We start from the raw sequence: 56,671 nt of genomic DNA, 5'->3' as shown, positions 1-56,671 counted from the left end.
AAACCCTCACCGAACAGGTCGAGCGCCCCGAGTGCCCCGAGCGGCGGAAGGGAGGCGGCGCCGGTCGCCCCGCCGTACGGGCAGGGGCCGGCCGGACCCGTAGGGAGCGCGGGCCCGGGCGGCCCGCCGACGGCGGATGTCACGGTCGCGGACGCTAGCACGCGCCACGGCACCTACCGGCCGGTGTGTGCGGGGGATCACGTCGGAATCCTCGCAGGCCAGAGGAGGTTTCGCACGGGTGGGCGCCGACCAGCGATCCGCGCCCGCCCCACCCCGCCTCCTACACAGACGCTCAGCGGTCCTGAGAGAGCGCGAGAAGTTCGGCGAAGAGGCCGCCGGCGTGAACGAGGTCGTCGTAACTGCCCTGTTCGGTGATCCGGCCGTTCTCCATGCAGATGACGCGGTCGGCGATCCGGGTGTTCTCCAATCGGTGCGTCACCACGATCGTGATGCGGTCCCCGGCGATGGCCTTGATGCCCTCGAAGATGCCGTGCTCGCCGCGCGGGTCCATCTGCGACGTGGGCTCGTCGAGGATCAGCAGGTCCGGGCGCCGGTACAGCGCGCGGGAGCAGGCGAGGCGCTGCCACTGGCCGCCGGAGAGCTCCACGCCTCCGAACACCTCCCGGGCGAGCAGGGTGTCGAGGCCCTTCGGCAGCTCCTCCACGGCCTGCTTCATGCCGACCGTGTCGACCGCCTCCCACACCGGTCCGTCGTCGACCGTGCGCGGCTGGCCCAGCGTCACGTTCTCGCGGACCCGCAGGGGCCACTGGGCGAAGATCTGCGGTACCAGGCCGGTACGGTCCCAGACACTCGCCGGATCGACGGTGGTGAGGTCGGCGCCGTTCCAGGTCACCCGGCCCTTGTCGGCCAGGTAGATCCCGGTGATCAGACGGGTCAGGGTGCTCTTCCCGGAGCCGTTCACCCCGACGATCGCGAGGATCTCCCCGCGCCGCAGCGTCAGCGAGAGACCTTCCACGGCCGGCTTCTCCTTCCCCGGGTACCGGTAGGAGACCTCCTCCAGCCGGATCTCCTCCACGGGCGCGGCGACGGCGAGCTCGCCGCGCCGGGGCGCCCGGCGGCCGGCGTCGTCGAGAAACGCCTGCATGTCGCTCAGGTACAGGCTGGTGTGGAAGACCGCGGCACCGTTGACGACGACCTGCGACAGCGCGGCCAGGGTCGTCTGGACGGCGACGACGGCGGTCGCGGCGACGGCGAGCGCGATCCGGCCCGTGACGGCGAGCCAGGCGAGGGCCGCCCAGGTGGCGACGAGGAACACCCCGCCGGCGAGCGAGGACAGCAGGGCGATCCGCAGCGTCCGAGGGGCGGCGGCGAGCGTACGCCGGTCGACCCGGTCGGAGAGCGACCGGTACCAGAACAGCAGGTAGTCGGTCATGCCGTTGGCGCGGACCTCGTCGGCGTACTTCGAGGTCGTCGACCACCAGCGCATCATGCCCCGCACGTTGCGGTCGGCGATGTTGGCGTAGTGGATCTCGTAGTCGACGCGCGCGGTGAGCACCGCGCCCACGCCGGCCGGGAGCACCGCGAGGAGGAGCAGGGGCAACATCAGCACGTTGAGCACCGACAGCACCCCGGCCGCGGTGACCATCCTGATCAGGGCGGACATGAAGCGCTGGGCGTCGGTGACCATCACATGCGTACGGATCACCCCCATCTCCGCGGCCTCCTGACGGTCGGCGAACCCGTCCACCGCGTAGGCAGCCGCCTCGACGCGGCAGACCGCCTCCACCAGGGCGGAGTCCGTCACGGTCGTCAGCTTGGGCGTGATCCGTCGCTCCGCGTACGTGGCGAGGGCGCCCGCCCCGCGGGCGACGGCGGTCGCAGCGGCCACGACGAGCAGCGCGGGCAGTGCGTCCCGCAGCCGCCCGGCGACGGCCCCACCGCCCAGGATCGGGCCCATGGCACCGGCCGTGGCGCTCAGCAGCACAGCGGCCGCCACACCCGTGACGAGCTGACAGGCGAGGAGCAGCAGGACGGCCCCGCGGTCCACGGCCCAGGACATCGCGGTGATGCGCCGGAGGACGGCGGGGAGCCGGGCGCACATCGCCCGGAAGGTGACGTCGCCGAGGGGGTTCACGGAGTATTCCCCCGTGTACGTGATCTCGGCGGGCGGCGGAGGGGACGGCGGTACGGGTGTCGCCGGTGATGTCGCGGCCTGTGTGTCGGTGGTCTCGGATGAGGTCAACTGCGTGGCTCCTGCACGGTCGTCGGCGCCTCTTCGGCGTGGGTCACCGGGTCAACGACGAGCGCACGGATATCGAACACATGTGTTCAAGCCGGAGTGGATTCCGCGTGGGGGTATGCCCGACGTCGGATGTGGGGTGCATCCACCCTTGGGGCGAGCGGACCGACGCCGAGCCGCGCGGTGGCCGAAACGCCGACGTCGATACGCATGTGACGGATGGGATTGCCGACCGACCGGACCGATTCCCCGTCCCTCAGCGCGCCCACGGACCCCACCAGCTCGGAGGCAAGGGGTCGGCCGCCGCAGACGTCGGCTGATCAGGATGGAGTCCGTACCGCCGCATCGCCTCGGCGCGGATGTTCACCTCGATCGTTCCGTGCCAGCGCCCGTCCGCACGCACTCCGCACATGAGGTCGATCCTGATGTCGGCATCGTCGAAGAGGGGCCAGTCGACCCCGCGGTCGCGCAGTCAAACCGCCATGAGGTGCCCCGGCCGAGGGCAGCCGGGGACGTTCTCGAAGCTGAAGAGGGTCACCCAGTCGGGCGTTCCCGCGCCGGTACGTCGATTCACGGCATCGCTCATGGCGGACATCATGCCGCAGCGGGCCGGATGCGCTCATGCCAATTCCGTGGAGGGGAACCGGTCGCGAGGCCATGATGGCGGCATGATCGATCCCATGAATCCCGTACAGGCACTGCTGGTCGTGGACGTGCAGTCGGCCTCCGTCGCCGGCGCCAACGCCGTGCCGCAGGCCGACCGGCTCCTGGACCGGACGGCCGACCTGATCACACGGGCCCGACGGAGCGGAGCGCTCGTCGTCCATGTGCAGAACGACGGGCCTGCCGGGGCCGACGATGAACCCCACACACCCGGCTGGGCACTCCACCACCCGATCGACCCCGGCCCGACGGAGGTCGTGATCCGCAAGCTCAGGGACGACAGCTTCGAAGGGACGCCGCTGGGCGGCCTGTTGACCGCATCGGGGGTGCGGTCGCTCGCCGTCTGCGGACTGATGTCGGAGATGTGCGTCCAGGCGACGGCCCGCACGGCCCTGGCACTGGGCTACCGCGTCGTCCTCCCGTACGACGCCCACGCGACGCACGACATCCCGGCCGCACCCGGCATCAGCGGCGAGATCCCGGCCGCCACCGTCTCGCGGGTCGCGGCGTGGGCGTTGAGCAGGGAGGCCGAGGTCACCGCTCCCGCCTCGGACGTCACGTTCACCGCTCCGCCTCGCGGAGCGGACGAGGCTCCTGACGGCTTGACCTTCTCATCGATGTGAAGCCATAGCGTCGCGCCGTGAACGACTCCGAACACGTCGTTCCCTTCACCCGATTCCGTACCGCAGGAGCGAGCGCGCATGACCTCATTCGTGGTTCAACGTAACGGCCGGACGGCGAGCGCCGATGAGCTCGCGACGCTCGCCTTCGCGGGCTACGCCCACTTCACCGCCCTACAGGTGCGCGGCGGCCGGGTCCGGGGCCTCGATCTCCATCTGGCGCGCCTGCGGCACGCCTCGACGGAACTGTTCGGCCGGGCCCTGCCCGACGACCGCGTGCGTTCCTGGCTCCGCACGGCGGCGCGGGAGACCGGCCCGGCCGACCTCTCGCTGATGGCCACGGTGTACTCACCGGCGGGCGAGTTCACCGTGGCGGGCGCGGACGAGGAGCCCGAGCTGCTCGTGCGTACCGGGCCCGCCGCCGGCGGCCCCGAGGGCCCGCTCGCGCTGGCGACGGTCCCGTACGAACGGTTCCTCCCGGGTGTCAAGCACGTCGGTGAGGTGGCCAAGACGTACGCGCTTCGCCGCGCCGTCGGCGACGGCTTCGACGACGCCGCGTTCGTCGACCGTCGGGGCCGGATCAGCGAAGGCTCGATCTGGAACCTGGCCTTCTGGGACGGCGCCTCGGTGGTGTGGCCCGAGGCCGAGATGCTGCCGGGGACCACGATGGCCGTCGTCGCACGGCAGCTGGACCGCCTCGGCGTCCCACAGCGCCGCCAGGAGGTCACCGTCGCCGATCTGCCGGACCTGGCCGGGGGAGTGGTCATGAACTCCTGGACGCCGGGCGTCGCGGTCCACCGCATCGGCTCCGTGCCACTCCCCGCTGCGCCGTCCTTCGTGGACCTGCTCCACCGCGCCTACGAGGCGGAACCGCTCACCCCGCTCTGAGTGCGGAGCCGCCGCGCAGCCACCGCATTTTCCAGTTGAATGATCAACCGCTATTGTTCTCTGTGAAGGCTCGCTGCCGCATCTCCCCCGTATGCGGCAGCGAGCTTTCGTCGTTCGTTGCGCCGTCCGTCGCTCGCCGCCGTCGCGCCCCGTCCTACGATGGGGGCGGACGTCGACGGTCGAGGGTGCCCAAGGAGCGGATGGCATGGCGGAGCTCTTCGTGCGGATCGTCGGCACCGACCTGCCGGGACGTGAGTGCGGTGGATACCGGGACGTCCACGTCGCGGTACAGCGCGGCCGCGAGCCGGACGGCGCAGTGCCCGGCGACGCGCCCGAGGCGGTGTGGGAGTTCGCCGTCGAGACCATCGCCGCCCCGGACGGTGCCCGGGACTTCCGCGGCCCCCACGTGCAGGGCCGGCGCGGGGCCCGGTTCCTCTACCTGACCTGGGGCGAGCAGCCGCCGGACGCGGCGTTCACGATGTTCCGCCGCGCCAAACTCTTCCTCGACGACCTCCCGGCGCAGGCCGTCGAACGCGGAGCCGCCGAGGGGCGGCTCGGACTGACCGACTCCTGCGGACTGCCGCTGTGCGCCGCGGTACGCCCACCCCGCATCCGCTGGAACTGACGGCGGCGCTCACCGACGTGCCCGACAGAGGCCGCCCCCGGGCGCCGGGCCGTCAGCCATGCGGCGCCGCCCGGCGCGCGGGAGCCCACCGAGGCCCGTACGCTCGCCGTCACGACGGCACAGACCAAGGAGTGGGCCGATGTCCGGACAGTTCGAGGCGACGACGGATGTCGACCGTCCCATCGAGGAGGTCTTCGCCTTCCTCGCCGACGGACGCAACGACCCGAAGTTCAGCCCCCGGGTGCAGCGGATCGAGCGGGTCCCGGACGGTCCGACCGGCGTGGGAACGGTGTTCCGGAGCACCGTGAAGGACGCCGGCATGAAGACGGGCCGCGAGTTCCGCATCACCGAGTTCGACGCGCCGCGCCGGATCCGCTGGGCGGAGATGTCCAAGAACATCGTGACCGCGTCCGAAGGCGGCTACGACCTCGAACCTCTGCCGAACGGCGGAACCAGGGTCCGGATCTTCAACGTCCTGGAGGGCCACGGCCTCGGCAAACTGCTCGTCGGATTCGCGCTCGGCGCCGCCCGCAAGGACGCCGACGCGTTCGGCCGCCGCATCAAGGCGGCGGCCGAAGCGTCGTAGCGCGCGGGGCCCACGTGGACGCCCGTACCCGGGCCTCCGAGCCCGTCAGGGCGTGACGGGGACGTTCGTCAGGCCGATCCCGGCGTTCGTGACGGTGTTGGACGAGTGGACGACGTTCGGGTTCGCGCTGCACTTCGACGTCGAGGTGATCTTGATGGCGTAGTCACCCACGCCGCCGAGGTCCGAACGGTTGCCGCGCCATACATTGCCGCAGCCGTTCAGGAAGGACGGGGTCGTGGACGGGTTGTGGGTCTCGTACCCGTTGGCGAACGTACCGGGCGAGGAGAACGTCCCGGTGTTGGTCTCGATCAGATAGCCGGTGCCCTTGGCGTCGACCCACGAGTCGGCCGAGTTCTGTCCGGTGATCCCGGTCCCGTCGAAGGTGTTCCCACGGATCACCCCGTTCGAGGTGCCCTCCTTGATGTCGATGTGCTCGGCGGCGACGGAGGGCCCGAGCTTGTTGTCGAGCACCTGCACGCGGTCCGATCGGTCCACGCCGCCCTGGTTGCCGTGGCAGGCCCAGTTGGAGCCCGCCGAGCCGATGTAGACGGCCTCGCCGTAGCCGGCCTGGACGAGTCCGGTGTGGGTGATCGTCGAGTTCCTGATGACACCGTCGGCCGACGACCGCCGGAAGTGCACCGCCTCCTCGTCGACGTGGTGGACCGAGACACCGTCGATCGTCACGTGGTGGGAGTCGTCGAGGACGACGCCCTTCTTCGACTCCTTCACCGTGAAGCCGTCGAGCTTCCAGTACGGGGCGCCGTACAGCCACAGCCCGTAGCCGGAGTCGACGCCGCTGGTCGGGACGGGACAGGACGGCCCGGTGCCCGACGGCCCGTCGTTGACCAGCACCGCGTCGGACGGTCCGGTCAGGGTGATCGGGGCGGACGCGGTCCCCGCCCTCTGGGTCACGAACGCGCCCCGGTACACGCCCGCCGCGAGCCGGATCGTCTGCCCCGGCTGGGCGCCCGCCAGCGCGCTCTGCAACTGCGCCGCCGTGGACACGTCCACGATCGGACCGCCACCCGAGCCGGACTGGGTGGTCACGCTCACCGCGCCGCTCGCCCCGGAAGCGTTCCCGGCCGCGTCCCTGGCCCTGACGGTGTAGGTGTACGAGGTCGAGGCCGACAGACCGGTGTCGGTGTACGACGTCCCGCTCACCGAACCGACGAGCGCGCCACCTCGGTACACGTCGTAGCCGGTGACTCCGACGTTGTCGGTGGACGCGTTCCAGGCCAGCGCGACACTGCTCGCGGTGGACGCGGTCGAGCGCAGGCTCCCCGGCACGCTCGGCGGCGTCGTGTCGCCTCCGCCGGAGACGGGGGAGCCGTACACCTCGAACTCCCAGAGGGAGTAGCCGTACGAGGTGCCGCGCGCCGTCCCGTACATCCGGACGTACCGTCCGGTCCCGGAGACGGTCAGATCGTCCACGGCGCCGTCTCCGGTGCTCGTCGAGTAGACGTCGGTCCAGGTCGAACCGTCCGTCGAGGTCTGCAGCCTGTACGCCTTGCCGTACGCGACCTCCCAGGTCAGCTTGGCTCGCGAGATCGTGTGGTTCGTGCCCAGGTCGATGCGGATCCACTGCGGGTCCACACCCTCGGTGCTCGCCCATCGCGTGCCGGTGTCACCGTCCACCGCGAGGGACGCCGGGAACTCGCTCGTCTCCAGGGACGAGGCCGTCGTCGGCTTGCCCGCCGACACCAGGCCGTCTGCCGCCTGCGCCTGCGGCAGGGCGAACAGGGGCACGGACAGCAGTCCGGACAGGACGAGAAGGGCCGTTCCTCTACGTCGCATGACAACTCCTTGTCACTGGTGCGGAGAAGACGGCCCGCCCCTCGGCGTTCGGCCGACGGGCGGGCCGCGAGGTCACGGGACCCAGTGGTTGCCGGACGCCGTGATCATGACCTGGAGCTGGATGCTCGCCGAGAAGTAGCTGCTGGTGTCGATCGGAGTGGCCAGCATCTTGTTCCAGAGCGCGTCGAGCCACGCCTGGCTGCCCGGGTCGGTCATCGCCGCGAGCGCGAACGGGGCGAAGTAGGCCGCCTCGCTGCCCGAGTCGATCGGTGTGCCGTTGAGCTGGTAGCCGATGGCGATCTTGTTCGGGTCGCCACCCGTCTTGGACCTGATCCAGCTGTTGAGCTTCCGCGCCGACGCCAGGGACTTGGCGTCGCCGCTGGTCACCGCGTCGTCGGCGATGCGCCAGGGGGTACGGCAGGCGTTCCACCAGTACGCGCCGTCGTTCGGGTCCTCCAGGACCTGACCCGGCGCGGGCTTGGGGGTGGAGTTCGTGTTGACGACGAAGTCGGGCAGGAGACCGGTGTTCGGTGCGTAGGACGCCTGCAGGTTGGTGATCTGCTTCTGGTGCGCGGTGCGGATGGTGTCCCAGGCCGCGTCACCGGTCGCCGTCCGGAAGGCCCGGAAGTGGTCGATCATCCAGTCCGACGTGCGGGAGATGTAGTACCACTGGTCGCCCGAGCTGCTCCAGTCGCCCAGCTTCAGCAGGTTGGTGGACGGGTTGAGCTCGTCCTTCTTGATCGCGGCGATGTGCTTGATCGCAAGCGCCTTGTAGTCGTACGTGCCCGCGCTGCCCCACTGCTTGTCCGCGAGCAGCAGACCGTAGGCCACGTCCATGTCACCGTCCGTGGCACCGTCACCGCCGTTGACGCTCGTGCAGGCGGTGTCCTGCTCGGCGGCAAGCAGGTCCGGGTTGATCGCCGAGGGGTGGTCGATCATCCACTTGGTCAGCCCGTCGAAGATCTTCTTCGCGTCCGGGTCGGCGCCGGCCATGGTCGCGGCGATGACCATGCCGTACCCCTGCGCCTCGGCGACGTACGGATGGTCGGCGTCCGGTGAGATGACCTGGTACCAGCCGTTGCCGCAGTTCTGCCGGACGAAGGCGGCCTTCCAGTTGTTGTAGTAGTCGATGACCTTCTGGTCGAGCGCGGCCTGCGCGCCGGTCGGCTTCAGCATCCCCGGGGCGTACGGCTTGGTGTGGCTGCCGAACGGCACCGCGGGGCCGCCGCCGACGGCCGGGGTGGTGACGTCGACGGAGCCGCTCGCGCCGGAGACGTTCCCGGCCGCGTCCCGGGCCTTGACGGTGTAGCTGTACGCGGTCGAGGCGGTCAGGCCGGTGTCGGTGTACGAGGTGGAGGACGCGGTACCGACGAGGGCGCCGCCCCGGTAGACGTCGTAGCCGGTGACTCCGACGTTGTCGGTGGACGCGTTCCAGGTCAACGAGACGCTGTTCGCGGTGGACGCGGTCGAGCGCAGGCTCCCCGGCACGCTCGGCGGCGTCGTGTCGCTGCCGCCCGACGACGGGGTGCCGTAGACCTCGAACTCCCAGAGCGAGTAGCCGTACGAGGTGCCGCGGGCCGTCCCGTACATCCGGATGTAGCGCCCGGCGCCCGTGACGGTCAGATCGTCGGTCGCGCCGTTTCCGGTGCTGGTGGAGTAGATGTCGGTCCAGTTCGTCCCGTCGTTCGACGTCTGGATCTTGTACGCCTTGCCGTAGGCGGCCTCCCAGTCGAGCTTCACCCGGGAGATGTCGTGGCTCGCGCCCAGGTCGATGCGGATCCACTGCGGGTCCACGTCCTCCAGGCTGGCCCAGCGCGTCCCGGTGTCGCCGTCCACGGCGAGCCCGGGCTCGAAGCCGGCGGCCTCGACGGAAGAGGCGGTGGCCGGCTTGCCGGCCGAGACCAGATTCGTCGGAGTCGTCGGCCCAGTGGGGTCACCGGGGCCGGGAGCGCCCGTGGACTTCAGGAAGAGCGAGCCGGACGTGTCCGTCCTGGACGCGTTCACGCCGGCGTGCGGGGCCTTGCCGTATTCCAGGCTCTCCTTGCCCGCCCAGTCCAGGATGGGCGAGCCGTTCTCGGCGAGGTGCTGGTACGCCGACGGGTCGGCGGCCGAGCTTCCCAGCTGGTACAGGCGCTGCCGGTCGGGGTAGTACGGCTGGAACGCTCCGCCGGCCGTGGTCTGCTTGCCGAGGTCGTTGCCGTAGAAGACGTTCTGCGGGCCGGTGGCACCGGACCACTTCACGGCCTTGGGGCCCGCGCCCCACCAGATCGGCCACCAGGTCGAGCCGTCGGGGGTACCGCCGCCCTCGTCACCGCAGTTGGCGCGACAGTTCTTCGAGGAGTTCTCGAAGGGCACCGCGGCCTTGTTGTTCTCGAAGAGGTTGCGACGCTCCCAACCACCGTGCAGGTTCAGGTCGCTGTCGAAGTCGTTGCCGATGGCCACGTTGTTCGACGCCGACCACTGGAAGGTGAAGTGGCGCAGGTTTCGGCTCTTGTTGTACGCGTACAGGGAGTCCCAGACGCGCGAGCCGCGGAAGTAGCCGTTGCCGCCCTTGCCCTTGTTCCAGGAACCGTCGAAGGAGGACTCCTGCACCTGGATGTTCTTGGCGCTCTCGGTGACGACGGCGTGGGAGCCGGTCATCTGCGTGCCGACCCGCCGGATCCAGATGTTGGCCGCCCACTTCAGGACGATGCCGTGCTGGGCGTACTCCGGCGCGATGTTGCCGAAGTTGACCTTGGCGTCGTCCGGGGTGACGTCGTACGTGCCGCCGCCGAGCTTGGGCATGCCGTCGAGTTCCTGGGTGATGCTGAGGTCCTCGATGCCGACGCCCTGGACGACCTTGAGCGGCGTGACCCGGCTCGGGTAGACGGTCCCGCCGATCGCGGCCGAGCCGTCGGAGGTCGAGTTGAGCGGTAGGTCGTACTCGAGGGGCTTGTCGAGGGTGAGGTTCTTGCCCGTGGCGTCCACGGCGGCGATCTGGAAGATCTGCTGCCGCATGTGCAGGTTCACGTACTTGGACGAGTCCACGACCGTCTGCTGCTGGTAGAACTTCGCCGTGTTCGCCGCGCCGACCCAGAGATGGGCGCCGACCTTGAAGCGCGACATGTCGGCGTTGGTGGCGAGCTTGATCTGCGTGGTGCCGATCGCCGAGCCCTCCCGCAGCGGGACACCGCTCGCCCAGTGCTGGTTCACACTGCCTTCGAAGAGGTCCTTGCGGTTGGCCGGCGCGGAAGCGTAGTCGCTCGCGTACTTCGTCGAGACCTCGCGGGTCTGGACGCGGAGCAGGCCCCGGCCCGGCCAGGTCCAGCCGCCCTTGCCCGCCCCGTGGGTCATCCCGTCCTCGTCCCAGTCACTGCCGTCGGCGGTGAGGGTGTCGTACCGGGTGTCGGCGTCGGGCCGGAAGGCGAGCGTGGTCTGCCCCATCCCGGCGCCGCGGAGCACCATGTAGTCGGCGTCCAGGGCCAGTTGGCGGGTCACCACGACCCGGCCGGCAGGCAGGGTGATCGAGGACAGCTTCGTGTAGCCGGCCGAGGGGGTGCAGTTGGTCCGGATCGCGTCGACGGCCCGCTGGAGCCCGGTCGTGGCGTCGCTGCCGTCGGCCCGGACGCCGTACTGCGTGGCGAGCTCCTGGGCCGTGATGTGACAGCCGGCGTCGGGGTTCGCCTCTGCGGCGCCGGGCAGGGCGGCGCCGCCCCGGTAACCGGCCTTGCTCCAGTCGGGCAGGCCGGGGATGGGTGCCCGGCGGTTGGCGCTGGTCAGGTCGGGTATCGCGGCCGCCGTGGTGGCGACCCGATCGTCGCCGACGGTGCCGGCCGCGGCGCCGGCCAGGCCGGTGATCCCGGTCAGCGTGGTGGCGACGGCGGCGGCGACCGCCAAGGGGCGGCGCCATCGTGGAGGGCGCTCTCTGTGTGCGGGGCGTGGCCGATGTGCGTATGACATCCGACGTCCTCGGGGTGAGTGGGTACTGCACGAAGGCGAAGCGACGGAGTAACTCAGGTCGCTGCTCAGTCAATGGTTAGGAATATTTCCTAACCATTGCGCGGGAGAGTAGAGACGGTCGAGGGGGTGGCGCAAGACCCTCGACGCGATCCGCAGACATGACCCTCGTTCAGATACGTGTGTGATGGCGGGGTTTGAAGCCCGTTCAGACGCGGGCGTGCGCGGCCAGGGTGTCGATGAACGCGACGGCGAGCGGATCCGGGCCGGGGCGGGTGTACGCGGCGAGGACGCGGCGCACCGCCGGCTCCGGTCGCAGCAGCCGGCCGGTGAAGTGCTCCGGCAGAAGGTTGGCCGGGACGAGGGCCGGGCCCAGGCCCGCGGCGGCGAGGAGGGGCGCTGCGGCCGTCTGTTCGGTACGGACGGAGGTACGCGGCCGGAAACCGGCCTCCGCGCATACGGCGTCCACGAGCTCGGCCAGGCCGTTGCCCGGCGCGTAGTGGACCCACTCGCGATCGGCGAGGTCCGCCAGCCGTACGCGGTCGGGCGCGTCGCTCCGGGTGTCGTCGTTGGCGGGCAGGACGACCACGAACTCCTCCGTACCCAGCTCCCGTACCGGCCCTTCCCAGTCCGACGGCACCGGGCCGATCGCCAGGTCCTCCCGGCCGGCGGCCATCGCGGCCCGCAGGGCATCGGTGTGCGGGAACTCGAGGAGCCGGACCCGGACCGCGGGACGGTCGGCGCGCCAGACGCGCAGGACCGGCGGCAGTACCCCCAGGGTGAGCGAGTAGACGACCGCGACGACTATCTCCCCGCCCTCCAGACTGCTCAGCGAGACCGACCGGGTCCGGATCTGGGAGGTACGTCTCGCCCCCGGCGAGCGGCTGCCCGCCCACCGGCATGTCCTCGACTACTTCTGGACCGCCGTGACGGCCGGCCGCAGCCGCCAGCACACCGACGACGGCACGACCCGCGAGGTCACCTACACCGCAGGCGAGACCCGGCACTTCACCTTCGGCCCCGGCGAGTTCCTGCTCCACGACCTGGATAACACCGGAGACACGCCGCTCGCGTTCGTCACCGTCGAGTTCAAGCAGGGTGCCGATACGCCCCTCCCGTCGACGCCCTGAACACACCGGGCCATGCCCGGGGGCCGTGGCTTCGCTGCGCATGCCGCCGTCCCCGTACCGGCGCACCGGCGCACCGGCGGGGCCCCGGCAGGGCGACGTCACCCGCACCGTCTCGCCGCCGTACGGTATGCCTGCGCGGCACCGCGGCCGGCAACCGTCCCGGCCGGGCGGCCGTGCGCCTCGCCCCCGACGGACCAGGAGCCCCGCACCGTGATCGCCCGCACCCGCCGCCCCGTCCGCCGTGCACTGTCCGCCCTGACCTTGGCGGGCGTCCTCGCGGCGACGGCGGTCGGATGCACGTCGACCGGCGACCCGCAGGGCGCCGGCGACTCCGTTCCCTCCTCCCGGCCGCCGTCGGGCAAGGTGACACCGCCCGAGCCCCACGTCGGCTTCGACTACCAGATCGGCGGACCGTACCCACCCCCGCCCGGCGTGCGGGCGGTCTCCCGCGACCGTACGGTGAAGCCGGCCGCCGGGCTGTACAACATCTGCTACGTCAACGCCTTCCAGGCCCAACCGGACGCCACCGACTGGTGGCAGACCCACCACCCCGACCTCCTCCTCCGCAACGCGACCGGTGTACTCGTCATGGACAAGGACTGGGGAGAAGCCCTGCTCGACGTCTCCACGCCGGCCAAGCGCGAGCGGCTCGCCGCCATCGTCGGCGAGTGGATCGACGGCTGCGCAGCCGCCGGCTACCAGGCGGTCGAGGCGGACAACCTCGACTCGTACGAGAGATCAGAGGGCCGCCTCACGGCCGAACACGACCTCGCCTTCGCGCGCCTCCTCGTGGTCCGTGCCCACGCGGCCGGACTCGCGATCGGCCAGAAGAACGCCGCAGGACTCGCGACGAAGGGCCGGAGCCTCGGCTTCGACTTCGCGGTCGCCGAGGAATGCGGCGAGTACGACGAGTGCGGACCCTACGCCACCGCCTTCGACAACCGCGTCCTCGTCATCGAGTACCAGGCGGCAGGCCTCGCGACGGCCTGCGCGAGCTGGGGCGACACGCTCTCGATCGTCCTGCGGGACCCGGAGGTGCTGCCGGCCGGCAAGTCGGGCTACGTCCGCAGGACCTGCTGAACCGAACGGGTGCCCACAGGGCCTGGCCAGCGACGGTGTCCCCGGCGCCGTCGGGCGATGCCCCGCCCCGAGGTCGCCCGGGCATCCGGGAATGTCCGGCCGGGGTGGGGTGTTGGGGGAGTGCGTCGGGAGTGAGGTGCGGCGCGAATGAGGCAGGGTGCATGTTGATCGGGGAGTTGTCGCGGCGTACCGGCGTCAGCGCACGGCTGCTGCGGTACTACGGAGAGCAGGGGCTCCTGGAAGCCCACCGCGGGCCGAAGGGGTATCGCGAGTACGACGAGGACGCCGTTGTCACCGTGCGGCAGGTGCGTGCCCTGCTACGGGCCGGCTTGTCCACGGACGTCATCCGCGTGGTACTGCCGTGCGCACGGGGCGAACTGCCGGAGTTCGACTGGTGCGTGGACGTACGCGCGATCCTGGACCGGGAACTGACGGCGACCGACGAGCGCATCGACGACCTCCGGCGCAGCCGTGACGCCCTGGCCGGCTTCCTGGCCCGACCTTGACGCGAACCTTCAGACGCCGGTCCGCGCATCCGTCCGGGCATCCGGCCGCGCCTCCGCCCCTGCTGCGGCCTCCGCTCGGTAGCGCCCCGGCGTGGTGCCGAACTCGCGGCTGAACGCGTGGGAGAGCGAGTACGGGCTTCCGTATCCCACGCGGCGCGCGATGACGGCCAGTGAGTCCTGTGTGTCGCGGAGCCTGGTGGCGGCCACGGTCAGCCGCCACCAGGTGAGGTAGGCCATCGGCGGGCGGCCGACGAGAGTGGTGAAACGGCGGGCCAGCGTGGGCCGGGAGACCCCGGCCTCGGCGGCCAGGCGATCGTTCGTCCACGGGGCGGCCGGGTCCGCGTGCAGTGCCCGTACGGCGGCCGCCGTCACCGGGTCGCCAAGAACGGCCGGCCACACACCCTTTGTGCCCTGCGTCACCCATGAGCGGATCATGTAGACGAGCAGAAGGTCGACGAGGCTCGGGACGGCGACGCCGGAGCCGGGCCGGTGGGCGCCCAGTTCGCTGCCGAGCAGGTCGATCGCCGCACGCAGCTCGAGGTTGCTGCCGACGCGGCTCGGCAGGTGGACGACATGGGGAAGCTCCGCCAGGAGGGGGTGCACCCGGCTGCGATCGAGGCGGTACTTGCCGCACACCATCTCCACCTGGCCACCGAGGTCCGGGGCCGGCCGACGGGACATGCCCGCGTCGGCCCATCGTTCGAAGGGAACCGCCCGTGCCAGGGTCGCCGCGTCCGCGGGGGAGTCGGCGATCACATGTCCCGTGCCGTGCGGCAGCAATACCGCGTCCCCCACGCCGAGTTGGACGGGCGAGCCACCGTCGGGCAGCAGCCAGCAGGTGCCCTCCAGGACGACGTGGAAGCCCGCACCGTCATAAGGGGCGAGCCGCGTGCACCACGTCCCGCCGACGCGTACCCGGTCGGAGAACGGCTGCCCGATACGTACGGTCGCGATCGCGTCGCTCACCACATCCATCCGAGGCAGCATAGCGACCCCCTCGAACATGAGACGACCGCGTATTCACCAGAGCCGAACGAGCATTGAGAGGCTCAACGACTCTTCCTACGCTCGAGAGCATGAACAATGAGAGCCCTCAGAGCATCATGCTGGGAGACGTCGAGGTCGTCCGGGTCGTCGAGTGGCAGGGCGCGTTCGCGCCCGCCCGCACACTCGTCCCGGAGTCCGGCGCGGACGTGTGGAAGGCGAACGAGGACTGGCTGGCGCCCGACCACTGGGATCCCGAGAGCGACCGGGCGGTGATGGCGCTCCAGACCTGGGTGCTCCGCAGCGCGGGACGGACCGTGCTCGTCGACACCGGAGTGGGCAATGGGCGGGAGCGCCCCGGCTCCCCGCAATTCCACCACTGGCAGGGCGACTTCCTCGGCTGCCTCGCCCGGGCGGGCGTCCAGCCGGAGGACGTCGACGTCGTCGTCAACACCCATCTCCACGCCGATCACGTCGGATGGAACACGCTCGGCGTCGAGGGGGAGTGGGTCCCGGCGTTCCCCAACGCCCAGTACCTCATTCCGGCCGCGGACGACTTCCACTTCGGCCCGGACAACGCGTACGGGAGGGGGCGACACGCGGACGACCGGCTCGTGTACGAGGACAGCGTCGCGCCCGTGCACCGTTCCGGCCAGTCCGTGGTCTGGGACGGCGTCCACCGCATCGACGCCCACCTCACCCTGGAACCGGCGCCGGGCCACACACCGGGTTCGTGCGTGCTGCGCCTGGAATCGGGAGCGGACAGGGCCGTCTTCGTCGGCGACCTCCTGCACAGCCCCGTTCAGGTCCTCGACCCCTCCTGCAACAGCTGCTTCTGTCTGGACGCCCGCGGAGCGGCGGCCAGCCGGCGCCGGATCCTCGAACGCGCCGCCGCCGAACGGGAACTGGTCGCGCCGGCCCACTTCGGTGGTACGGGCGTGGTGGAAGTCCGCCGGGAGGGCGACGGGTTCGCGCTGGCGGGGTCCCGGTGGTGAACGCCCGTGGGCACGTGGGCGGCCGCCTCTAGGGTGGGCGTCGCACGAGTCCACCGTACGGCCCGGAGGTGCCATGTCCCTGCAGATGACGTTGAGCGCGATCACACTCGACTGCCCTGATCCGCTGGCCCTCGCGGCGTTCTACCAGGAGGCCACCGGCCTCGAACCCAGCCCGAAGTCGAACGCCGACTTCGCCGGTCTCGACCGTGAGGACGGATTGCTCCTCGGCTTCCAACGCGTCGACGACTACCGGCGTCCGAGCTGGCCCGACCAGACCGTCCCCCAGCAGCTCCACATCTGCTTCGACGTCGCCGACCTGGACGAGGCGGAGGCCCGGCTACTGGAGCTGGGAGCGGGCAAACCGGTCGACCAACCGCATGAGGAGAAGTGGCGGGTCCTCACCGATCCGGCCGGGCATCCCTTCTGTCTCGTCGCACGCCGACCGCGGGTGCCCGCGGAGCGATAGCGGGCCACGGAGCCGGCGGCCGTCGGGTCACCACCAGTAGGCGGGGTACTTCGGTGCCGTGCGGCGGATGCGGGATCCGGCGTACCCCGTCAGGACGAGGAGGACCGTGGAGCCGAAGAGGAGAGGGACGAACCTCGCGGGTGCGGGTGTCTGGAGCACGATGACGACGGCGGTCGCGCAGGCGGCGGCGTGCGGCGTGCGGGCGAGTGTGGTCAGGGCCAGTGTGACGCCGGCCGCCACGGCCGCGACCCATGCGTTGCCGCCCGCGGCAGCCAAGGCGGCGTAGCCGACGGCAGCGCCGAGAAGATGACCGAGGACGACGCTGCGGGGTTGCGCCAGCGGCAACGTGGGCGCGGCATGCACCAGGGCGGCGCTGGCGGCCAGCGGGGGTATCAGCACCGGCTCGTGGATGACGGCGCCGATCGCGACGAGCCCCAGAAGGACGGCTGTGGCGGCGCTCACGCTGTGGAAGGCGGCCAGGGGCGTGGGCCTGGCAGGAGCTCGGCCGCCGAACTTCGGCCTACGGGGGCTCTCGGGGGCGGCTCGGCCGGGCGCGGGACGCGGAGGGGCGTCGGTGGTCATGTGCGGTGTTTCCGGGGGCAGGCGGCCGAAGGCCGAAGAGGGGCAGAAGCGGTGGGGCGACGTCGTACGGGGCTCTGTGATCGACAGCCGTCCCGCCCATGCGCCTCACCCTGGTGCGGCGGCGCAACCGCCCACGACTCTAACCGTCGGGTTTACAGCGGTTTGACCCGGGGGTCCGTGGACTTACGCAGCAACCGCTCCTCAGGCGTGTCCGACAAATGATCATATGGCTGGTTCGCGGAGCCTGAGGATCGGCGAGGCCAGGACGACCCTGGCGCGCTAACGGTCGGCGAGCTTGTCGAACCGGGTGGCGATGGCACGGAACTGCTTGAGACGGACGAAGCATCGCTCGACCACGTTGGGGTCGCGGAAGATCTCCTTGCCGAAGGCGGGTGCGCGGAACCACGCGTGCGGCCGGATCCGAGAGGGCTGCACCACTGGGCAGCTCATCGGCCTGTGGTGGCACCTCCACTGACGCCGGACCCGTCCCGGGGGGCGTGCGCGAAACGGCGGACGGAAGCCGGCGAAGAAGCTTCACCGGCCACCGCGCAGGTGCGCCCCTCCTCAGCCCGGGTAGGTGATCGAGCCCAGCGGCGGGCAGGGGACGAGCATGGTGCCGGCGCCGGGGCGTTCGACGAAAGCCCGGGCCTCGGCGGCCTGCAGGCGGTGGGATTCCAGCTCGTCCGCGTGCCAGGCGTCGCGCCTGGCGCGGGCGTAGTCCCATGAGTCGTCGATGAGACTGAGGCTGGTATTGCCGGAGCTGCGCTGGAGGTCCCATTTCACGGCGGCCTGTTGGAGTGCGGTCTGGGTCGCGGCGAGTTCGATGCGGGTGATCAGGACGCCGAGGGTGTTCGGTTCGCGGGTCGGCATGGGGGCCTGGGGGAGCAGTGACACCCCGGTGTCGTGGCGTCCGATGTTGTCGATGCTCGCTCTCTGGGCGTCCCTCGACATGATCTGCATTTCCTGGTGCAGCCAGAAGAACTCGTCGAGGTCGGCCTGGGTGATGCGCATCCGCTGGTACAGGGCTCGGAAGCGGGGATCGTGGTGGAGCGGGCGTATGGGGGCGACATGGAGCGCCACGCAGTCGTTGAAGCCGGCCGCCACCGCGGCGTCGAGGTGGAAGATGGCCTCGTCCGCCTGTCCGCGTGCGATGGCTATGCCGCCGAGGCTCGAGTGGCCCGCGGCGACGAGCCACGCGCCGTCGGGGCCGAGCGCCGTGGCGCGCGCGACGACGTCGTGGAGGCCCGCGGTGCCCACCACGGCGGCACCATTGGTCAGGTGCGCCACCAGCAGTTCGTGAGCATGGGCGGCCAGTGAGTTGACGGTGTCGGCCATGGATCTCCTCGGACCTCGGTGGTGAAGAGCGAAAGGGGTGTCGAGTCTGTGGCAATCCCCGTGGAGATGACGGGCTGACGGGGTGGGCGGTTCCTGCTCGGGTCGTGCCGTGATCACGAGCGACATCGGCTCAAGGCGCCATACCATACCCTATGGTACGGTCGCGTCATGGTGAGCAAACGCGACTGGTTGGACACGGGATTCACCGTGCTGCGACAGGACGGTGCGCGAGCGCTGACGATCGACCGGCTCTGCGTCGACCTCGGCTTGACCAAGGGCTCCTTCTACCACCACTTCAAGGGCATGGCAGGGTTCAAGACCGACCTGCTCCAGCACTTCGAAGCCGAGCACACCGAACGCCTCATCGCGGACGCGGAGGAGTCCGGCGCGTCGGCAGAGACCCGGCTGCGCCGTCTCCTCGACCTCGTCCTGGCCGACAGCGAGAACGACGGCGACCGCCTGGAGATCGCCGTCCGCGCGTGGGCCCTGCAGGACGCCGAAGTCCACGCCCTGCAGCAACGCGTCGACCACCTGCGCATCGACTACCTGCGTACCCTGCTGCGCGATCTCGAAGAACGGCCACAGGCCGACTCGGAATCCGATGCCGATGCCCATGTCGATGCCATGGCCAGGATGCTCTACCTCATCCTGATCGGCGCCCAGCAGCTCGTACCGTCCCTGCCCACCGAGCACCTGCGCGAGGTCTACGCGCTGGCCCTGAGCCTGCTGCCGCAACACCCGAGGAGAAGCTCATGACCGGTCTCACCCGCTGGGTGCCCCGACTCGTCATCGCCACTGCGACCCTCCACTTCGTGTGGGCCTTCGCACAGCCCAACGCCTGGGGTGCCATCGCCGACGCCGGCTTCCTCAGCAGCGTCGTCGACACCGACGCGGCCGACTACTTCGACCGGGAAGCCAGCGTGTGGTTCATGGTCAGCGGCATCGCACTCCTCGCCCTCGGAACGCTCTCCCGACACATCGCCCGCACCACCGGCCGCCTGCCCGCGCAGCTCGGCTGGTACCTGCTCGCCATCGGCATCCCGCTGTGCGTCATCTACTTCCCCGTCACCGGAAGCTGGGCGCTGCTCGTCATCGGCGTCCTCGCACTCGTCGCCACCCACCGATCCCAAGAACCCGGGACAGCCGCGGCGCCCGCAGGACCGCGACAGCTGTCGGCCGAAGAAGCCGGGCCAGTCAAGAAGCGGTCATGACGCCCCGAGGGTTGTCCACCCGTACCTGATCCCCATGCTGGAACGGCTGCGCGGGTGAGGTCCGGCCGCCTACTCCAACACCGTTCCTATGGTCGCTTGGTCGGGACGGGCTGAAGCCCGGGCCACCGAGCGACCATGCGTTGGCGCATGGCGGCGCTGAGACGGCTCGTGGCGCTCAGAGCGGTGTGGTCGGTCGTCATCCGGCTCACGACACCGAGCCGGTGGGCGAGCCGTTGCCGTGCTGTCACGGTGCCCCACTTCCAGTCCCGGTGCGGAATCCGGGCCAGGTGATCGACGCTTTCACGGCGCGCCCGCTCGACCAGCCCGTCGCCGCGCAGCAGCCACCCGGCGCACGCGTCAGTGAGGCCGTCGTCGACTTCGGAGCCGGTCGCGGCGTGCCACGCATCGCGGTAGGCGCTCTCCGCCCGTTCCAGCAGCGACTCCGACGCTGACGTGACACACCAGCAGGTCGGAAATCCGATGCGCAGATAGGCGAGTTCCATCAGACCGCTGCCCAGCGACGCCTGCTCGAAATCGATGAATCTGACCCCCGCGGCGGTGTGGAGGTCATTACCGGGACAGGGGTCCCCGTGGAGAAGGGCATGCCCGGACGTCCGGTCGAGTCGATCCACGAGGTCATGGAGTTCGTCGGACACGCCAGGCGTGACAGGAACCTCAAGAGCCACGGCCAGCCGTAGGAAGGAGTCGATATCGGCCTGGTTCGGTCCCTGCCATCGGGGAAGTAGCCCGACGTCCTCCGGACGGGCGGTGGCATGCAGCCGTGCCATCGCGGCTGCGTAGTCGACGATCCAATCGCCGGCCGGTTGCCGATGATCCAGATGCTCCAGCACCAGGACCCGCTCGTCGGCATCGGTGGCGAGCAACGCGGGCACCACGGGAGTTTCACCTCGGGCGGCGAGCCGCAGGGCGGCGACCTCACGGGCGTATCGCTCGTCGGCATCAGGACCGTCGACGATCTGCTTCACCACCGCCTTCGCCGCCGGCAACTGGACGCGCCACACACGCGAGCGTGGACTACTCCCCAGTCTGCGAGAGCGCCTGGGCGATCCCAACTCGGCCCGTAACCCGTCCCCGAACGGCAGTCGCGACCACATGGGCTCATCCTTCCACGCGACCGAACGACCGTGCTGCTCCTGCGCACTACGGCCGTCCTGTTCCCGGTCGGCCCGCTGTTCGGGGTCGGTCGGTGTCTACGTGGACCGCGGCGTCCGCATCCCCGTGATCACCATGTGCATCAGGAGGTCGTAGCTCTCGTCCAGGCTCTCCGGGAGTCCGAACGCGCCCTCGGCCTCGAGAACCGCGAATCCGTGGACGGCCGCGCGCAGGCAGCGGGCTGCGTGGATCGCCGCCGAGTCCGTCATGCCGTAGGCGCGAAGGGCGGCGCGGATGATGTCGATGCGCCGCGCCCCGGCCCCGGCCGTCCGCGGTTCGGGCGTCTGGACGAGCGCCGAGTAGCGGTGGGGGTGCCCCAAGGCGTACTGCCGCCAGGCCGTCATGAGTGCGCGGATCGCGTCGTCGGCCGAACGGCCGACCACGGCCTCACCCGCCGACGGCACAGGTCCTGGCGCCTACGTTGGTCGGTCGGGTGGTGGTGTACGCCGCCGCATGCGGAACGCCTGGGGCGGACGCTCCGCCCCAGGCGTTCCACATGCATTCCGCGGCCGGCCGGCTATCGGCCCGCTCCGCGCTCGCGCCTCAACAACGGCCGGGCTCTGGCGGGATGGTGAGGCGCGAGGAAGCCGAACTGTCGCTCACCGCAGCACATGCGCCCGCAGCCGTCGTCACTGGCCCACCCTTCCGTCGACGCATTCGCGCAACAGGTCGGCGTGCCCGCAGTGCCGGGCGTACTCCTCGATCCTGTGCACCATCAGCTCCCGGATCGCGATCTTGTCCTTCCCCACCCGCTCGCCAAGATCCGGGTGTTCGGCCAGCGCGGCGTCGGCCGCCGCCTGCTCGCGCTCCAGGTCGGAGTACGCGGCGTCGACCATGGCCTGCTCGGCGACGGCGTCCTCGAAGTCGGCGTCACGCCGGCCGTACAGCTTCGGCAGGGGGTCGCCGTCGCTGATCCAGTTGCGCCAGTCCCGTTCCACCTCGGCGAGGTGCCGGACCAGGCCGAGCAGCGACATGGTCGACGGCGGAACCGACCGCCGGGCCAGCTGCTCCGGATCCAGGCCGTCGCACTTCATCCGCAGGGTCATGCGGTAGCCCGTCAGGAAGTCCAGCAGCGTCGCGAGCTCGCCGTCCGGACTGACACCTGCCTTGTTGCGGGGGTCGTCGTCCGGGTCGGTCCACATGTCGGGGTAGACGGTTGCCTGGGTCCATCGCGCGGGTTGATCACTCATGCGCGCCATGTTCGTCTGCAAGGGCCCCACCTGGCCAGTTCTTTACGGTTGGTTGTTGGTGTTCTCGAGGATCGAGTCGGCAGAGGACACGGGACGACGATGACGACGACGCGGACCGGACCGCACGGTGGAGGGGCCTGCGGACGCGGAATCGGCAACCTCTGCATCGGATGCGACAGCGACCCCCGCTACGACGCCAGCCGTTTGATCGAACTACTCCTCCAGGGGCTGCAGCGACCTCGACCGGCCTGACGAAGATCTCGGGGAGGTCGATGTCGTGCTCGGCTTCGCAGGAATCGAGCTGGGCCACGACAGGCGCGGACCAAGGTTGGGCGGACGCACTCGCCGCCTCCCCGCGTGGGGGCGGGCGTCGGGGATGGGGGGCGTTCGGAAGAGCCTGAATGCGCCTTGAATCGCGGGTTGGCGGCGCTCATGGTGTGGCGTGCGGAGAGGCGTGGGTGTGATGCGGGGGTGTCATGGGGACGTGCTTTGGGGTTCTGGGGAGTATCGAGGTCCGGCGCGGCGGGGTGCCGGTCGACGTGGGGCACGCGATGCAGCAGCGGGTGCTGGCGGCGCTGCTCGTCGACGTGGACCGTGCCGTGTCTCGCGATGCGCTGGCGGACCGGGTGTGGGGGGACGTCGGACCCTCGCATGGCCGCCGGAATGTGTACGGCTACATTTCCCGGCTGCGCACGGTGCTGGCCGGTGACGGCTTGACCGTCGTACGCGAGCGGGGCGGCGGTTACCGGCTTACGGCTGATCCCTCACTGGTGGACGTGCACCGCTTCCGGGACCTTTCGGAGCGGGCGCGGAGGGCGGCTACGGATGAGCAAGCCGAGGCGCTGTGGCGCGAGGCGCTGGGGCTGTGGCGGGGCAGCGCGTTCGGCGCGGTGGACACGCCGTGGTTCAACTCGCAGCGCCGGCTCCTGGATGGTGAGCGGTTGGCCGCCCAGCTGGAGCTGGTCGACGTCCGATTACGCCTGGCTCAGCATGACCGGATGGTGAGCGAGCTGGTGGCCCGGGCGGAGGCGTACCCGCTTGATGAGCGGGTGATCGGGCAGCTGGTCCTCGCTCTGTGCCGATGCGGGCGGCAGGCGGAGGCGTTGGAGGAGTACGAGCGCGCACGGCGGCGGCTTGCCGAAGAGCTGGGGGTCGATCCCGGGGCGGCGTTGCGGCAGCTGTACGGGCGGATCCTGGCGGGGGATCCGGACCTGTCCGGCGCTCCAACCCCATCCGCCGTCAACGCCGTCAACGCCGTTCGCGCAGACGCGGCAGACGCGGCAGACGCGGGACGGGAAGGGGACCATGACGGCGGCGCCGTGGTGAACCCTGTGACGGGTCGGCAGCTCGTCCCACGGCTCCTGCCGGCGGACCTTGCCCTGTTCGTCGGCCGTGACGCCGAGGTGGACGAGGCCTGCCGGCTCCTGGGCGCAGGCGGCCCGGGGCCGCTGACTCTGCTGGTCACCGGTCCTGCCGGGGTGGGTAAGACGGCGTTCGCCGTACGCGCGGGCCATCGGCTCGCTCCCCGCTTCCCGGACGGTCAGCTCCACGCGGACCTGCGGGGCTTCGGCGGCGAGCCCGCCGATCCGTTCACGGTCCTGGGTGCTTTCCTGCGCGCGCTCGGCGTCCGTGGGGGGACGGTGCCAGCGGAGCTGACTGGACGAATCCATCTCTACCGTTCCCTGTTGGCCCAGCGGCAGGTGCTCGTCGTGCTGGACAACGCCGCCGGGTTCGGGCAGGTGCGTGATCTGCTGCCGAGTGGCGTACGGTGCGCTGCCGTTGTCACCAGCCGTACGACGATGGCGGAGCTGTGCTCCCGGCGGCTTCCGCTGGACGTGCTGGACTCAGCGGCCGGGCTCGCGCTGCTGCGCGAGATGCTGGGCCGCGACCGTACCGACGCGGAGCCGGATTCGGCCCGCTCCATCGTGGAGACCTGCGGTGGCCTTCCGCTCGCGGTGTGGGTGGCAGGCGCGCGGCTGGCCGCTCGCCCGCACTGGCCTCTGGCGCGTGTGGCGCGTGTGCTGGCCGACGAGGAGCGCAAGCTCGACGAGCTGGCTGTCGGCCATATCGCCGTACGGGCCAGTCTCGAGCTGACCTACCAGCAGTTGACCGCGCCGACCCGGCACGCGCTGCGGTTGCTCGCCCTGCTGCCCGGGCCCGACTTCGCCGCGTGGGCCTTGGCCGCGCTGCTGGATGTGGACCTGGCCGGAGCAGAGGCGGTTCTCGATGATCTGATCGATGTGCACTTGCTGCAGGCCGCGTCGGCCGGTGCTGCCGCGATGCGCTATCAACTGCACGATCTGGTGCGGTTGTTCGCTCGGGAGCGCATGGATGGTGGCGTTCCTCAGGCTGACCGCACGGCTGCTTTCGCGCGGTTGTTGTCGGGTGGCCTCCATCTTGCCGATGTGGCGGCGGACACCCTCAGCGTCGACTTCCAGGGCATATCGCAAGCGGAGTTGGTTTCGTGGCGGCTGTCGGAGGCGGACACCGGTCGTCTGCTCACTGACCCGCTGGTGTGGTTCATCGAAGAGCGTCAGTTCCTTATCGATGTGACGGAGGAGGCGTTGGAGTGGCCGGATGCGGCTCCTGCTGCTGCTCTGGCTACGGCGTTGACGACTCTGTTCCAGGTCGGTGGCTATTTCGATGATTGGGAGCGGTTGCAGAACCGGGCGCTCAAGACGGCGTTGGGCAACGGTGACCGGCCGAGCGCAGCCAAGCTCCACCGCTGCCTCGGCGAGCTCACCACCATCCTCGACCGCTACCCGCAGGCGTTGAACCATTTCGAGCAGGCGCTGTTGTTTGCGGAGGGGCTGGGGCCGTCGTATCGGGCTGGGGCGTTGGCTGGGCTGGCGTATGTGTATCGGCTCGTCGGCCGGTATTCCTCGGCGGTGTCGTACTTCGAGGAGGCGGCCGAGTTGGCTGGTCGGACGGGAAATGTGAATTGTCTCGTCTACGCGACCAACGGTCTCGGCGTCATCGACCTCGAGCAGGGCCGGGTCGAGGTTGCGGTGGAGCGCTTCGAGCAGTGTTTGCGGATGAGCCGGGTGGTTGGATATCGGCCCGGTGAGGCGCAGGCGTTGCGGTGTTTGGGGCAGTGTTTTCGTGCGCTTGGTGTGTATGCGGCTGCTGCGGATGCCTATCGGGAGGCGGTCGTGATCAGTTCGGATCTCGGTGATCGTCTCACTGCCACGCATGCGGCGTGTTGGCTTGGGGATGTGCTGGTGCGTCAGGGCGAGTTTCGGGAGGGGCGGCGTCTACTGGCGCAGTGTCTGTGGACGTACCGGGAGTTCGGGAATCTGTGGGGCGAGGCGGCCACCCTGTATGCCCTTGCGGAGGCGCAGCTCGCGGCGGGGCGTCCGACGTTGGCCCGCCTGAGGGCCGAGGCCGCGGTGGGGTTGTGGCGCCAGGTTGGTTCCCGTACGTGGCTCGCTGTCGCCCTGGACACGCTGGCGACCGTGCACATCCGGGCCGGTGACGACCTGGCCGCGGCCCGGGCTCGTGAGGAGGCCGCGGAGCTGCGGAAGGGCTGAGCGCGCGAGGGGTCCGGTTGCCGTCATTCCCGCGCACGGTGAGTGCCGGTGGCTCTGACCGTGATGTCGTGAAGCTGCCGAAAGCCGCCCGCCGATGTCAGCTGCGAGGTCGATCTCTGAACCGAGGTCGCGTCGAAACCGGGCAGGGTTTGAGATGTGCAGGGCCCAGCGCCCGGTCCGCCGGCTGCATATCCTTGTGGCCATGACTGACCAGCCTCTGGAGCCCTCTCCGCGCCCTGCGTCATCGGGAGAGCTCCGCGCCTCTCACGACGACCGGGAAGGGGTGGTGGAGCAGCTGCGGGATGCGGCAGCCGAGGGGCGAATCGATTTCGATGAGCTGGATTCGCGCCTGGAGCAGGCGCTGAGGTCCAGGACTCACGCCGAGTTGGCCGTCCTGACCGCCGACTTGCCGAGGCCGAATTCCCCTGAGAGCCGGCCGGCGCTGGTGCTCAAGGGCGGCATGTATGGCGCGTCTCAAGGCCCCGGGCGCTGGGAGGTGCCCGGGCACGTGATCGCTCACGGAGGCGTGGGGGGTGTGAAGATTGACTTCACCCGGGTCGAATGCTGCCTTACGGAGGTCGCAGTGGAGGCGCACGGAGAGACCTCTGGTGTCACGATCGTCATCCCCGACGCCTGGGCTGCGGACACCAGCGGCATGGATCCCGGTGTCGGCGGCCTGACGGACAAGACCACTCCCGACCGCCTCCCGGGAGCTCCGCTGATCCGGCTCACTGGCTCCGGCGGCGCGGGAGGAGTAGTCATCCGCCACCCCAACCGCCGGGAACGGAGCAAGCTGCACAGCAACCCGACGCAGGGCTAGGACGCCTGCCGAGGTGTTGATCAACATCTGAAACGATGTCGGGATGGCTCGAGACTCCCGGCACACCATCCCGGAGAAGCACGACCAGGCGTCAAATACGGCCTAGAACTGCACCAGAGTGTTGAGGCCCTCGTGGCCGACTCCGGGCTCGCTGAGAGCGAGCCAGCCATGGCCACGCATACGGGTGGCGGCACCGATTTCGCCGGGATCGACGGACAGCCGGCCACACGCATCAGCCACCCCAGCCGTGCCTTCATTCGGCTTGGCATCGTCGAACTCCGGATTGAAGCCCTCCTCCTTGACCCGAAGTTCTTCCCAAGGAAGCGGCTCGCCGATCCACTCGGGACTGCTCTCCGCCGCGTAACGCCGACGGATCCGGCCCTTCTCGGCGACCACCCAGATGTCCGCGCCCGCCGCCGAATCCTCGTAGAACATCTGCGCGACCCCGCAGGTGGCGCTCAGCCGTTCCACCGCGCCCATCCAGTCGTCCCAGTCGATGCCGACCAGATCGACCAGATTGCCGAAGATCAGCCGCCAACCGTCCAGTTCGGGCGTGATGAAGGTGGGCAGCGCGCCTTTACGCCACGGCAGGTCCTCCACTTCGGAGCCTTCGTCCAGCGAGACAGGGAACCGGTCATGCAGGCCGAGCGCGTCGAAGAGACCTTCGTACGTCTCACCAGGCACCGCGTACCACCAGCCGCGAGGATCCAGCGGAAAGGGCTCATCGCCATTGGACTTGATGCACGCGCGGCGCTCCAGCAGCATCCTGTCGCGCGCGTCGAGGTGGTCAAACAAACCCGTGGCGATCAAGTCGCCCAACCTGCCGTAAGTCATACCGGTGATCCTATGTACCCAGGTGGACCAGCGAGTGCCGTCGGTATGGGCGTGCCCCGGGGCTGACAGAGCATCAAGTATGGTGCGACCGACTGGTGGTGGGCTGGTAGTTGGTGGCTTGAAGGGTGAAGAGGTGGGCGTAGGTGCCGTCACGGGCGAGGAGTTCGTCGTGGTCGCCTTGTTCGGTGATGCGGCCGTGGGTGAGTACGGCGATGGTGTCGGCGTCGCGGATGGCGCCGAGCCGGTGGGAGATCAGGAGACTGGTGCGGTCCCGGCGGTGCTGCAGGAGGCGTTGGTGGATGTCGTGTTCGGCTTCGGCGTCGAGGCCGGAGTTCGGCTCGTCCAGGATCAGTAGCTCGGGTCGGTGGCGTAGGAAGGCGCGGGCCAGGGCGAGGCGTTGCCATTGGCCGCCGGACAGCAGCGCGCCTGGTTCGGTGTCGTCGTGGGTGGTGTAGATCCTGCTCAGCATGGTGTCGTAGCCCTGTGGCAGGCGGGTGAGGTCCCGGTCGATCCCGGCGGCGCGTGCGGCGGTGACGAGTCTGGGGCGGTCATCGAGGGCTCGGATGTCGCCGAGGGCGATGTTCTGTGCGGCGGTCAGGTCGTAGTGCATGTAGTCCTGGAACACCGCGGCGAGTCGGCTGCGTAGTTCGGTGGCGGCGACCTGGCGGATGTCGATGCCGTCCCACAGGATGGTGCCGCGCGTCGGCTCGTAGAACCGGCACAGCAGTTTCACCAGGGTGCTCTTGCCTGCCCCGTTGGCCCCGACCAGGGCCACCGCCTGTCCGTGGGGGAGGAAGAGGTTCACTCCGCGCAGTACCCAGGGATGGTTGTCGTCGTAGCGGAACCATACGTCCCGGAACTCGATGCCGCGCCGCAGTGATGGGAGCGGAAGCGCGTCCGCCGGGGAGTCGTCCGAGTGCTGGCCGGCCCCGACGACGGCGAGGAAGTGCCGCATCATCAGCAACAGATGGTGCATGTCGGCCAGGGACTTCACCAGCCCGGACAGGGCGCTCTGCACGCCCGCGACGGCGGCGACGAACATCGACACGTCCCCCACGGTCAACTCTCCGCGCCGGGCCGCGAGCGCCGCCCAGACCAGCCCTGCCCCGCCGACCAGTGCGCCGAGCAGTGCCAGTCCGCCCTGCGTGGCAAGCTGGCGCCGGTCCATCGTGGCGTGCTCGGCGTCGGCGGCGCGCCGTTCGGTGAGCATGCGGTCGCGCAGATAGTCCCCGGCCGCGTACAGGCGGACCTCCTTCGCGGCGTCGAGGCTGGAGAGCAGCGTCTGGTAGAATATCTCCCTCCGCCGGGCCGAGCCGATCCGCCAGTCGCTCAGCGCCCGATGCCGGGAGAGCCGAAGCTGCGCCGTCAGGACCGGCGCCGTGCAGGCGACGACGAGAGCGGTCATCGCCGGACTCACCGCGTAGAGAGCGCCGACGAAACCGACAGCGGTCAGCGCTCCGCCGCCGATCCGCAGCGCGCTGAGCACGCTCCCGCCGATGGCCTGGCTTCCGGCCGACTGGGCCATGCGCAGCCGGTCCTGGAAACGCGGGTTCTCGAGCGTGGCCAGACCGGTGAAGGAATGGACGACCGTGTAGAGCCGACCGACGGCGCGGTAGCTGGTGCGCCGCCCGAGGCGGTTGCCCGCGTACGTGGTGAGAGGCGGCAGCGACGCCGCCGTCAGGCCGACGGCCGCGAGGCCGAGGGCGAGTCCGAGCAGGGCGGCGTCGCCGGCACCGGTCAGATCGTCCAGGACCAGCCGCGTCAGCCACGCCGCGGCTACCGGCGCCCCGGCCGCCGCCACGGTGATCAGCAGCAACGTGACCGAGCTGCCGGGCGCCGCGCGCCAGGCGAGCGCGGCGGCAGCGCGGGTCGAGGCGAACGCCTCCTTGGGCGCGAGCCTCTCTTTTACGGCGGGCTCCCCCTCAGGGGCGCGTGCGCCGTCCTCGCTGGGCGTGCGCTCGTCCTTCCTTGACCTGCGTTCGTTCTTCCCCCGTGGGCGGCCGTCCTGCGGCCCGTTCATCCGGCCGCACCGGCCCGGTCCGTACGGCGGGGAAGGGTCCGGCCACTGCCCGCGACCCTGCCGTCGGCTCCCACCTCCACGTACGCCGGCATGCCCTTGACGGCGAACGCCCGGGTCACCTCGTCGCCGAACTCCGTCACGACGACCCGAGCCACCGGCGACAGCCGCCTGAGATAGTCCCCGAGCCGAGCCTCCTTCTCATCGTCGCGCGTGACGACCGCCAGCACTCGGTCCCTGCCGTACTGTCCCGCCCGTTCCGCCACCAGCGGAAGGAGGTCTTCGCAGGCCGGGCAGCCGGGCGACATGAAGAGGACCATCGACCCGTCGTCCAGTGCGTCCTGGTCGACGACGGATCCCTCCGTGTCGACCGCGGAGAACGTTCCGATGTGGGCCCCGGGGGCCGCGACGAGCGCCGGGACGCTCATCTCGCCGCCGCCGCCGCCGGTCGCGTCCGCGGGCCGCTCCCGCAGCCGGCGGACGACGCCGAAGGTCAGGGCCAGGTTGAGCAGGCTGAGTACTCCGAGGAGCACGACGGACGCGGTCAAGTACGCCATGACAGCCAGTCCTTTCCAATGGCGGTGGGCACGTGGTGCCCGGGCGGGGGCAGGGGGCGCGGAACGGGGGAGCGACAGACGGTCGCCGCGTCAGCGGAGGTCGGACGGGAAGCGGCGAACGACGACGCCGACGACGTGATCGGCGCGGAAGTAGCCCCAGAAACGGGAATCGAGGCTCTCCGCGGGGTTGTCCCCGAGAAGCACGACCCGGCCGTCGGGCACCTGTTCCTCGGGTCGGGTGCGCAGTGCCGGGGCCGCGTCCCGGGGCACCGGTTCCCCCGCCGCCGCCGCGACGCGCTTGACCAGCCATCCGGAACGGCGCCCGCGGGCCCAACGCTCGTCCGTGGGCGGTCTCGTCACCACGAGACGGCCCGTACGAATCCCGGCAGGGCCCGTGCGGCGGACCAGTACCCGGTCGCCGGAAGCGAGGGTGGGGGCCATGCTCGCGCCCTCCACCGTCACCACCACGTACCGGAGGCGGATCCCGGCCACGGTGGCTACGGCGGCCACGGAAGCCGCGCCGACGGCGAGAGCGAGCCCGACGCCGAGCCCCAGCGCGCTCCCGGACGGGGACCCGGACCGTGACCCCGACCGGCCCCTCGGCCCCGCGACCCCCCAGGTCATCGGGGCACCCGGTCGACGTGCCCCGCCGGCGCGAACAGGGCGACGAGATCGTCCAGGGCGACCGTGACGACGGCGAGGACGACCGCGCCGCCCGCGGTTAGCAGGAGACCCGGGGTCGGCTCCGCCGCCCCGCCGTGCGAGGCCGTCGCCCCGGCGAGCGCAGCGGCGATGAGCAGCGCGTTGCGTACGACGTGCCGAGGTGCGATCGCGCCGGCCGTGGCGCCGAAACAGTGGCAGGAGGCGCCCGTCCCCCGGCGCAGCACTCCGACCAGCCCGGCGGTGAACGCCGTCAGCAGCACCGCCGCCAGCACGAACCCTGCCCTCACCGTCGCCGGAACGGCCAATGCGACGACGATCGCCGCCTCGGCGACCAGCACGCCGGCCGCCACGGCCGTCGGACCGCGCCGCACCCGCCCGAGGACCGAGGCGAACGGCGGCGGAGCCGCTTCCGGGAGCATGCGGCGTACAGCGCCGCGGAACGCCCGGAACGAGGACGGCCGCACTTTGCCGGCGACCGAACAGAGGAAGACGAGTCCCAAGAGGATCCGCCCGCCTTCACCGATATGTTCCACGTATCCGAACCCCTCCCGGCCGGACGACGGGGCGCCCGCATGACGTTCGCGGACACCCCGTCTCCCGAAGAGTCGTCAGCAGCTGTTGACGCAGGTCCACCGCTGACGGTCGTTGCAGGGGTCGACCTCGTACAGCATGTCGCGGTTGCTGGAACAGTTGTTCTGGTAGCAGGCCTCGAACTGCCAGCAGCTGATCGCCGAGGCGGTCTGCTTCGGCGCCACTGCGTTCAGCAGGCGATCGGAGATCGTCCCGATCCGGATGCGCATGGGTACTCCCTTCCCGTCAGGGCCGGTTGCCCGAACACGAAGGACCATGCCCGGGCCGCCTTCACGGTTCTTTGAGGAAACCTTGAACGCGCAGGCCGTGACGGTTCGTCAGGCTGCCGCGGACGATCCGGTGGTCGGGACTGACCACGGGGCGTGTCCGTCGACCACGCTGTTCGCCGGTGAGCGGCACCTCCCTCAAGAGGTCGGGGTGATGGGCGGCGGAGGCGGTGGAGGCGGTGGAGGCGGCGGGAACGGCGGCGGAGGCGGGATCCGTGGCCGGGCCGGAGCTGCCGGAGGGGGAGGCGGGGGCGCCGATGGAAGACGGCTGTGCTGCCGGGGCGAGTACGGTGACGGCGCCGCGGGCGGGGGCGGCAGGGCAGGTCGAGGGGGCGGAGGAGGCTCCATCGCCGGCAGCAAGGGCCTGCCCTCACGCAGCCGGGCAACACTCAGCTCGGCCCGACGGCGTGCGAGCGGGGCGTCGTCGCGTTCGTATACGAGCAGGACGCCTCTGAGGCCGAGGTTGTGGATGGCGAGCTGCCGGTAACCGAGCGCGTGGGCGATCTCCTCGATCCGGCGTCGCACGGAGGCCGTTGCATGGCCGGGCAGCAGCTCGACACGGCCACGGCCGTCGAAGCGCGCGCGTATCTCGTCGTCCGTCACCTGACTCCACCCCCGGGAAGGTTCGGCAGCCACCCGGCCACTCCACACCGTGATCGTCGCACGCGCCCATACCTCGCGAGCGTGCGGACGAACACGCGGGCCGAGCTCGGGGCAGCGTCCCGGGGACTCACTCAGGGTGCCACGCGCGTCGGCGGACGCCGCGCCACGGGCGGGAAGCGTCGGCCGGCCATGGTGTGGGTGGCGCGCCGGACCTCCGCCGGTCCCTGCGGCGGCTCTACCTCACGGCGAAGCCGGTGCAGAAGGTGTCGTCGGGGGAGAGGACGCAGCACCGGCGTCCAGACAGGTCAGCGACATGACAACGGGTGCCTGAAGACCCTGTGCCGGCTCCCCGGGGAAGCCGACCATGACCGTCCAGTTGCTCTTCATGAGGGTGAGCGTCTCGCTGCCCATGTCGGGACCGGCCTGCCAACCGTGCTCGGAACGGGCCCGAGCGAAGGCCGCCTTCAGCGCGGCGTCCACCGTCTCCGGCGCATGCCGTCCCGAGAGCCGTTCGAAGCACTTGCCCAGAACATTCGAGGGTTCCCTCTCCACCGTGATGCCCTCCGCCGCAAGTACCGACGTCATCTCCGACACCACCGTGTCCGCGGTCAGCGGCGGCCCCGAATAACGCGGGGGCAGTGGGCCGAGGTCCCGCAACGGATGCGCACAGGCCGTGGCCGTTGCCGTCATCAGTGCCGCCATGACCAGGGAGTTCAGGGCTATGCGCCCTTGTCGCCGTCGCACAATGGTGTCGCCCTTATCTGTTCTCTGCACGGCCGGTCAGTCTCCCATTCCGCCGCTCCTCATGGACCACCGGGCACGGATACGCGGCCGCCGGACAGTTGCGCGTACGAAGGGCATACCGGGTGTGCGAAGAACGTGCAGCCGTTACGTGGGGCGGTGCCACGGTCGGCCCAATGGACCGGGCGGCACGACCGGTTGTGACGCGGAGCCCGTAAGGGCTACCGCATCGTGGCGACCGGAGCCATCGTTTCCGCCGTGGCGCCCCCGCGCCCCGGACGCCGAGCACATTCGTACACGGCTGAGCCCCCTGCTGAGCTCACCCGCTGGGCGTCGTTTCCCTCTCGATGCCGCCGCGGGGACGAGAACGCAGGGCGAAGGCGCACCACAAGGCCGCCGCCACCAGCGCAGCCGCGGCCATCGCCCCCAGCACAGTCCCTTCTGGCCGCCAGCCCAGGGAAAGCCGCGTGCCCAGGAGACTGAGCGCACCTGCGATCCGCCCAGGGGCGTACACCGGAACCCTGGCGGCAGTTGCCCGGAGTACGGCCGCTGCGATGAGGCCGATCAGCGTCCAGGCCAGCAAGTACGGCCAGACTGCCCCCGGAGCGGCGGGCGGCAGCCCGTACTCCTTGGGGCCGATACGGAACAGAGCGCCGGCCCAACCCAGGCCCACTCCAAGGACGGTGATACCCACCACCCAGACCGCGTGGCGCCACAGTGGACCAGGCCGCACGGTCCCTTCGTCGTCAGGGTCGGAGGCGTCGAGGAATTCGATCATGCCCAGAAAGACGCGGCCTCGGGTCCGCACGTTCCCCTCCGAAGAGGAATCGTGCAGCCACAACCTTCGCGGGACTACGACCCACGTGGCAGCGCCGAGAGCCTACGACGACAGGTGTCTGCCGCTGCGCCACGGCGTCGAAGAGGCTCGCGGCTGCTCCCCGGCTGTGCCCGCCCGTACGGACACGCGGAAGGCCCACCTGCAGCCTCATGGAAGCCCGTTGCTCAGAACGCCCACCGCGTGTGGGTGTAAACCGCGTCGTCCCGACCGAAGCCGTACGCCGTTGCCGGGGCGACCGCAAACACCACGCCGTCCCCCTTTCGGATCGCGTCCCCGATCCCGAAGAAGGTGCCCTCGGGCGAGGTGATGTGTGGCCCGTACTTCGTCTCGTATGCCGCGATCACCTCCTCCAGCACCGCACGATCGGCGACCGGCTCGGCCGTTCCCTCGACGACGAGGTCGAGTCCTTCGGTGAGCGAGTTCCTCCCGGTGGTCAGCGCGCAGTGCCTGTCATGCGCGAGGTTCCTCGCCTTCTGCTCCCCCTTGCCGGTGGAGAAGTACAGCACCCCGTCAAGCAGGGAGGCGATCACAGGAGTGACGTGCAGTCGGCCGTCGGGCCGCACCGTGGACACCCAGAAGATCTCGGCGGCATCCATCTGCCGTCGGGCCTCGGCCCACTCGGTGGCGGTGACGTCCGCGGCCCGGGCGGGGGCTGAGCGCCGAGCTTTGACTTCCGCTCCCTGCCCTAAGGGGCGGGGATTCCTGCCACGGTCGTTTGACCGTCTCGGTAGGTTCCTGCTTCTGCGCGCTGTGCGGGCACGGGTGCCCGGCTTACCTGCGCTCGACAGGATGGCACCGCCAGTCCGGCGGCCTTGGCGACGTTGACGGCCGCGTTGATGTCCCGGTCGAGGACGGCCCCGCACTCTCCACACGTCCATTCGCGGATGCGGAGGGGCTTGGGTCCGTCAGCAGACCTGTGAGGTCGGTTCGAACCGGCCGATGCGGTGGAAGGTCCGGCCGGACTTCGTGGCCATGTATTCCAGCATCGCGACGAACGCCGACCATCCGGCGTCGTGGACGGACTTGGCCATCCTGGTACGGGCGAGCCCCTTCACCGCCAGGTCCTCAACGGCAACCGCTTGGTGATCGCGGATGATCCTCGTCGAGAGCTGGTGGTGGAACTCCCGCCGTGCGTCGGCCACCGCGCCGTGCGCGCGGGCGACCTTGATACGGGCCTTGGTCCGGTTGTTGCTGCCCTTCACCTTCCGACCGAGGTTCCGCTGGGCCTTCTTCAGCTTCTTCTCTGCCCGCCGCAGGAAGCCGGGGCTGTCGATCTTCGTGCCGTCCGAGAGGGCCGCGAATCGCGACAGGCCGAGGTCGATGCCGACCACAGCCAGCCGCTCAACGATCCCCGCCACAACCAGCAGCCTACCGACCCAATTGAGACGGCACCCTACGGGCCGGATGGACCGTAGCTTCGGCGCTATCGTCTGCCGGACAACATCCGTACACCCTGGGGGGATTGCGTTGAGGCGACGGTTTCTCACGAGCGCCGCGGCCACATTGCTGGTGGCGCTCGTTGGATGTACATCGGGGACGGAACAGTCTCGAGAGTCCTCGAAACCCGCGGCCGTGAAGCCCTCGGCCGCGACACGACCGGCCGTCACGCAACGGCCGTACGACAGGGAGCCGGCACGGCCGCTGGGCGAGGCGGCGGCCAGCGACCGTGACCTCGCTTTCCTGCGCGCGGCGTTCGCTTCCCAGATGCCGATGGGGTACAAGGTTCCACCGGTCGACGAGGTCGCCGTCATCCATCGGCCGAGCGCCGAGACCGGAGAACTGGCGTGGATGCCCGACGGGCGCACCTTCTGCTACGGCATGGTCCGGGGAGACTACAGCTCGTTCAGATGCGGCCGGCTTCCCGAAAAGGCGCCGGCGCCCGGACTGCTTCTCACGCACACGGGCGACCATGACCGGGTGACGAGCGAGGACAATCTCGACGAGGTCCGGCGAGTGGTCTTCGTGATAGCCGAGGGCGGTCCGAAGCGTTTCGACCACGTCAAGCGCAGCAAGGGGATGGGACCGGTGCACCAGGCTGTCGCGAGGTTCCCCTCGGGCCGCATGGTCACCTTCCTGACGTTCGACCACCCCGGGCACGGATGGGAGCTCAACCCGGAGGCCGAGATCTGCAGGAGCGACCAGGCGGTCTGCTTCCCCTCCGAGCCTGTGCCGTACTGACAGGGCGACAGTGTGCGGCCGACGGCCGCACACTGTCCCATGGGCCTCCAGTCCGGTTCAGTCCCACCAGAGTGACCACATCGTCGAGCGGGCCATCTTGTCGCCGGTCTCCACCGGGTCGTGCACGGTGTCATGACAATAGGCATGCAGCTCTGCGGCAGCCTGCGCGGCGCCCTGCGGGTCCAGTGGCGGTCGGTCGACGACCAGCTCCAGGTAGGAGCCCATGGCGAAGAAGAGCTCGGCGCCCCATTGCTCGTGCCAGCGTCGTAGGAGCGCGGAGTTGTCGAGAGGTGTGAGGCAGCGGTCGCCGTACCCGCACCAGTTCCATGTTCCGTACACCGACGGCAGAAGCACGGGCACCTCGTAGCTGCCGCGCGCGGCCACGAAGTGCACCCACCGCGAGTCCTCTCTGGAGAAGGCCCGGGGATCGGTCGCCCACTGCGACACCCCCTGCAGCGGCCGTTCCACCGCCGGTGCGAGCAGTGGTGCCAGCCGGGCGGGGTCGTAGACGGCCCGCCAGCTCTCCAGGTCGTCGTCCACATTGGCGACCTCCTCCAGCGCCCAGCGGCAGGCTGACACCAGCATGGACGCGGCCCTCGCGTCGTGGTCCTGGGAGACGGCGTCACCGACCAACTCCTCCACCACCCATACGTCGCGCCCCGACTCCCTGCGCCCCTCGGCCAGATCCGTCGGCGAGTCCAGCCCGACGTACGGCCACCAGCCGGTCTCGCCGTGCCTGTCACGCCACTCGTCCCACACGTCGCGGACCCGCTCGCGCGGCACGCACACCCCCACGACGTCGACGCCCGCTGCCGTCACAGCCCGGTCGACCTCAGCCGTGGGAAAGAACAGCAGCAGGCGACGCAGGAGGTCATCGGAGGGAAGATGCCGCCGGTGGAGGAAAGAACTCATGAGATCAGGACCCTAGGCGCCACCGACACGGCTCGCACCCCCTATATTTCCACCCGCCGGACAGCCGGAGGCACAAGAAGCAAGATGTTGGCGGCAGTTCTTCAACGCGCTCATCCGCGGAGACTTCCGGAGGAAGTGGCGCCGCCCGGTTGCTCCTCACTCACCCGACGGTCCAGCCCCGTGTGACAAGCGAGGACGACCTCGGCCAGCTCCTCAGAATGACCTTCGTGACCGTCGAGCGCGGCTTCAGGAATTTCGGCCGACACGGTCACGCGGCGGCCGGACCGCGGTTCCCTCTGGACGGGTAGTCACCTTCCCGACGTTCGATCGCCCCTCGTGGGAGGTCTTGACCACGAGGCGAAGAACTCGAGGAGTGACCGTGCGGTTTTCATCCGCCCGAGCCCGCCCGAGCCCGCCCGAGCCCGCCCGAGCCCGCCCGGGGGACGGGCTGGGCGCGTCGGAAGGCTGCTGTAAATGCGATGCCTGGCGATGAAAGGCCGTGGCACAGTCATCGAATGTCCAATGACGTCGCCTATCCCGTCTTCCGTACCCCCGATCCGGTACTCGCCCTGCGCACCGCGCGACGTCTCATGGAGTTCGGCCGCTGCGAGTATTCCGACGTCTCCGCCTTCGCGGAGTTCTCCTCCGTCGCCGAGGTCCGGCGGGTGGCGAAGGCCATGCCCGAGGGATGGTTCCGCGGGGCGTCCGAACTGAAGGAGTTCCAAGGGGTGCCGTTCGAGGACCAGCCTGCTTTCGTCGTCGGGGTCCAGGCGAGTGGCCTGCCGGCTGAGGAGGCAGCGTTCGAGGGACGACTGCCGGTGGAATGGGAGATGCTGGAGCGGCCGGTCGGCAGTATCGAGGATGCCTTCACCGCGACGATCGGCCCGAACACGGGCGAGATCAACTGGCAGTCACTGGATTGGCCGGACGCGCTCGAGGCGGGATTCCACGGCGAGTCCAAACACGCCGAGGTGACTCTTCTCTTCAACACCCATACCCGCTACTGGAACGATCCCGCCGACGACCACACCGTCCTCGTCCACGTCCGCAGCGCCGTCTTCGACGGCCGCCAGACAAGGGAGCCGTACGCCCACTGGCTCGCCGCACAGGTGGGACTCACGGTCATCGGACCCGCGCAACGGTGCTGAAGGAGGCCTGCCGGCCCTCGGCGGTACAGCCGACGGTGCAGCCGCCGGCCGACCATCCTGGGCCGGCGTGAAGCCCGGGTGACGGCCGTGGCGAAGGCCGTCACCCGGTCGGCGTCCGATCTCAGTGCCGGGGCAGTCGTTGGTGCACCCACATGGACATTCTCGTTCCCCTTGTCCCACCACCACCGAACCGGTCACCCCATTCCGATCACACCCTGAGCGGACGGAGCGGGAGCGTGGCAAGTTCGCCCAGGATGCGGGCCGCCGGCGCGGGGTCGACCAGCCACTTCAGGTGGCTGCCCTCCAGCGTGCGGACGTCGTACGGGTTGTCAGGCGTCAACTGGTTGCCCTCGCGGATCAGGCGGTCCTGTATGGCGAGGGGCAGGCTCGCGTCGTCGGCCAGGCGGATGTAGGTCTTGGGGATGCGGCCCCAGGTCGCGGCCTGCGCCCGGTCGGCGGAGCCGCCGACGTCCAGGTTCTCGTCGGGCTGGAAGGTGTTGAGGAAGGTGAGGAACTGCTCGTCGGTGCCGTCGGCGAAGAAGGCCAGCTTGAATGCCGCGAGCGCGTCCGGGTCCGCGGTACGGAAGTTGACGCGGAGCAGGCCGAGGTCGGCGGGGTTCCCGGCCAGCGCCGCGGCGAAGGCCGCAGGGTCGACCGTGGCCATCTCCGGCTCGGCGTAGTAGTCGTTGACGTCGAGGTCGACCGGGGCCCAGGCCGAGACGTAGACGAGGCGGTCGATCAGGTCCGGGCGCGCGTTGGCCGCGGCCGTGACCGTGGCACCGCCGCGGCTGTGGGCGACGAGGATCACGGGGGCGTTCCGCTTGGCCCGTTCGAGGATCCCGATCAGGTGCGCGACGTTGTCGGCGAGCGTGACGCCCTTGATCGAGCCGGGCACGCTCGCGAGACCTGTGGGGTCCTGCGGCGCCTGATAGGCGTGGGTGAAGGTCGCCTGGAACCCGTGGCCGGGCAGGTCGACGGCAACAGAGCGGTGCCCGAGGAGGCCGAGTTCGGCCTGAAGGGGCGCGAAGGAGAAGGAGTTCGCGAATGCTCCGTGCACGAGTACGAACGTCGGTTGCATCATTCTATTCTTCACTTTCCGACCGCCGCCGAGCGGCGGCGGCCATGGCGGGCCCCCGGGTGCGGGGGATGTGTTGGGTGCGTGGGCTTGCCGACGGCCTACGCGATCACTCCGAGGTCCGACGCAACACCAGGCAGACGAAGCCGAAGCTGTCCCGGTAGCCGCGCAGCCACTGCGAACGCTGGGCGTTGGCCGCTTCCAGCACCTGCACGGCGGCCGGATCGGCAGGATGGTCCAGAGCCCATGCGGCCAACGAACCCCAGCAGGCCCATTCGTAGGCGTCCAGCTCAGCGCGGGTGCTGACGTGGCCGTGGACAGGGGTCCACCCGTCGGCGACGACCAGGTCCACCGTGGTCGCCAGGTCCGCGAGGTCACCGAACATCTCGACGGCCTCCGGTGACGGGTCGCGGTCCCAGAACGACTCGCCGATCAGGACGCGGCCGCCGGGAGCCAGGTGCTCGCGGGCCGCCGCGAGGGTGGGCAGGAGACCGCCGAAGGCATGCGTGGCGCCGACGCTGATCACCAGGTCGAAGGTCTCTGAAGAGCCAAAGTCCGTGGCCTCCCGCTGGTGGAGGACCAGGCGTCCGTCGACTCCGAGTGCGCGCGCTGCCTGGCGGGCCTGAGTCAGGGCGACCTCGGAGACGTCGACGCCCTCGGCGTGCAGGTGCGGTCGGGTCGCCAGGGCGCGCAGGAGCCACTCCGCCGTGCCGCATCCAAGGTCGAGCACGCGCTCGTCGCCTCGCGGCAGGCCGCGTTCGAGCAGCCGGCTGACCGAGTCGTCGTCGAGCGGGGACTTGATCGGATGGTCGGCATGGGCGATCTTGGAAATCTCTTCGCGGCTCATCGGCTCGCGGCTCATCGGCGCGGCGTGCTCCGGGTCGAGGAGCAGCTTCGCGGCCACCGTCGTACCGTCGGTGCGGATCGTGCCGGCGACGGCCTTCGCCCGTGCTGCCGTTTCGGGGGTCAGGGCCGTCCTGAGAGCGGCCGACAGGGACTCAAACGTCGGGGTCGGGCCGTCGTGGGCCGCTCCGATGCCCAGTTCGGCCACGCGGGCGGCCCAGTGGGGCTGGTCGACGAACTGGGGCACCACCACCTGAGGTGCACCGGCCCGGGCGGCGGTCGTCGTGGTGCCCGCGCCGCCGTGGTGCACGACGGCAGCGACCCGGCGGAACAGCGCCTGGTGGTTGACGTCGCCGACGGCGAAGCAGTCGTCCGCATCGTCGACCAGGGCCAGGTCTGCCCAGCCGCGGGAGACGAGGACACGGCGGCCCTGCGCGCGGGCCGCCTCCACGGCGATCCGGGCGATGTCGGTGGCCGTGCTCAGGGGCATGCTGCCAAAACCGACGTACACCGGCGGCGTGCCGGCGTCCAGGAACGCCTCCAGATCGGCGGGCAGGGGCCGTTCGTCGGGCAGGGTCCACGCGCCGGTCTGCAGGACGTCGAGGTTCGTGAGCTTCTCCCACGGCCCGAGGACCGGGTCTGCGGCCAGCCACGGCCGGTCGCCGAAGACGTGGTCGCGGACGTTGTCCACCGGCGCAAGGCCGATCGCCGCGCGGTGGGCGTTGAGCGGCTGGAGGTAGAGGGCATTGACTTTCTGGGCGTCCAGCTCCCACAGGGCCTGATTGTCGGTCATGCCGGGCGGAGCCGGCGGGCCGGGCCGCCCAGACGGCAGGTAGTGCGCGGAGGGCATCTCGAACGGGTGGAAGCCCACATACACGTAGCGGATGCCCAGCTTCTCCGCCACCGAGCGGGCACCGGCCGGCATCAGACCACTCGCCACCAGCACGTCACAGTCCTCGGCCGCCTTGCCGACCGTCTCGAAGTGCGCGGCGACCAGCTCGGCCGCGAACGCGGCCGCGTCCGACGGCGGCGCCCCCGTCCGCAGCGCGCGCACGTCCCGCCCGAACGGCACCAGTTCCGCGCCGACACCGGCCAGCAGTTCCGCGAACTCCTCGTCCGGCGGTGCGCACACGCGCACCTCCGCGCCACGTGTCCGCAACGTCGCCGCCAGTCCCGCCAGCGGCGCGATGTCGCCGCGCGATCCGTACGCCATCAACAGCACACGCATGTCGCTTCTCTCATTCCTTGTGGATGCCGGCTCGGCCGGCGATTTTTGAGGGAGGGATCCGGTCGTTGCCGAAACCTCCAGGGGAGCATGGGGGCCGGGCCGTTCGCGGCAGCCGCGATCACCGTGCCCACGGCAGTTCGCGGGTGCCCTCGGTACCGGGAACGGAAGCGACCCCGTCGGAGCGCATGGAGACGTGGGCCTCGGCCCGCTCCGGGGCGTGGATCCGACGGACGAGGCCGGGCGGGAGGATCAGGCTCTGGCCGGCCAGGACCTTGTGGGTGTGGCCGTCGCAGGTCACTTCCAGGGCGCCCGCGGTGACCGTCCAGACCTGCTCACGCGTGACGGAGTGCTCGGGTCCGGTTGCCCCCGCGTCCATGCCGACCGTCCAGGTGCTCAGTTCGGTGCCGCCGCGGCTGGGAGCCGCCAGGCCGGTCATGGTGGCGTTCGGGGAGACAGTGACGTGCTCGGCCGCGGGGGTGATCACATGCACGGCGGTGTCCGCGTTCGGTTCGGCGGAGTGACCGGTGACGGCCCACTCGACGAGCTGGATGACGACCCCGTTGGGGTCGGTCATCTGGAACAGTCGCTCGCCCCAGGGCTCTTCGCGCAGGGGCATGGTGATGGGGGCGCCGGCCGCACGCAGCCGGGCCTCCTCGGCGTCGAGATCGCTGACCGTGAGGGCGAGGATCAGGCCGGTCGCCTCCCGGTCCCGCTGCTCGGCGGGCAGGACCTCGGTGCCCTTGCGGAGCAGGACGATGTCGACGGCGGCGTCCTCGCGGGTCAGGGAGGCGAAGCCGTCGTCGGCCATGGCCACTTCGTAGCCGAGGTGGGTGCAGAGGAAGTCACGGGAGGCGTCGACGTCGGCGACGGTCAGGGACAGGGTGGAGGTGGAAACGTTCACGGCAGCTCCTTGGCTGGTGTGCGATGGGCGGACGGGCCGGAGGCGTCAGTCGCTCTCAGGTCGTGGGCAGGTCGAGCTGGAACTCGCGGGTGCGCCGGTAGGAGCGGAATCCCAGTCGGTGGTTGACGGCCAGCATGTGGCCGTTGTCGTCGGCGTTGTCCGTCTCGATCTCGACGACGCCGGGGTGCTCGGCGCGCAGCCGCCGCACCATGGCGGCCTTGACCCACAACCCGAGGCCGCGGCCGCGGTGCGCGGGCACGACCGCCGTGTCGTACTGCTGGGCGCGCGGCCCGGAGCCCTGGGAGAGCGGGATCTCGGTGTAGCCGGCCATGGTGCCGTCGTCGTGGACGGCGGCGATGGTCAGCAAGGTGTCCCCGCGATCGGCGATCACCTTGCCCATAGCGCGGACGCGGTCGGCGTCCCACGCCACGTTGCCGTAGTCCAGGTCTCCGACGGGCATGTCGTTCATCGCGTTCTTCGCGGCGGCGAAGGCGTCGGCGAGGTCGTCGGGAACCGTTCCGGTCCAGCCGTTCAGCCGGTAGCCGGGGTGCTCGGCATCGGCGGTCCGGAGCAGGTCGGCCTCGTTCATCTCGTCGAGGCGAAGAATGAGGTGATCCAGGGTCAGGGCCGGGCGAAAGCCCCACCGTTCGCTGAACGCCTCGCCCTCGCTGTCGGCCGCGGCCGCGACGATCAGGCTGCGCCGGTTCTCGGTGCGGCAGGCCTCCACGACGGCCGACAGCAGGAGGGAGCCGGTTCCCCGGCGCCGGTGTGCCGGGTCGACGTGGAGTTCCGCTTCGGCCAGGTGATCCCTCCCCGGGGAGGTGAACAGCCGCAATCCGGCGACTCCGACCGGGACGCCGTCCGCCCCTGTGGCCAGCCAGGTCAGCCAGCGGCTGCCCAGGGCGGGCTTGGTGAGCTGCGCGTGGATCTGCCCGGGGTCGGGGGTCGGCACTCCGGGCAGGTCGTGGGCCATCGAGGCGGCGACGATCTGATGCCAGACGGCGGCATCGGTGGCTGAGACGTGCTGGAGCGGATGGACATGTGCGTGCTTGGTCAAGGTGATGACTCTCGTGGTCGAGTTGGTCGGGCTTCCGGACACGACGCGCTGCGTCGTCCGGTCCTTGCTGAAGGTGGGCAGGGCGGAGGTCCAGGAGCAGTGCGCCGCTGCTGAAGTTCCTGGAGACAGGAACCGGCTCGCCGGACGGGCCCTGACCAGGCTGCCTCTGGAGAATCGGTCGAACAACGCCTGATACTGGAAGTCACGTTTAGCGAGACTCAACACATGGAGGCACGGTGCTCGAGCGCCTGGAGATGGAGGCGTTCCTCACGCTCGCCGAGGAATTGCACTTCGGACGTACCGCCGAGCGCCTGCACGTGACAACCGGGCGGATCAGCCAGACCATCAAGAAGCTGGAACGGCGCATCGGGGCACCGCTGTTCCTGCGGACCAACCGCAGCGTGAGTCTCACGTCACTGGGCCACTGCCTGTACGAGGACGTGCGGCCCGGCTACGAACAGATCCAGGCCGGCCTCGACCGCGCGATCAGCAGCGCCCGGCCGACGGCCGGCGAGCTGCGGGTCGGTTTCGTCGGCGCCGCCGCCGGACAGGTCGCCCACCAGGCCCAACAGCTGTTTCCCGCACGCATGCCCGGCTGGCGCGGGCACCTCCGCGAAGTGCAGGTCGTGGACGCCGTCGCGAGGTTGCGCGAAGGCGATGTGGACGTGCTGTTCCTGCCTCTGCCGGTCCCCGGACCCGACCTCGTCATCGGTCCGTTGATCATCTCCGAACCGAGGGTGCTCGTGGCCCCCGCCGACCACCCCCTGGCCCGCCGCAAGAGCGTGTCCATGGAGGACCTCGCCGACATCCCGCTCCTGCGCGTCGTCGGCGTGAAGCCCGGCGACTGGATCTCCGATCGCCGACCCGACCGCACGCCGCAAGGCCGGCCGATCCCCGCCGGTCCCGAGTACGAGACGTCCCTGGAAGCCCTGCAGCTGATCGCTTCGGGCTGCGGCGGATCCATCGCGGGTGCGCAGGTCACGCGCTTCTACGCCCGGCCCGACATCGCCTACATCCCGTTGACCGATGCCCCGCCGCTCGACTGGGCACCGGTCTGGCTTAAGTCGAACAACACCCCCGCCGTCCGCGCCTTCGCCCAGGCCGCACAAGAGGCCGCCGGCCGCGTATCCCCCGCCGCTTTCCACTGATCCTGCCCGTTCGCCCGCATGCCCTCAACCTTCCTGAGGCCGCGAGAACAATCAAGGCAGAATCCCGCGCGGTTCGTTAACCGCTGGGTTATCGATGGAGGGCCGGGGGAGCCGGAGGGTTGGGAGTCGGTGGAGCTGCGGGACATCGAGATCTTCCTCGTGCTGACCGAGGAACTGCATGTCGGCCGCACCGCACAGCGATACGCCAGGCAACCTTCAACGATGTGTTCGGGCAGCTCCGCAGCGGTGCCATGGACGTCGTCGCCTGGCTGCCCGGTGGAAGAGCCGGACTTCACCGTCGGGCCGACCCTGTGCACCGACTCCCGGATCCTTGCCGTGGCCGCCGACCACCGGCTTGCGGGACGGGGCTCCGTGCCACTGGAGCTGCTCGCCGACTTCCCCCACGCCACGGCCCTCGGCCTGCCGGACTACTGGGAGGACAGCTACCTGCCCTTCTCCACCCCACCCGGCCGGACGATCGAGCGCATCACATCCGCGGCCTCGGACAACCCCGATGAGCTGATCAGCCACGTCGGCATGGGCGACATCATCCAGACCTTCCCCGGCCATGTCACCGGACACTGGAGCATGTCGAACATCCGATTCCTCCCCGTCCCCGAGATGGCCACCCTGACCTTCGCTCTGGTCTGGCGGACCGAAGCCGAAAACGACCTCATCCCCGCCCTGGCCAACACGGTGGGCGACCTGGGTGTATTCCGCTTCTGACGCAGCCTGCCGACTCCACCACGTCGTAGGCGCCGCAGCCTGGCGGATCGTTCGCCAGGCCCGCGATCTCGTTACCGAGGGCGATCCGAATTACTGTGCCCACATCCGGGAATGACAACTCATCGACGCCGTCGCGCAGCTGTGTCAGGGTGATGTGGACGTGCTGGTCCCGCACTTGCCGATCTCTGAACCAGACCTGGTCGTCGGCCCGCTCCTCATATCCGAGCGGCGGATGCCAGCTGTCCCTGGCGACCAACTGCTGGTCCGCCGCAAAGCCTGACTCTGGAAGACCTCGCCCGGATCTTCCACATACGCGATTTAGAATTCCTAACGGAATGATCTCTTAAAAGGCGCCCCAAGACGGGACGAAGCCCTGTCGACCGGGGCAGGACGGGCAGCAAGCACCACTTGATCACCGACGCCACCGGCATCCCGCTCGCCGTCACCTTGACCGGCGGCAGCCACAACGACGTCACCCAGCTCATCCCACCGCTCCAGGCAGTGCCGCCCCTGCGGGGCAAACGTGACCGGCCCCGGCGCCGCCACGACGTCGTGCTCGGTGACCGCCGCTACGACCACGACAAGTACCGCCGCCTCGTCCGCGCGCTCGGCGTGAAGCCACTGATCGCGCGACGCGGCACCGAACACGGCTCCGGACTCGGCACCCAACGCTGGGTTGTCGAGCGCGCCTTCGCTCACCTGCACTGGTTACGCCGCCTGCGGATCCGCTGGGAGATCCGCGACGACATCCACGAGTGGGAGGGATGATGGCGGCATGGTTGTGGGTGTGCAGCGGGTGCTGGTGTTCGCGCAGGAGTCGGCGGCCCGGAGTGTCGCCCGTGAGCTGGCTGGTGCGGGATGCCGGTCGGTGACGGTGCGACAACCGGGTGGCGGGAGGATGTGGGATGTCGTCTCGCCCGCCGTCTACCCGGTGCCCGGTGACGATCCGGAGCTACTGAGCCCGCTTCTCCGGCAGGAGAGGCGACGTCTCGCGGCGCTGGCAAGGAGCCGGGGCGGGGCGCTGCTCACGTATGTGTCGTATGTGCGGGACTCCGGCGGGGACCGGGCCGCCTCCAACGTCGGCGGCCCGGTCCACGAGGACGCCATGGCCCATATGGCGCTGCCTGTTCCCCTGCCGGTCGGCCTACCGCAGCCGGGCAGGGCGCCAGCGTGGACGGGCCTGCACTTCTGCGACCCGGAGGCGGAGATAGCCGAGGCAGCAGCCGTCGCGCACCGGATGTACGGCACGTCCGCCGCTGCACCCCCGCCCCTGGCGTTCCTCATGGATGACGACCCCGATGAGGAGTTCGCCGAACCGGACGGCACCCGGTTGTTCCTCGCGGACCTCGTGTCCACGGCCCACCACTTGCCGGTCCCGGACGGCGGCATGGTGGCGATCGTCCCCTTCATCACCGAACTTGCCCGTTCTCGGCCCCTGTCGCCGGGCGCCCGTGTGAGCCTGCTGCTCTTGCTCCTCGGCCTTGCCTCCGAGCCCGACACCACGGCTGTCCGCCACGCCGACTTGGCTGCGATGTCGGGGCGCCAGGTCGCCCTGGACTCCCTCGTACGGGTGAGGGAGGCGGTCATCGCACGGATCCCGGCCCTGCTTCCGCAATGGGAGACCGAAAGCGGTGCCGTTCGCTTTGTGCTCGCCTCGCTCGCCGCCTTCTGCCCTGCGCAGACCGCTGCGTTCGTCCGTCCCCTCCTGCCCGACATCCCCGCGCCGCCGCGCACCGGCCGTGCCGACATCCTCGCGCTGGCGGACGCGCTGCTCGCCGAGGACGCCGGTGCCCTCCATGCGGCGCTTCACCGCATGGCAGCCTGGGACGACGATCTCGCCGAAATGCTCGACAGCCCGTACGCTTGCCCGTCGCGAGCCGCCCGTGCAGCACTGGCCGCTGCTGTCGCACGCGATCTGCCCGCGGCGTTGCACCTGACCTGACCTGACCCGCACCCCGCAGGCACGCCCGTGGGGACGCCTGCCCGGCGGCCGTCCCCACCGGGCAGTCGCAGGTGCCGGTAACCGGCCAAAGGGCCGTCAGCGGCCCCGGCCGGGGCACGAACAGGATGAGACCTACCCGGTGGTGGGGCCCCGTACGAACTTCCGGTCAGCCCGTGGGCGAGACTGCGCACGTGCTGATCAGACGAGAAATCCCCGCCGACCTGGCCACTGTCCGTGCACTGACCGTGGCTACCTCGCACAAGCCGCACCTGGAAGACTCGGTGGAGGCGAGACTGCGGGACGCCTTGCGTTCATCAGAAGCCTGGATACCGGCCCTCTCTCTGGTGGCCGAGGGTGAAGCCGGCGAGCTCGTCGGACATGCCCTGTGCTCCTGGGGCCGGATCGGCGCCGTCCGGGTCCCCGACTTCAGCCTGCTCGGCGTGCTCCCCGCCCACCGGCGACGCGGTGTCGGTTCCGCCCTGGTGCACGCGGCGCTCGCCGCCTTGGACGCGCTCGACACCCCCCTGGTCGTGGTGCTTGGTGACCGCGACTTCTACGATCGCTTCGGCTTTCGCCCGAGCACAGACTTCGGCATCGTCGGTCCGGAACCGGGCTGGGGCGACCTCTTCCAGGTCCGCACCCTGGCCGCCTACCAACCCTCCGTGCACGGCGAATTCGCCTACCCCGAAGCCTTCCGCAGCTCATGACGGCCTCGGCGCCCACATGTCGCGCGCCGCGGTCCCAGGCCGGGGGAGACCCTCGCTGCGAATACCACCGCCACTGGCTGTGTCAGCTGGGCTGTGGCGCCGGCCGCCGCGGCCTGATGATGGAGTGGTGCAGCCTCCCGTTGACGTCACCCTCCGTTCCGGGCCTGCCCGAGGGGCCGGGGTGGTGGTACGAGCCGACTGACCGGTTGCCCGGCACCCACTCCCGCGCCGCGCCCGTGTGCGTCCGTCTGCCCACCCGATCGAAGGTCGGTGCCGGCTTCGATCACGGCGATGCTGTGAGCGGGGCGAACGGACAGGCCGCGCAGGCTATCGCCCGTTCTGCAATTGCTCGGCGAACGCGCGCGCGGCGGCGAGGTCCCCGGCGTTCGGCCGCTGCTTGTTGATGCCGCCGATGAGTTTGAAGGGCGTCCAGGTGTCGAACGCTCGGCACGAGAAGCCCCTGATCTCCTCGAAGCCCTTTCCTTCGAGGAGCCGGACCAGGGGACGCGTGAACGGTGCCGGCGACAACTCGGGAAGCCCGCTCGTGGCGTACACGAATGCCCGGCCCCGCATGGCGGGAAGTGTCTTGACGAATTCGGTCAGGTGGGGATGGGGCCTGCCGTAGAAAATGCCCGAGCCGAACCCCACGAGGTCGGCGCCGGCCAGCTCTCCCGGATCGGCCTCCTCGGGGGCGACGACCTGCGCGCCCAGCACCTGGGCCATGGTGTCGGCGACGCGACGCGTATTGCCGTGTGACACGGAGACGCACACGATGACGGCCTTCATCTTGAAGATCCCTTCTCTCGCTTCCGTAACGAGGACAGCGCAGCCATCGCCGGATGTGACACCGCGCCGGAGTGACGGCGGCCACACCCGCACCGCAACCGGTGACCGGGGTGCATCGCACTCTGTGTCTCATCGATCACCATCCGTCACCGACGTGCGTGCCCAGCCCCCGTTTGCGGTCGGGGTCGTGATGTCCGAATGGCGGAGGGCGGGCAGAATTGCCCTTGAGGGCCCACTGGCGGCTGGCCATGCTCGTCGCCGTAGCATGCGCGAGAGGGGCGCAATGCCATCCGATCGGCCGGCGGATGAACAGGAGCCCGGTCCGCTGTGGTCGGAGCCGGGCACTCTGCTGGAGCACGTTTCCGTGGCCGTGCTGGGCGTGGATGACGACGATCGGGTCTGCTACTGGGGACCGGGTGCCAAGCGGCTCTTCGGTCATTCGGCGACCGATGTGTTGTCCAAGCCCGCCGCCTCCCTGTTCCCCGGCGCTCCGCTGGAAAGCGCGCGTGCGGCCGAGCACCTGGCGGAGCGCGGCCGGACGCTGGGCTACTGGCGGGTGAGAATGCCGGCGCTGCACCGCGATGGAACCGTCTTCGACTGTGGCTTCCGGGTCTTCCCGGTGACGGGCGACCAGGGCCGGTCCGTCGTCGTGGGCCTGGCGAGCAGGGGTGACGAGCTGGACCGGGTGAAGACCAATCTCGCCTTTCTCGACGCCCTCTTCGAGACGTGCCCCATCGGTCTCGTCATGCTCGACGAACACCTCCGGTACGTCCACCTCAACCAGGCCCTGGCCGACATGGACGGCCTCCCCATCCAGGACCACATCGGGCGGTCCATCACCGACGTCATGATCACCTCGGACGGGGGCGAGTACCGGCGCATGCTCCGCGCCGTAGCCGACGAGGGCCGACCCGTCGTGAGCGCCCTGGTCGGCCTCCGCACTCCCGGCCGTCCCGACCGGGACCAGGTACGCTCCGTGAGCTTCTTCCCCCTGAGTCAGGCGGGAGACACACGGCCGGGACTGGGCGGACTGGTCGTGGACGTCACCGACCGGGAGCAGGCGATCGTGGAAGCGACGGCCGCACGGCAGCGGCTGGCTCTCCTTGACCGGGCTGCCGGCCTGATCGGCACCACCCTGGACGTGAACGTCACCGCCCGAGAGCTGGTCGACGCGGCTGTTCCCGACTTCTCCGACGCATCGGTCGTCGAAGTCGTGGAGTGGGCGGACGAGCGTGAGGTGTTCGACCCGGCCATGCCGCTGATCACCCGCCGGATCGCCTCCGGCACCAGCCTGCCCCCTCCCGCCGGCGAACTCGTGAGTGGCCTGACGAGCGTCACGTACCCGCCGGGCTCCACGATCCACGAGGTGCTGCGCAGCGGCCGACCCATCTGTGTCCCGGTCAACGATGCGTTCATGACGCGCACCGTCATCCATCAGGCCCGTGCCCGACTTCTGATCGACAGCGGTCTGACCAGCCTGCTCATCGCTCCTCTCATCGCACGGGGCACGGTCCAGGGCATCGCCATGTTCGGGCGCTCCGCAGTCCGGCCGGTCTTCACCGAAGAGGACCTCAGCCTGGCCGGCGAACTGGCCTCCCGCGCCGCGCTGTGTCTGGACAACGCCCGTCTCTACAGCCGAGTCCAGGACATCGCGCTCACCCTCCAACGCGCACTGCTCCCCACCGCACCTGCGGCGGGCCCGTATGTGCGCATCGCCCACAGGTACCTGCCCGGCAGCCACATCAGCGAGGTCGGCGGCGACTGGTACGACGTGATCGAACTGCCGGGCGGCCGGGTGGCGCTGGTGGTGGGCGACGTGGTGGGACACGGCGTACCGGCGGCCGCGGCGATGGGCCGACTGCGCATCACCGCCAAGACCCTGGCCCGCCAGAATCTGGAACCCGACGCCGTCCTCACCGAACTCGACGTGTGTGCACGGGAATCCGGGATCGAGCTGGCGACCTGCCTCTACATCCGCTACGACCCTGCGACCGGCCTGGCCCGCATCGCCAACGCCGGCCACCCGCCACCCCTGGTCCGCGCGCCGAACGGCACGGTCGACATCATCGACGACGCCCTAGGGGTTCCGCTCGGCGTGGGCGGCTTTCCGTTCCTCACGACCGAGATCGAACTCCCCGAGGGCGCCACCCTGGCCCTCTACACAGATGGCCTCGTCGAGGCGCGCGGCCAGGACATCGACGAAGGCATCGAGGCGCTCCGGGCCCAACTGGGCCGCGCCACAGGGAGGCTGGAAGAGACGGCGGAGGACATCCTGACGAATCTGCTCCCCGCCGAGCCCACCGACGACACGGTGATCGTCCTCGCCCGGGTCAGCCGTTCGTCGCCTCATCCGGCCGAGTCGAGCCCGCGCGACGGTGGATGAGGCGCTCCGCGCCCGCCGGCTGCCAGGCGCGGGACCGGGTCCGTGCCTGGCAGCCGGCGCGGGCGGGGTCAAGGGCATGCTCCAGGGCCTGCTCCATGGCCTGCCCCAGGAGGCGGCGACCCTCCGGGCCGCGCCGCAGCTCACGCGCCCCGCCGCGGGGACGACAGTGTGGCGGCGACGACGGAGGCCGCCTCCGCGATCAGCCGGTTGTCGTGGCCGGCGTCCTTGTCGGGACGGTTCGACATGATCGCCATGACCATCGGGGCGGCATCCGGTGGCCACACCACAGCGATGTCGTTCCGAGCTCCGTAGAAGCTCCCGGTTCCGGTCTTGTCGCCGACCACCCATCCCCTTGGCACCCCGGCCCTGATCAGCTCGTCACCAGTGGTGTTGGTACGCAGCCAGGTCGTCAGCCGTGCCCGTTCGTCCGGGCCGAGCACGTCTCCGAGCACGTACGCGCGCAGATCCCCGGCCAGCGCCCTCGGTGTGCTGGTGTCCCGCTTCTCGCCCGGTGCCCACCGGCTCAGCTCGGGCTCGCGTCGGTCCATCCGTGTGACGTCGTCGCCGATCTCCTCCAGCGCGGCATCGAGTCCCTCGGGCCCGCCGAGCGCGTCGAACAGCAGGTTGGCCGCTGTGTTGTCGCTGTATCGGACGGCAGCGTCACACAGCGCACCCAGACTCATACCCGCCTCGACGTGCTTCTCGGTCACGGGGGAGTGGGCGATCAGATCGCCCCGTGAGTACGTGATGACCCGGTCCAGCCCCTTCAGGGAGTACTTCTTCAGCACGGCGCCGGCGGCCAGCGCCTTGAACGTGGAGGCGTAGGCGAACCGCTGCCCGTCGTTGTACGCCACCTCGCGGCCGGTTCCGGTGTCGACGGCGTAGACGCCCAGCCGTGCGCCGTACCTGCGCTCGAGATCCTGGAAGGCGTGGGCGTACGGCTTGGCATCCGCCGTCGGTCGCGTGGACGGTACGGATGGGCCGGGCGACGACGCGTGGGGAGCCCGGGCGCCCTCCCTGGCCGAGGTGGGAGTGCCCTGGCCGCAGGCCGTGAGCGGGACGAGAACGAATGCGGTGAGCGCCCCGAGAAGGAAGCGCCGGGCATGAGAGTGCTGCATGCGTCAAACCTCCGGGGGACGCTTCACGCGTTGGAAGAGGACCGGTTCAGTGACCTTTACTACTGGGGGAGGGGGCCCGGCGCGGACGCGGCGCTCTGGTCCGCCGGCCAAGGAACATGCTCCGATTCACGAGGCGGCCACGTTTCTCGTCCAGGCCGTCGAGGGCCGGATGCCGCAGCTGCAGACAGCGTGTGTGCAACGGATCGGGATCCGGGCGCGGGAGCCGCTTCCACAACGCAGGGCTCAGGAGCAACAGGGTGAGCGCGAGGAGGGTTCCGCCCGCCGCCGCCCCTTGCACGAGCCCGTGCGGTGGCGACTCCAGCGTTGCCATCGCGGCGAAGACGGCGAAGGCCACGACGGCGTACACCCCCAGAGCCCCCAGGCATCCGACGGCCCACCCGGTGCCGCCGAGTGGCTTAGGAAACAGCTCTTCCTGTGCGGCGCGGAACATCCCGCACTGCTCGATGTACGCGCGGTCGCGCTGCATGATCCGGCCGAGCACCACGTGCTTGGGATGCCGCCTGCGGACGGCCTCCAGGAGCGCGGCGGGTATCGGGTGCGCAGGGGCGCGGACCTCCTCGGCGCTGCTGTCGCTTCCACCGTCGTCGGTGCCGTTCACGAGTCGGATCACCGCGTGGTGGTCGATCCGAATCACTCCGGCGAGCAGCAACTCGGCTGCGGCGGCCGCCGTCTCCTGGCCTCGGACGACGGCCGCGAAGTAGGGATCGACACCCAAGGCGCCGATCCGCGCCTCGATCGTCCGCAGCCTGCGGACCCGCCGCAGATGGCAGGCGGCCGCCGACACGTACACGACGGCCGTGAGCGTCAGCGTGACGAGGAAGAGCACGATGTGGTCCATCGCTGCAGGCTACGGCCCGCGTCTGACAACGCCCTTGGTCCCCCGTACCGGTCCCGGGCTGTGCCGGTCTCCGCACGGGGCCGGGCACGGGATCACTCCGGCGGAGTGCCCGAAGCGCGCCAGGCGATCGCGAGGCCTTCCAGCCAGGCCGGGGGAAGCTCGGCGGCATCCCATTCCGACCGCAGCGCGGTCGGCGCGGCGATGAGGCGTTCGAGCACGGCGATGCTGGTGGGGGAGTGCGTGAGGGAGTAGCGGCCGTGGAGGGCGATACGGCTGCCGGGGCCGTACTGCGCGTACACCTGAGCCAGCCGTCCTCGGTGGGTGCCGACGAAGTTCTCCAGCCGCCCCGCGTACCCGACCCGTTCCACGACGCTCATCGTGCCGAGGACCGCGGTGAGGACCTCGTCCGACACCTCGGGGTCGAGGTCCGATCTGTTGCTGAAGGCCAGATACAGCGGCGTCACCGCGACCTTCGCACGTTCCACGTCCACCATCCCGACGGGCGGACGGCCGCGTGCGGCGCCGTCCTGACCGCTCTCGTGCGCGGCGCCGGGCAACGCGGTGCCGATGGCGCGCCGGAGGGCTCGCTCGGCGATGCGCGCGAGTTCGTCGCCGGCGGCCCGGGCGCCGTCGAGCCAGCCGCTGCGGTACGGCTCGCCCGTCTCCTCCGGGACGCCGGCGGCCTTCCCGATCTCGCCGTGCGCGTCTGCGATCGCCCCGGCCTCGACGATCGCGATGAGCTCCTCGGCCTCGTCCCGGAAAACTCCGGCGCGGCCGAGGAGTTCGAGGAGGGTCATCTTCGCGTTCATGACGCTGGCGGAATCCAGCGGGTGCTGGCCCTCTTCGGCGGTGTTGATCGTGTCCCCCTCGTCGGCCTCGGCCCGGTGCTTCCGCAGGTGCTTCCGCATGACGTGGCTCTTGTTCTCTCACTCTCCGTGCTGTGATCCAGAGGCTTTCAGCTGGGGACGGCCGCCGTCCAGCTCCGCCGGGCTCGTGGGACACGGCAGACCGGGAGCGGAGCGGTTCCTCGTTCTTCTCCGGCGCTGCGCCGCTCGTGCGTGTCGACCGTCGATCATGGCCGGCTTCGAGCAGGGCGTTGGCTGCGGACTGTTAGTCCCGGGTGCGGTCGGTGACCCGGCGCCCGGGTTGTTTGGCGGCCATCCATGGCGGGGCGACCTCAGTACGCGTGTCCCACATGCGCAAGGGCCTGCTTCAGCAGCATCCCGTGGCCGCCCGGCATCTCGCCCTGCAGGGCTGGTGAGGCTGCTTCCTGCGGGCTGAACCAGACCAGGTCCAGCGCGTCCTGCCGCGGGCGGCAGTCGCCGGTCACCGGCACGACGTACGCGAGAGACACCGCGTGCTGGCGCGGGTCGTGGTACGGGGTGACGCCCGCTGTGGGGAAGTATTCGGCGACCGTGAAGGGCTGCAGGGAGGCGGGGACGCGGGGCAGGGCCACCGGACCAAGGTCCTTCTCCAAGTGGCGCAGCAGCGCGTCACGGACCCGCTCGTGATGCATGACGCGGCCGGATACCAGGGTGCGGCTGATGGTTCCGTCCGCACCGATGCGCAGGAGCAGTCCGATGCTGGTGACTTCGCCGCTGTCGTCCACGCGCACGGGCACGGCCTCGACGTACAGGATCGGCATGCGGGCCCTGGCCACGTCCAGCTCGTCGTTGGTCAGCCAGCCGGGCGTGGTCTCGGTCATGTCAGACATTGTTTGATCATACTTTCCAGGCCGGTCTTCAGCTCAGGCGTTGTGTCTGCCAGCCGGGTGGGAGTTCGGGTGGGCCGACGAGGGCGTCGCTGCCGAGACGTTCCAGAGCAGGGCTTTCAGGTGCCGGCTGTCAGGCGTCCGTGGGGCGGGCTGTGAAGACGCGGTCCAGTAGGGCGTAGAGGGTGGCCCGGTCCTTGTCGTCGAGTGTGGCCAGGCCCGCGAGCGTGGTGTGCATGTTGTCGCGGATGGTGTCGACGGCGTGCTCGCCCTCGGGGGTGAGGACGACGTTCTTGACACGGCGGTCGCCGGGGCTGGGCTCGCGGCGGACCAGGCCCCGCTTCTCCAGGCGGTCGACGATGCCCGTGATGTTGGAGGCGTCGCAGGCCAGCGTCTCGGCGAGTACGCGCATCGCGGCGGGGCCGTGGCGGAGCACGCTGAGCGTCCTGCCCTGGCTGGCCGTGAGCTTGTCGCGGGCAGCCGCGGCGGTGAAGTCGCCGTAGTAGGCGCCGAGTGACACGGAGAGCAGCTCCATGAGCTGCCCCGTGTCGACGCGCGGGGGTCCTGGCATGAGATCCACCTTTCCTCGAGAAGCTTGACGATCTCAAATACTACCGTCTACCGTACGTATTGCTTGATGTTCTCAAGCTTCCATGTTGTTAAGTAGTTGGGAAAGGGTTTCCGTGTCTCAGGCACAGCACAGGGCAACCGCAGGGCCCTCCGGACAGACCGTCACTGCGACCTCCGCCTCCCGTGCGGCCGAGATCCTGTCCCGGCCCGTCACGCTGAACGGCCTGACCGTCCCGAACCGCATCGTGATGGCGCCGATGACGCGCATGTTCTCCCCGGACGGCGTCCCCGGTGAGGACGTGCGCTCGTACTACGCCCGGCGCGCCGCCGCGGGTGTGGGCCTGATCGTCACCGAGGGGACGTACGTCGGCCACGAGTCGGCCGGGCAGAGCGACCGCGTGCCGCGGTTCCACGGCGAGGAGCAGCTGGCGGGGTGGGCGCAGGTCGCCGAGGCCGTTCACGCGGCGGGCGGCACGATCGTGCCGCAGCTGTGGCACATCGGCATGGTCCGCAAGCAGGGCGATGCGCCCTACGCCAACGCCCCCGCGGTCGGCCCCTCCGGCATCCGCGTCGACGGCACCGAGGGCACCGGCAAGGCGATGACCCGCACCGACCTGGACGACGTCATCGGCGCCTTCGCCGAGGCCGCCGCAGCCGCCGAGCGCATCGGCTTCGACGGCGTCGAACTGCACGGCGCCCACGGCTACCTCCTGGACCAGTTCTTGTGGGCCGGGACGAACCGCCGTACCGACGCCTACGGCGGCGACCCCGTGGCCCGTACGAAGTTCGCGGCCGAGATCGTGGCCGCGGTCCGCGAGACCGTCTCGCCCGACTTCCCGGTCATCTTCCGCTACTCGCAGTGGAAGCAGGAAGCCTACGACGCGAGGCTCGCCGAGACGCCGGAGGAGCTGGAGGCGATCCTGACCCCGCTCGCCGCGGCCGGCGTCGACGCCTTCCACGCATCCACCCGCCGCTACTGGCTCCCGGAGTTCGAGGGCTCGGACCTGAACCTGGCGGGGTGGACCAAGAAGCTCACCGGCAGGCCCACCATCACCGTCGGCTCGGTCGGCCTCGACGGCGACTTCATCCGCGCGTTCGCGGGCGAGGGCGCCGAGATCGGCAGCATCGACAACCTCCTCGACCGCATGGAGCGCGACGAGTTCGACCTGGTCGCCGTCGGCCGCGCCCTGCTCCAGGACCCGCACTGGGCGGCGAAGGTTCTGGGAGACCGCTTCGAGGAGCTGAAGCCGTACGACGCGGCGGCGCTGAAGACACTGAGCTAGGTGTACCCGTCGGCCCCGTCGATGGGAGCAAGTCCGCCCGACTTGCGTCCATCGACCACGCCACGCTGACAGACGTCGCAGCACCTCGTACGACGAAGGGCACCGGCTCTCGCCGGTGCCCTCCCGTCGTTGATGGACGGCCCGAAGGCTCACACCCAGCTCCGCAGCGCTTGTCAGTGCCACGTGTTGGAATGCTTTCCGGACCGGCAACGCAAGATCGAACGGGGGAGGGAGCCATGTACCGTACGGGCGTCGACACGGCGGAACTGCAGCACATGATGTTGGAGTTGGTGGCCCGCAGCCTGCCCGGCGAGGAACTGTCGCAGGTGCGCGAACGGTGGGGCGACCTGCCGTTCGCGTCGCAGTCGCTCCATTCCTCGCCGCCGCCTCTGGGGCCCCCGCGGGCGGAGCAGGCGGGCGCAGCCGCCGCTGCGTTGCGTGCCGCCCTGTCCGCGCCAGGGACGCCGGGGCTTGCCGGACGAGTCGAGGCCGCTCGCGCGGCGGGGGAACTCGACGACGCCCTCGCGGTGGAAGTGGTACGGCTGGCGCGCCCCGCCCGTGGTGTCGCCGCCCACCTCCTAGGGCCTGTCCGGAAAGTCATGGCAGCCAGAGTCGGAGGCAGGCGAGGGTGACCATGGCTTGGTAGTGGCTGGCGCGTTTGTCATAGCGAGT

General features: G+C 70.3%; 51 protein-coding genes and 6 pseudogenes (1 of these 57 cut by a window edge). 23 read left to right on the top strand and 34 right to left on the bottom strand.

Annotated features, from left to right (window positions below):
• On the bottom strand, positions 1-143 hold the beginning of the coding sequence (locus tag ACFV9D_RS32680) for a cytochrome P450 (protein WP_385154362.1). 1,192 nt of this gene lie to the left of the window's left edge; the window shows 143 of its 1,335 coding nt (coding positions 1-143); the start codon lies at positions 141-143; its stop codon lies off the left edge, out of view.
• 149 nt (positions 144-292) lie between these two features.
• Positions 293-2,062 carry an ATP-binding cassette domain-containing protein gene (locus ACFV9D_RS32675; RefSeq protein ID WP_385154413.1) on the bottom strand — a complete coding sequence of 590 codons (1,770 nt, stop codon included), beginning with the start codon at positions 2,060-2,062 and terminating at the stop codon, positions 293-295.
• 818 nt (positions 2,063-2,880) lie between these two features.
• Here ACFV9D_RS32675 and ACFV9D_RS32670 point away from each other — a divergent pair.
• The 4 genes from ACFV9D_RS32670 (at position 2,881) to ACFV9D_RS32655 (ending at position 5,582) form a co-directional block, all read left to right on the top strand.
• Positions 2,881-3,486 (top strand): isochorismatase family protein, encoded by a 606-nt coding sequence (locus tag ACFV9D_RS32670; RefSeq protein WP_385154359.1) that lies wholly within the window; start codon positions 2,881-2,883, stop codon positions 3,484-3,486.
• Positions 3,487-3,564: 78 nt separating this feature from the next.
• Positions 3,565-4,371, top strand: a complete 807-nt coding sequence (locus ACFV9D_RS32665; RefSeq protein WP_385154356.1) for an aminotransferase class IV family protein — start codon at positions 3,565-3,567, stop codon at positions 4,369-4,371.
• Positions 4,372-4,576: 205 nt separating this feature from the next.
• Positions 4,577-4,996: a DUF5990 family protein gene (locus ACFV9D_RS32660; RefSeq protein WP_385154353.1), complete on the top strand. Its 420-nt coding sequence runs from the start codon at positions 4,577-4,579 to the stop codon at positions 4,994-4,996.
• 139 nt (positions 4,997-5,135) lie between these two features.
• The gene (locus ACFV9D_RS32655) at positions 5,136-5,582 is read left to right on the top strand and encodes an SRPBCC family protein (protein ID WP_385154350.1); all 447 of its coding nucleotides are present in this window, start codon (positions 5,136-5,138) and stop codon (positions 5,580-5,582) included.
• A gap of 45 nt (positions 5,583-5,627) precedes the next feature.
• Here ACFV9D_RS32655 and ACFV9D_RS32650 read toward each other — a convergent pair whose 3' ends face one another.
• From ACFV9D_RS32650 to ACFV9D_RS32640, 3 genes are all read right to left on the bottom strand, one after another.
• Positions 5,628-7,376 (bottom strand): discoidin domain-containing protein, encoded by a 1,749-nt coding sequence (locus ACFV9D_RS32650; protein ID WP_385154347.1) that lies wholly within the window; start codon positions 7,374-7,376, stop codon positions 5,628-5,630.
• A gap of 72 nt (positions 7,377-7,448) precedes the next feature.
• The gene (locus tag ACFV9D_RS32645) at positions 7,449-11,252 is read right to left on the bottom strand and encodes a glycosyl hydrolase family 8 (RefSeq protein WP_385154344.1); all 3,804 of its coding nucleotides are present in this window, start codon (positions 11,250-11,252) and stop codon (positions 7,449-7,451) included.
• A gap of 268 nt (positions 11,253-11,520) precedes the next feature.
• Positions 11,521-12,081 carry a LysR family transcriptional regulator substrate-binding protein gene (locus tag ACFV9D_RS32640; RefSeq protein WP_385154410.1) on the bottom strand — a complete coding sequence of 187 codons (561 nt, stop codon included), beginning with the start codon at positions 12,079-12,081 and terminating at the stop codon, positions 11,521-11,523.
• Between the two features lie 157 nt (positions 12,082-12,238).
• On the opposite strand from ACFV9D_RS32640, the gene ACFV9D_RS32635 reads away from it, so the two are divergent.
• From ACFV9D_RS32635 to ACFV9D_RS32625, 3 genes are all read left to right on the top strand, one after another.
• Positions 12,239-12,442 carry a hypothetical protein gene (locus tag ACFV9D_RS32635; RefSeq protein ID WP_385154341.1) on the top strand — a complete coding sequence of 68 codons (204 nt, stop codon included), beginning with the start codon at positions 12,239-12,241 and terminating at the stop codon, positions 12,440-12,442.
• Between the two features lie 213 nt (positions 12,443-12,655).
• Complete coding sequence (locus ACFV9D_RS32630; RefSeq protein ID WP_385154407.1) at positions 12,656-13,522, top strand: endo alpha-1,4 polygalactosaminidase; 867 nt, start codon at positions 12,656-12,658, stop codon at positions 13,520-13,522.
• Between the two features lie 161 nt (positions 13,523-13,683).
• A complete protein-coding gene (locus ACFV9D_RS32625) occupies positions 13,684-14,028 on the top strand; it encodes a MerR family transcriptional regulator (RefSeq protein ID WP_385154338.1) in 345 nt (114 codons plus the stop codon).
• 9 nt (positions 14,029-14,037) lie between these two features.
• On the opposite strand, the gene ACFV9D_RS32620 is transcribed toward ACFV9D_RS32625, so the two are convergent.
• On the bottom strand, positions 14,038-15,003 hold the full coding sequence (locus ACFV9D_RS32620; RefSeq protein ID WP_385154335.1) for an AraC family transcriptional regulator: 966 nt from the start codon (positions 15,001-15,003) through the stop codon (positions 14,038-14,040).
• A 101-nt stretch (positions 15,004-15,104) separates the two neighbouring features.
• Here ACFV9D_RS32620 and ACFV9D_RS32615 point away from each other — a divergent pair, with 101 nt between their 5' ends.
• On the top strand, positions 15,105-16,007 hold the full coding sequence (locus ACFV9D_RS32615) for an MBL fold metallo-hydrolase (protein WP_385154332.1): 903 nt from the start codon (positions 15,105-15,107) through the stop codon (positions 16,005-16,007).
• Positions 16,008-16,080: 73 nt separating this feature from the next.
• Positions 16,081-16,473, top strand: a complete 393-nt coding sequence (locus ACFV9D_RS32610; RefSeq protein ID WP_385154329.1) for a VOC family protein — start codon at positions 16,081-16,083, stop codon at positions 16,471-16,473.
• A gap of 27 nt (positions 16,474-16,500) precedes the next feature.
• Here the strand turns inward: ACFV9D_RS32610 and ACFV9D_RS32605 are convergent, their stop codons facing one another.
• The 3 genes and pseudogenes from ACFV9D_RS32605 to ACFV9D_RS32595 form a co-directional block, all read right to left on the bottom strand.
• Entirely contained in the window at positions 16,501-16,935 is a 435-nt protein-coding gene (locus ACFV9D_RS32605) for an HPP family protein (RefSeq protein WP_385154326.1), read from the bottom strand.
• Between the two features lie 272 nt (positions 16,936-17,207).
• Positions 17,208-17,472, bottom strand: a pseudogene (locus ACFV9D_RS32600) (hypothetical protein); the annotation flags it as partial.
• 147 nt (positions 17,473-17,619) lie between these two features.
• Positions 17,620-18,390, bottom strand: coding sequence for a hypothetical protein (locus ACFV9D_RS32595; RefSeq protein ID WP_385154323.1), 771 nt, complete (start codon positions 18,388-18,390; stop codon positions 17,620-17,622).
• 168 nt (positions 18,391-18,558) lie between these two features.
• On the opposite strand from ACFV9D_RS32595, the gene ACFV9D_RS32590 reads away from it, so the two are divergent.
• Together ACFV9D_RS32590 and ACFV9D_RS32585 are read left to right on the top strand one after the other, a co-directional pair.
• On the top strand, positions 18,559-19,146 hold the full coding sequence (locus ACFV9D_RS32590; protein ID WP_385154320.1) for a TetR/AcrR family transcriptional regulator: 588 nt from the start codon (positions 18,559-18,561) through the stop codon (positions 19,144-19,146).
• Positions 19,143-19,601 carry a DUF6463 family protein gene (locus tag ACFV9D_RS32585; protein ID WP_385154317.1) on the top strand — a complete coding sequence of 153 codons (459 nt, stop codon included), beginning with the start codon at positions 19,143-19,145 and terminating at the stop codon, positions 19,599-19,601. The genes ACFV9D_RS32590 and ACFV9D_RS32585 overlap by 4 nt, the downstream gene beginning before the upstream one ends.
• Positions 19,602-19,687: 86 nt before the next feature.
• Here ACFV9D_RS32585 and ACFV9D_RS32580 read toward each other — a convergent pair whose 3' ends face one another.
• From ACFV9D_RS32580 to ACFV9D_RS32570, 3 genes are all read right to left on the bottom strand, one after another.
• Complete coding sequence (locus ACFV9D_RS32580) at positions 19,688-20,716, bottom strand: phosphotransferase family protein (RefSeq protein WP_385154314.1); 1,029 nt, start codon at positions 20,714-20,716, stop codon at positions 19,688-19,690.
• A gap of 96 nt (positions 20,717-20,812) precedes the next feature.
• Positions 20,813-21,157: a TetR-like C-terminal domain-containing protein gene (locus tag ACFV9D_RS32575; RefSeq protein WP_385154311.1), complete on the bottom strand. Its 345-nt coding sequence runs from the start codon at positions 21,155-21,157 to the stop codon at positions 20,813-20,815.
• Positions 21,158-21,403: 246 nt separating this feature from the next.
• Positions 21,404-21,973, bottom strand: a complete 570-nt coding sequence (locus tag ACFV9D_RS32570) for a DUF664 domain-containing protein (RefSeq protein ID WP_385154404.1) — start codon at positions 21,971-21,973, stop codon at positions 21,404-21,406.
• Between the two features lie 135 nt (positions 21,974-22,108).
• Between ACFV9D_RS32570 and ACFV9D_RS32565 the strand changes: the two are divergent.
• From ACFV9D_RS32565 to ACFV9D_RS32555, 3 genes and pseudogenes are all read left to right on the top strand, one after another.
• A pseudogene (locus ACFV9D_RS32565) lies at positions 22,109-22,216 on the top strand (TetR family transcriptional regulator); the annotation flags it as partial.
• A 299-nt stretch (positions 22,217-22,515) separates the two neighbouring features.
• Positions 22,516-25,494, top strand: a complete 2,979-nt coding sequence (locus tag ACFV9D_RS32560; RefSeq protein WP_385154309.1) for a BTAD domain-containing putative transcriptional regulator — start codon at positions 22,516-22,518, stop codon at positions 25,492-25,494.
• A 202-nt stretch (positions 25,495-25,696) separates the two neighbouring features.
• Positions 25,697-26,314, top strand: a complete 618-nt coding sequence (locus ACFV9D_RS32555; RefSeq protein WP_385154306.1) for a DUF1707 domain-containing protein — start codon at positions 25,697-25,699, stop codon at positions 26,312-26,314.
• Positions 26,315-26,416: 102 nt separating this feature from the next.
• On the opposite strand, the gene ACFV9D_RS32550 is transcribed toward ACFV9D_RS32555, so the two are convergent.
• From ACFV9D_RS32550 to ACFV9D_RS32505, 10 genes and pseudogenes are all read right to left on the bottom strand, one after another.
• Entirely contained in the window at positions 26,417-27,148 is a 732-nt protein-coding gene (locus ACFV9D_RS32550; RefSeq protein WP_385154303.1) for a hypothetical protein, read from the bottom strand.
• A 73-nt stretch (positions 27,149-27,221) separates the two neighbouring features.
• A complete protein-coding gene (locus tag ACFV9D_RS32545) occupies positions 27,222-29,168 on the bottom strand; it encodes an ABC transporter ATP-binding protein (RefSeq protein WP_385154301.1) in 1,947 nt (648 codons plus the stop codon).
• On the bottom strand, positions 29,165-29,722 hold the full coding sequence (locus ACFV9D_RS32540) for a TlpA family protein disulfide reductase (RefSeq protein WP_385154298.1): 558 nt from the start codon (positions 29,720-29,722) through the stop codon (positions 29,165-29,167). The genes ACFV9D_RS32545 and ACFV9D_RS32540 overlap by 4 nt, the downstream gene beginning before the upstream one ends.
• 90 nt (positions 29,723-29,812) lie before the next feature.
• Positions 29,813-30,232: a S26 family signal peptidase gene (locus ACFV9D_RS32535; protein WP_385154295.1), complete on the bottom strand. Its 420-nt coding sequence runs from the start codon at positions 30,230-30,232 to the stop codon at positions 29,813-29,815.
• A gap of 110 nt (positions 30,233-30,342) precedes the next feature.
• A complete protein-coding gene (locus tag ACFV9D_RS32530; RefSeq protein ID WP_385154292.1) occupies positions 30,343-30,918 on the bottom strand; it encodes a MauE/DoxX family redox-associated membrane protein in 576 nt (191 codons plus the stop codon).
• 75 nt (positions 30,919-30,993) lie between these two features.
• Positions 30,994-31,185, bottom strand: coding sequence for a hypothetical protein (locus ACFV9D_RS32525; protein WP_384237021.1), 192 nt, complete (start codon positions 31,183-31,185; stop codon positions 30,994-30,996).
• Positions 31,186-32,085: 900 nt separating this feature from the next.
• On the bottom strand, positions 32,086-32,547 hold the full coding sequence (locus ACFV9D_RS32520; protein ID WP_385154289.1) for a hypothetical protein: 462 nt from the start codon (positions 32,545-32,547) through the stop codon (positions 32,086-32,088).
• 358 nt (positions 32,548-32,905) lie between these two features.
• Positions 32,906-33,364: a hypothetical protein gene (locus ACFV9D_RS32515; RefSeq protein ID WP_385154287.1), complete on the bottom strand. Its 459-nt coding sequence runs from the start codon at positions 33,362-33,364 to the stop codon at positions 32,906-32,908.
• 224 nt (positions 33,365-33,588) lie between these two features.
• A pseudogene (locus ACFV9D_RS32510) lies at positions 33,589-34,090 on the bottom strand (pyridoxamine 5'-phosphate oxidase family protein); the annotation flags it as partial.
• Between the two features lie 19 nt (positions 34,091-34,109).
• Positions 34,110-34,752: pseudogene (locus ACFV9D_RS32505) on the bottom strand (RNA-guided endonuclease TnpB family protein); the annotation flags it as partial.
• Between the two features lie 76 nt (positions 34,753-34,828).
• On the opposite strand from ACFV9D_RS32505, the gene ACFV9D_RS32500 reads away from it, so the two are divergent.
• Positions 34,829-35,602, top strand: a complete 774-nt coding sequence (locus ACFV9D_RS32500) for a hypothetical protein (RefSeq protein ID WP_385154283.1) — start codon at positions 34,829-34,831, stop codon at positions 35,600-35,602.
• A gap of 57 nt (positions 35,603-35,659) precedes the next feature.
• Here the strand turns inward: ACFV9D_RS32500 and ACFV9D_RS32495 are convergent, their stop codons facing one another.
• Positions 35,660-36,514, bottom strand: a complete 855-nt coding sequence (locus tag ACFV9D_RS32495; protein WP_385154280.1) for a DUF4253 domain-containing protein — start codon at positions 36,512-36,514, stop codon at positions 35,660-35,662.
• A gap of 515 nt (positions 36,515-37,029) precedes the next feature.
• On the opposite strand from ACFV9D_RS32495, the gene ACFV9D_RS32490 reads away from it, so the two are divergent.
• Positions 37,030-37,662, top strand: a complete 633-nt coding sequence (locus ACFV9D_RS32490; protein ID WP_385154277.1) for a hypothetical protein — start codon at positions 37,030-37,032, stop codon at positions 37,660-37,662.
• Between the two features lie 208 nt (positions 37,663-37,870).
• Here ACFV9D_RS32490 and ACFV9D_RS32485 read toward each other — a convergent pair whose 3' ends face one another.
• The 5 genes and pseudogenes from ACFV9D_RS32485 to ACFV9D_RS32465 all read right to left on the bottom strand — a co-directional run bounded on the left by ACFV9D_RS32485 (position 37,871) and on the right by ACFV9D_RS32465 (position 42,766).
• A complete protein-coding gene (locus ACFV9D_RS32485) occupies positions 37,871-38,740 on the bottom strand; it encodes an alpha/beta hydrolase (protein WP_385154274.1) in 870 nt (289 codons plus the stop codon).
• A 106-nt stretch (positions 38,741-38,846) separates the two neighbouring features.
• Entirely contained in the window at positions 38,847-39,584 is a 738-nt protein-coding gene (locus ACFV9D_RS32480) for an SAM-dependent methyltransferase (protein ID WP_385154401.1), read from the bottom strand.
• Between the two features lie 33 nt (positions 39,585-39,617).
• Positions 39,618-40,808 (bottom strand): annotated as a pseudogene (locus ACFV9D_RS32475) (glycosyltransferase); the annotation flags it as partial.
• Between the two features lie 118 nt (positions 40,809-40,926).
• Positions 40,927-41,709 (bottom strand): VOC family protein, encoded by a 783-nt coding sequence (locus ACFV9D_RS32470; RefSeq protein WP_385154271.1) that lies wholly within the window; start codon positions 41,707-41,709, stop codon positions 40,927-40,929.
• Positions 41,710-41,764: 55 nt separating this feature from the next.
• Entirely contained in the window at positions 41,765-42,766 is a 1,002-nt protein-coding gene (locus ACFV9D_RS32465) for a GNAT family N-acetyltransferase (protein WP_385154268.1), read from the bottom strand.
• A 236-nt stretch (positions 42,767-43,002) separates the two neighbouring features.
• On the opposite strand from ACFV9D_RS32465, the gene ACFV9D_RS32460 reads away from it, so the two are divergent.
• From ACFV9D_RS32460 to ACFV9D_RS32440, 5 genes and pseudogenes are all read left to right on the top strand, one after another.
• Complete coding sequence (locus ACFV9D_RS32460; protein ID WP_385154265.1) at positions 43,003-43,914, top strand: LysR substrate-binding domain-containing protein; 912 nt, start codon at positions 43,003-43,005, stop codon at positions 43,912-43,914.
• 129 nt (positions 43,915-44,043) lie between these two features.
• Positions 44,044-44,640, top strand: coding sequence for a LysR substrate-binding domain-containing protein (locus tag ACFV9D_RS32455; protein ID WP_385154262.1), 597 nt, complete (start codon positions 44,044-44,046; stop codon positions 44,638-44,640).
• Between the two features lie 339 nt (positions 44,641-44,979).
• Positions 44,980-45,408 (top strand): annotated as a pseudogene (locus tag ACFV9D_RS32450) (transposase); the annotation flags it as partial.
• Between the two features lie 7 nt (positions 45,409-45,415).
• Complete coding sequence (locus ACFV9D_RS32445) at positions 45,416-46,582, top strand: hypothetical protein (protein ID WP_385154259.1); 1,167 nt, start codon at positions 45,416-45,418, stop codon at positions 46,580-46,582.
• 173 nt (positions 46,583-46,755) lie between these two features.
• Positions 46,756-47,289 (top strand): GNAT family N-acetyltransferase, encoded by a 534-nt coding sequence (locus ACFV9D_RS32440; protein WP_385154255.1) that lies wholly within the window; start codon positions 46,756-46,758, stop codon positions 47,287-47,289.
• 327 nt (positions 47,290-47,616) lie between these two features.
• On the opposite strand, the gene ACFV9D_RS32435 is transcribed toward ACFV9D_RS32440, so the two are convergent.
• The gene (locus ACFV9D_RS32435; RefSeq protein ID WP_385154252.1) at positions 47,617-48,075 is read right to left on the bottom strand and encodes a flavodoxin family protein; all 459 of its coding nucleotides are present in this window, start codon (positions 48,073-48,075) and stop codon (positions 47,617-47,619) included.
• Positions 48,076-48,340: 265 nt separating this feature from the next.
• Between ACFV9D_RS32435 and ACFV9D_RS32430 the strand changes: the two genes are divergently transcribed.
• Positions 48,341-50,458 (top strand): SpoIIE family protein phosphatase, encoded by a 2,118-nt coding sequence (locus ACFV9D_RS32430; protein WP_385154250.1) that lies wholly within the window; start codon positions 48,341-48,343, stop codon positions 50,456-50,458.
• 140 nt (positions 50,459-50,598) lie between these two features.
• Here ACFV9D_RS32430 and bla read toward each other — a convergent pair whose 3' ends face one another.
• From bla to ACFV9D_RS32405, 5 genes are all read right to left on the bottom strand, one after another.
• Complete coding sequence (gene bla / locus ACFV9D_RS32425; protein WP_385154247.1) at positions 50,599-51,576, bottom strand: class A beta-lactamase; 978 nt, start codon at positions 51,574-51,576, stop codon at positions 50,599-50,601.
• A gap of 46 nt (positions 51,577-51,622) precedes the next feature.
• Positions 51,623-52,435, bottom strand: coding sequence for a hypothetical protein (locus tag ACFV9D_RS32420; RefSeq protein WP_385154244.1), 813 nt, complete (start codon positions 52,433-52,435; stop codon positions 51,623-51,625).
• 92 nt (positions 52,436-52,527) lie between these two features.
• Entirely contained in the window at positions 52,528-53,343 is an 816-nt protein-coding gene (locus tag ACFV9D_RS32415) for a hypothetical protein (RefSeq protein ID WP_385154242.1), read from the bottom strand.
• A 269-nt stretch (positions 53,344-53,612) separates the two neighbouring features.
• A complete protein-coding gene (locus ACFV9D_RS32410; RefSeq protein ID WP_385154239.1) occupies positions 53,613-54,149 on the bottom strand; it encodes an NUDIX hydrolase family protein in 537 nt (178 codons plus the stop codon).
• Between the two features lie 130 nt (positions 54,150-54,279).
• A complete protein-coding gene (locus ACFV9D_RS32405) occupies positions 54,280-54,717 on the bottom strand; it encodes a MarR family winged helix-turn-helix transcriptional regulator (protein WP_385154236.1) in 438 nt (145 codons plus the stop codon).
• 112 nt (positions 54,718-54,829) lie between these two features.
• Here ACFV9D_RS32405 and ACFV9D_RS32400 point away from each other — a divergent pair, with 112 nt between their 5' ends.
• Entirely contained in the window at positions 54,830-55,999 is a 1,170-nt protein-coding gene (locus ACFV9D_RS32400; protein WP_385154233.1) for an NADH:flavin oxidoreductase, read from the top strand.
• Positions 56,000-56,671: the final 672 nt, after the last annotated feature.

This window comes from Streptomyces sp. NPDC059875, from assembly GCF_042731085.1.
In the GTDB taxonomy this organism is placed as follows: Bacteria; Actinomycetota; Actinomycetes; order Streptomycetales; family Streptomycetaceae; genus Streptomyces.
Note: the sequence above shows the minus strand (reverse complement) of the source record. Positions and strands in the feature narration are given on the sequence as shown.

Coding starts and splice junctions, on each gene's coding strand:
- ACFV9D_RS32675 (WP_385154413.1), bottom strand. CDS start 2,062: ATGTGCGCCCGGCTCCCCGCCGTCCTCCGGCGCATCACCGCGATGTCC.
- ACFV9D_RS32670 (WP_385154359.1), top strand. CDS start 2,881: ATGAATCCCGTACAGGCACTGCTGGTCGTGGACGTGCAGTCGGCCTCC.
- ACFV9D_RS32665 (WP_385154356.1), top strand. CDS start 3,565: ATGACCTCATTCGTGGTTCAACGTAACGGCCGGACGGCGAGCGCCGAT.
- ACFV9D_RS32660 (WP_385154353.1), top strand. CDS start 4,577: ATGGCGGAGCTCTTCGTGCGGATCGTCGGCACCGACCTGCCGGGACGT.
- ACFV9D_RS32655 (WP_385154350.1), top strand. CDS start 5,136: ATGTCCGGACAGTTCGAGGCGACGACGGATGTCGACCGTCCCATCGAG.
- ACFV9D_RS32650 (WP_385154347.1), bottom strand. CDS start 7,376: ATGCGACGTAGAGGAACGGCCCTTCTCGTCCTGTCCGGACTGCTGTCC.
- ACFV9D_RS32625 (WP_385154338.1), top strand. CDS start 13,684: ATGTTGATCGGGGAGTTGTCGCGGCGTACCGGCGTCAGCGCACGGCTG.
- ACFV9D_RS32620 (WP_385154335.1), bottom strand. CDS start 15,003: ATGGATGTGGTGAGCGACGCGATCGCGACCGTACGTATCGGGCAGCCG.
- ACFV9D_RS32615 (WP_385154332.1), top strand. CDS start 15,105: ATGAACAATGAGAGCCCTCAGAGCATCATGCTGGGAGACGTCGAGGTC.
- ACFV9D_RS32610 (WP_385154329.1), top strand. CDS start 16,081: ATGTCCCTGCAGATGACGTTGAGCGCGATCACACTCGACTGCCCTGAT.
- ACFV9D_RS32595 (WP_385154323.1), bottom strand. CDS start 18,390: ATGGCCGACACCGTCAACTCACTGGCCGCCCATGCTCACGAACTGCTG.
- ACFV9D_RS32590 (WP_385154320.1), top strand. CDS start 18,559: ATGGTGAGCAAACGCGACTGGTTGGACACGGGATTCACCGTGCTGCGA.
- ACFV9D_RS32585 (WP_385154317.1), top strand. CDS start 19,143: ATGACCGGTCTCACCCGCTGGGTGCCCCGACTCGTCATCGCCACTGCG.
- ACFV9D_RS32580 (WP_385154314.1), bottom strand. CDS start 20,716: ATGTGGTCGCGACTGCCGTTCGGGGACGGGTTACGGGCCGAGTTGGGA.
- ACFV9D_RS32570 (WP_385154404.1), bottom strand. CDS start 21,973: ATGGCGCGCATGAGTGATCAACCCGCGCGATGGACCCAGGCAACCGTC.
- ACFV9D_RS32560 (WP_385154309.1), top strand. CDS start 22,516: ATGCAGCAGCGGGTGCTGGCGGCGCTGCTCGTCGACGTGGACCGTGCC.
- ACFV9D_RS32555 (WP_385154306.1), top strand. CDS start 25,697: ATGACTGACCAGCCTCTGGAGCCCTCTCCGCGCCCTGCGTCATCGGGA.
- ACFV9D_RS32550 (WP_385154303.1), bottom strand. CDS start 27,148: ATGACTTACGGCAGGTTGGGCGACTTGATCGCCACGGGTTTGTTTGAC.
- ACFV9D_RS32545 (WP_385154301.1), bottom strand. CDS start 29,168: ATGAACGGGCCGCAGGACGGCCGCCCACGGGGGAAGAACGAACGCAGG.
- ACFV9D_RS32540 (WP_385154298.1), bottom strand. CDS start 29,722: ATGGCGTACTTGACCGCGTCCGTCGTGCTCCTCGGAGTACTCAGCCTG.
- ACFV9D_RS32525 (WP_384237021.1), bottom strand. CDS start 31,185: ATGCGCATCCGGATCGGGACGATCTCCGATCGCCTGCTGAACGCAGTG.
- ACFV9D_RS32520 (WP_385154289.1), bottom strand. CDS start 32,547: ATGGCGGCACTGATGACGGCAACGGCCACGGCCTGTGCGCATCCGTTG.
- ACFV9D_RS32515 (WP_385154287.1), bottom strand. CDS start 33,364: ATGATCGAATTCCTCGACGCCTCCGACCCTGACGACGAAGGGACCGTG.
- ACFV9D_RS32500 (WP_385154283.1), top strand. CDS start 34,829: ATGGACCGTAGCTTCGGCGCTATCGTCTGCCGGACAACATCCGTACAC.
- ACFV9D_RS32495 (WP_385154280.1), bottom strand. CDS start 36,514: ATGAGTTCTTTCCTCCACCGGCGGCATCTTCCCTCCGATGACCTCCTG.
- ACFV9D_RS32490 (WP_385154277.1), top strand. CDS start 37,030: ATGTCCAATGACGTCGCCTATCCCGTCTTCCGTACCCCCGATCCGGTA.
- ACFV9D_RS32485 (WP_385154274.1), bottom strand. CDS start 38,740: ATGCAACCGACGTTCGTACTCGTGCACGGAGCATTCGCGAACTCCTTC.
- ACFV9D_RS32480 (WP_385154401.1), bottom strand. CDS start 39,584: ATGAGCCGCGAAGAGATTTCCAAGATCGCCCATGCCGACCATCCGATC.
- ACFV9D_RS32445 (WP_385154259.1), top strand. CDS start 45,416: ATGGTTGTGGGTGTGCAGCGGGTGCTGGTGTTCGCGCAGGAGTCGGCG.
- ACFV9D_RS32435 (WP_385154252.1), bottom strand. CDS start 48,075: ATGAAGGCCGTCATCGTGTGCGTCTCCGTGTCACACGGCAATACGCGT.
- ACFV9D_RS32430 (WP_385154250.1), top strand. CDS start 48,341: ATGCGCGAGAGGGGCGCAATGCCATCCGATCGGCCGGCGGATGAACAG.
- bla (WP_385154247.1), bottom strand. CDS start 51,576: ATGCAGCACTCTCATGCCCGGCGCTTCCTTCTCGGGGCGCTCACCGCA.
- ACFV9D_RS32420 (WP_385154244.1), bottom strand. CDS start 52,435: ATGGACCACATCGTGCTCTTCCTCGTCACGCTGACGCTCACGGCCGTC.
- ACFV9D_RS32415 (WP_385154242.1), bottom strand. CDS start 53,343: ATGCGGAAGCACCTGCGGAAGCACCGGGCCGAGGCCGACGAGGGGGAC.
- ACFV9D_RS32410 (WP_385154239.1), bottom strand. CDS start 54,149: ATGTCTGACATGACCGAGACCACGCCCGGCTGGCTGACCAACGACGAG.
- ACFV9D_RS32405 (WP_385154236.1), bottom strand. CDS start 54,717: ATGCCAGGACCCCCGCGCGTCGACACGGGGCAGCTCATGGAGCTGCTC.